Origin of the sequence: Citrobacter sp. Ct235 (assembly GCF_030332305.1) — a bacterium.
Taxonomy (GTDB): Bacteria; Pseudomonadota; Gammaproteobacteria; order Enterobacterales; family Enterobacteriaceae; genus Citrobacter_A; species Citrobacter_A telavivensis.
In genome coordinates, this window is the sequence record NZ_JAOWIC010000039.1 from 390,816 (window position 1) to 448,486 (window position 57,671).

Here is a 57,671-nt window from a genome sequence, read left to right on the forward strand (position 1 = left end):
TGCGGATCTCATCACCATCGCCGGTTATGACGGCGGCACCGGTGCAAGCCCGCTCTCTTCGGTGAAATATGCGGGCTGTCCGTGGGAACTTGGACTGGTGGAAACCCAGCAGGCGCTGGTCGCTAACGGCTTGCGTCACAAGATCCGTTTGCAGGTCGACGGCGGTCTGAAAACCGGCGTGGATATCATTAAAGCGGCGATTCTCGGCGCAGAGAGCTTCGGCTTCGGGACCGGTCCGATGGTGGCGCTGGGCTGTAAATACCTGCGTATTTGCCATCTGAACAACTGTGCAACCGGCGTAGCAACCCAGGACGATAAACTGCGTAAGAACCACTATCACGGTCTGCCATTTAAAGTCACCAACTACTTTGAGTTCATCGCTCGCGAAACTCGCGAACTGATGGCGCAGCTTGGCGTGACGCGTCTGGTGGATCTGATTGGCCGTACCGACCTGCTGAAAGAACTGGACGGGTTTACCGCCAAACAGCAGAAGCTGGCGCTGTCCCGACTGCTGGAAACCGCAGAACCGCATCCCGGCAAAGCGCTGTACTGCACCGAAAACAACCCGCCGTTTGATAATGGCGTGCTGAACGCGCAGTTACTACAACAGGCGAAGCCGTATGTCGACGAACGCCAGAGCAAAACCTTCTGGTTCGATATTCGCAACACCGATCGGTCCGTTGGCGCATCGCTCTCGGGGTATATCGCTCAGACCCACGGCGATCAGGGACTGGCCTCTGACCCGATTAAAGCGTACTTCAGCGGCACGGCAGGCCAGAGCTTCGGCGTCTGGAACGCGGGCGGCGTGGAGCTGTATCTGACCGGCGATGCCAACGATTATGTCGGTAAAGGCATGGCGGGCGGCCTGCTGGCGGTACGTCCTCCGGTTGGTTCCGCTTTCCGCAGCCATGAGGCGAGCATCATCGGTAACACCTGCCTGTATGGTGCGACCGGTGGTCGTTTGTATGCCGCAGGGCGGGCAGGTGAACGTTTCGGGGTACGTAACTCCGGCGCGATCACCGTGGTGGAAGGGATTGGCGACAACGGTTGTGAATACATGACCGGCGGGATCGTCTGTATCCTCGGCAAAACCGGGGTGAACTTCGGCGCAGGCATGACGGGTGGGTTCGCCTACGTGCTGGACGAAGACGGCGAATTCCGTAAACGCGTGAACCCAGAACTGGTCGAAGTACTGGGCGTTGATGAACTGGCTATCCACGAAGAGCATTTGCGTGGCCTGATCACCGAACACGTGCAGCATACCGGTTCGCAGCGCGGAGAAGAGATTCTGGCCAACTGGTCAGCCTTCGCCAACAAATTCGCGCTGGTTAAACCGAAGTCCAGTGATGTGAAAGCACTGTTGGGTCACCGTAGTCGTAGCGCAGCAGAGCTGCGCGTGCAGGCGCAGTAAGGGGTAGCAACAATGAGTCAGAACGTATACCAGTTTATCGACCTGCAGCGTGTTGATCCGCCGAAGAAGCCGCTGAAGATCCGCAAAATCGAGTTTATTGAAATCTACGAACCGTTTTCAGAAGGTCAGGCAAAAGCGCAGGCAGACCGCTGTCTGTCCTGCGGCAACCCGTACTGTGAGTGGAAATGTCCGGTTCATAACTACATTCCAAACTGGCTGAAGCTCGCCAATGAAGGACGAATCTTTGAAGCAGCGGAACTGTCTCACCAGACCAATACGCTGCCCGAAGTGTGCGGACGCGTGTGCCCACAGGACAGACTCTGCGAAGGTTCCTGTACGCTGAACGATGAGTTTGGCGCCGTCACCATCGGCAACATCGAGCGTTATATCAATGATAAAGCGTTTGAAATGGGCTGGCGTCCGGATATGACCGGCGTTCGCCAGACCGACAAACGGGTGGCGATCATCGGCGCCGGCCCGGCTGGACTGGCCTGTGCCGACGTGTTAACCCGCAACGGTGTGAAAGCCGTGGTGTTTGACAGGCATCCGGAGATCGGCGGCCTGCTGACTTTTGGCATTCCGGCCTTCAAACTGGAAAAAGAGGTGATGACCCGCCGCCGTGAAATTTTCACCGGTATGGGGATCGAGTTCAAACTGAACGTGGAAGTGGGTCGTGATGTACAGCTCGACGACCTGCTGAAAGAGTACGATGCGGTATTCCTCGGCGTCGGCACCTATCAGTCCATGCGCGGCGGGCTGGAAAACGAAGATGCCGATGGCGTGTTCGATGCCCTGCCGTTCCTGATCGCCAACACCAAGCAGATCATGGGCTTTGGTGAAACCACCGACGAGCCGTACGTCAATATGGAAGGGAAACGCGTGGTGGTGCTGGGCGGCGGCGATACCGCCATGGACTGCGTGCGGACCTCCGTTCGTCAGGGCGCAACGCACGTCACCTGCGCCTATCGTCGTGATGAAGAGAACATGCCCGGCTCCCGCCGCGAAGTGAAGAACGCGCGCGAGGAAGGCGTTGAGTTCCAGTTCAACGTGCAGCCGCTGGGCGTGGAAGTAAACGCCAATGGTAAGGTCTGCGGCGTGAAAATGGCACATACCGAAATGGGTGCGCCGGATGCGAAAGGCCGCCGCCGTGCGGAGATCGTAGCGGGTTCCGAGCACATCGTGCCGGCAGATGCCGTGGTCATGGCGTTTGGTTTCCGTCCTCACAGCATGGAGTGGCTGGCGAAACACAGCGTCGAACTGGATTCTCAGGGTCGAATCATCGCCCCGGAAGGCAGCGACAACGCCTTCCAGACCAGCAACCCGAAAATCTTCGCCGGTGGTGACATTGTGCGCGGTTCGGATCTGGTGGTTACCGCCATTGCCGAAGGGCGCAAAGCGGCTGACGGGATCATGAACTGGCTGGAAGTGTAGTAAACCTTTCTGACTCCCCTGCCCCGAGAACTCGCTCAGGGATGGGGAGTCACCCTTGTTCTTCACAATATCCCACCTCCATTCTTCGAAAGCGGCTCGCAAATATCGCCGTAATTGGATGTAATGGGCTGAGAATAATTGACCGCATATCCCCTTAAGTATACTGATAGCGATATATTTTCAATTCGTAACTATCATGTCAGGGATAATATGATGGCAACAACATCAGCACAACACGCAGGCGATTATCAGCAAATCCACGACGGCATTATCCATCTGTTGGATACCGCCAGGACAGAGACCGTCCGCAACATCAACGCGATCATGACGGCGACGTACTGGGAAATTGGCAGGCGCATTGTCGAGTTTGAGCAGGGCGGAGAAGCACGGGCAGCTTATGGTACTCAACTGATTGAGCAACTGTCCGTTGATTTAACCCGGCGCTATAAACGAGGTTTCTCAACCGGAAACCTGCGTCAAATTAGAGCTTTTTATCTTTATTTTCAGCACATTGAAATTCACCAGACGGTGTCTGGTGAATCTATAAATCTCATACAACTCGCCAGGATATTCCCGTTGCCCTGGTCAGCCTATGTCCGGCTCCTGTCGGTTAAAAACGCAGATGCCCGCACCTTTTACGAGAAAGAGACATTACGCAACGGTTGGTCGGTACGACAACTCGATCGGCAAATCGCTTCTCAGTTTTATGAACGGACACTGCTGTCTCATGATAAACCCGCATTGCTGCAACAGGCCGCCCCCACCGTGCCCGACGTCTTACCAGAACACGCAATACGCGATCCCTTTATTCTCGAATTCCTCGAACTGAAGGATGTGTATTCGGAATCCGATCTGGAAGAAGCACTGATAAATCATCTGATGGAGTTTATGCTTGAGCTCGGTGACGATTTCGCTTTTGTCAGCCGCCAGCGCCGATTACGCATTGACGATAGCTGGTTTCGCGTCGACCTGCTTTTCTTCCATCGCCGCTTGCGCTGTCTGTTAGTCGTTGACCTGAAAGTGGGAAAATTCAGCTATGCCGACGCAGGACAAATGAACATGTACCTGAACTACGCTAAAGAGCACTGGACAATGCCTGGGGAAAATCCGCCAGTCGGGTTAATCCTGTGTGCGGGAAAAGGGGCTGGAGAAGCACACTACGCGCTGAACGGTTTACCGAATACTGTGATGGCAAGCGAGTATAAAGTGCAACTACCTGACGAAAAATTACTGGCAGATGAACTCATCCGTTCGCAAATAGCACTGACAGCGCAGAAAATTGAATCCTCAGAAACGCCTTTGACGGAATGATGAACGGGCGGAATATAAAAACGTAAGGCCGGATGGTAAAAACCATCCGGCCTTTTCATGCGGCTAACAGGCTGGCGCGCACCTTCACGACGACTTTCTTAATCTCTTTCGGTTCACCAACACAGCATCCTGGCTTGTGTGGTTCTCCTGGCATAAACACCGCGAACATACCCGGCTGTAGGGAAATGGTCTGGCAATCAGCAATCTCACGGCAAAGCTGATAGTCCTCTTCTACATGCACCTCTTCACACAGGCGCGCGGAATCAACCACGCCGAACTGAATACGCTCCTCCCCGGTCAGTAATAGCTGGATATCGATATACTGCTCGTGCCGCTCTGCCTTTTTCTCTGTGGACGATTGCGTGGCAAACTGCATCACATTCATAAAGATATCGTCCCCGCGTAGCTCAACGCGACCAGGGACTTGCTCTTGTGGTCTGGCGGTCAACGCCAGCGTCAGCGCCTCTTCCAGCACGGGATGCAGACCCGCTGCGGACAACGAACAAACTTCACCCAATATCATCCTTTTTCTCCCTGTGCTAACAATGCCGCGCCCAGCAGTCCCGCGTCGTGGCGGTAGTGTGCTGCGCTTAATTCAACGTGATAAACCGGGGGCATCTGTTCGAGACAGGCGCGGACCTGCGCCAGATACCCTTGCGCCAGTCCAACGCTGCCGCCGACAACCACTCGCTGGCAATCGGTGATCGCTTTCGTATCGGCTATCAGCCGCGCCAGCACCTGTGCGGAGTATGCGACCAGACGACTGGCCTGTTCATCACCCTCTGCCGCACGGGAAAAAATGGTTTTCGCATCACATCCGGCGAGCGCCCCTTGTGCCGCTGCGGCAATCCCGCGCCCCGACGCGATCGCCTCGACGCACCCCACCCGCCCGCAGCCGCACATCGGCCCATTAGGATCCGCGAGGGTATGTCCCAGGTGTCCGGCCAGGCCGCCAGTGCCGGTAACTAAACGACCGCCGCTGATCACCCCCCCGCCCACACCGGTTGAAACGGTGATAAACACCATATCGCGCGTATCATCGGCCATGGCGTGATACTCCGCCCATGCGGCGGCCTGTGCATCGTTGACCGCCAGCGTTGGTAAACGGGTGAGGGCTTCTAACGTCTGCACCAGCGGAAAGTGAAGCAATCCGCCCAGGTTCCCCGGGTTAATCGCCAGCAGATTCCCTTCACGAATAATCCCCGTCGAAGCAATTGCCACCCGATGCGCCTGTGCCTGCAACGGTTGCACCAGCGTTTTCAGCGCGTCGCACAGTGCCTGCGACGTTTTACTGGCAGGCGTAGGCAGCTCGCGACGTTCGCGAATCTGCAAATCATCCTCCACCAGCGCGGCGGCAAGTTTAGTGCCGCCAATATCAATTGCCAGTGTCGTCATAGCACCGCCTTTTTCAGCGCCGTGTTATACCACTCGCAGATGTGCTCCAGCCGGGTAATTGCCGATCCGACCGTCACCGCCCAGGCACCGTGTCGCATCGCTTCACCAGCCTGCGCCGGGGTGTTGTAACGGCCTTCGGCAATCACCCGACAACCGGCTTCGCTCAGCGCTTTCACCAGCGCCAGATCCGGCTCTGCAGGCGTTTCTGCCGTGGTGTAACCCGAAAGCGTGGTGCCAATAATTTCTGCACCGAGCGCCTGACAGGCCAGACCGTCCTTCAGCGAGGAGCAATCGGTCATTGCCAGCAACTGGTGATGATGAATACGGGTCAGCAGCGCTGCGACCGGCACCGGACGCACACGGTCAGTCCCGTCAATCGCAATAATGTCCGCACCGGCCTGCGCCAGCGCATCGACATCCTCCAGAAACGCGGTAATGCGCACCGGAGAATCCGCAAGATCGCGCTTGAGAATGCCAATTATCGGTACGGAAACGACGGCACGCGTCGCCTTCAGATTCTCAACACCTTCAATACGCAACGCGACGGCACCCGCCTGCTCTGCCGCCAGCGCCATCGCCGCCACAATCTCAGGTTTATCCAGCGGGCTGCCGGGAACCGGCTGGCAGGAGACAATCAGACCACCCTGCGCGGCAATGTTTTTATCCAGTTGTGCAAGTAACGACATACCTCTTCCCTTACGAATGCTGCCCGGTACAGGACCGGGCAAGTGGGTTAACTTTTGCTTTTGACTAAAGGGCTTTTATCACCGCCGAACGGGATGGCACCGCTAAACGGTTTACCGTCGATAGCGTCATGGGTACGCAGCGCCTCAGGTCGCAGCCAGCGCTGGACGCGGGACGGCATATCCAGACCAATCAGCAGGATCACCACAAAGGTCAGGCTGAAAGAGAGCGAGCCCAATGCGGTCCCCAGATCCAGGCGCTGGGCAATCAGCGCCCCCAGAATCGGTGCCAATGCCCCGCCGAGCGCCCCGACGTTATAGGTGAAGCCCAGACCGGCCGCACGCTGATCGGTATCGAAATAGCCGCCAATCAATTTCGGCAAGATCCCGGAGATCCCTTGCCCCAGCATCTGCTGGAAAAACAGCAGAAAGCCGAGCACCCAGACGTTAGTACCGCCTATCGCAAACACCGGAATGATCAGCACCTGTGAGGCCAGCAAGCTGCACACATAAGCTTTGCGGGTCCCCAGCCAGTCACCGAGGAAGCCACCCACGCAGCAACCGACCGCGGCGCCAAAGCCGCTAAAGAAGAGCACGCGCGCCACGGTGGAAGGATCGTACGCCAGTTCAGTTTTCAGATAGGTAGGCAGCAGCGCCTGAATCGGCCACGAGTAGAGGAAAGCAAACAAGACGACAACCATGAGCGTGACGCCCGTCGGCCAGCGCCTGCCGCTGCTTTGCACCATGAAGCTGATGAAGATCACCGCGCACAGCAAACCCAGTACCGCGACAATCGCCGCATTTTGCAGGTCGCCGGCAAAGCAGAACCACAGTGCCGCCGCCGCTGCTATTGTCATCAGAATGTTGACGACACGATGCTCACCCCGATAGAGAATATCAACCATCGTACGTACCGGCGCTTTACCTGCATGCTTCTCTTTCCAGTCCTCAGCTTCCGGTATGTTTTTCCGCAGCCAGAGGGCAAAAATAATCGGCAGGATGCCAATGAAGAACAGCGCACGCCATCCCCAGACCGGCACGACCAGGCTGTAGACCTGAGCCGCAATCACGGCGCCAACGGAGAAGCCCGAGATCAGAAAACCACTGGCCTTATTACGCAGATGCTTCGGCCAGCTTTCAATAACATAGGTTGCACTGGAGCCGTATTCGCCCGCCATCCCCATGCCAATCACCAGTCGGGCGATAAACATGGTGGTGTAACCCGGCGCAAAACCACAGGCCAGCGTCCCCATTGAAAACAGAATAATACTGGTGACCATTGCCAGACGGCGTCCATAGCGGTCGCCCATTGCGCCCAGCATTAACCCGCCAAACCAGCGGGAAATAAAAGCTGCCGAAATCAGACTCGCCGCCTGAACCGTCGTCAGCCCAAATTCTCCCTGTACTTCCGTCAGCACAAGGGCAATCAACACAAAATCAAAACCATCCAGCAAATATCCCAGCCATGCGGCGGAGAATGCCCGCCATTGTGCCCGGTTGAGATGGCGATACCACGGGATGCTTTGGGTAGAAGTACTCATTTTACTCTCCCGACGATTTTTTTATTGTATTGCCGGATGGCGGCTTCGCCTTATCCGGCCTACGTATCGTGTTGTGTTTTGTAGGCCGGATAAGCATCAGCGCCATCCGGCACCCCATCAGGAACGTTCCGCCATCAATTGTTCCGCCAGTGCTTTCAGTGCAGGCACGTATTTTTCCTCTACAGGGGCAAACGGCTTACGGCACAGTGGTACAGAAACCACGTCCATATAGTGCAGAACCGTTTTCAGCCCACGGAACACGCCGGCCTTAATGAGGAGATCGATAACCTTATTGCACTCTGTTTGCAGCTTTTGCGCCGTCCGGATGTCGCCTTCTTTGAGCGCTTTCACAATTCCCAGATATCGCCAGCCCATGATGTTGTAAGTGCTGCCGATACCACCGTCCGCTCCGGCCAGCAGGCCAGAAGCGAAAATTTCGTCATAACCGTTATAGAGCACCAGATCCGGATGCGCGCGGCGGATCTGTTCCATCTGAAACAGATCGCCCGACGTTTGTTTCAGTGCGCCAACGCCAGGCAATGTCACCAGCGTGTTGATCTGATCCAGCGTTAACTTCACGCCACTCAACGCCGGAATGTTATAGACCACCATCGGCAGGCCATCTGCTGAATCAATAATGGCCCGGTAATGATCGCAGTGTTCTTCAAAGCTGAACGGATAGTAGAACGGCGTTACCGCAGAGACCGCATCAAAGCCGTAACGGTGCGCTGCGCGAGCGAGTTGCTGGCTCTCGTGAGTGCTGACCGTTCCAACATGAGCGATAAGCGTCACCTTGCCCTTCGCCTCTTCCGCGACCACTTCCAGCACCTGCTCCCTTTCCGCACAGCTCTGCACAAAGGCTTCGCCGGTAGAGCCACCGACGTACAGCCCATCAATACCCTGAGCGATGTTAAAACGCACCAGTCGGCGCAGGCTCTCAATATCCAGTTTTTGTTGGTTATCGAAGGGGGTTAACAACGCTGGCATCACGCCTCGTAAATCTTTTGCCATAACGACCTCTGTCATGATTAGTGTTATCTAACTGCATACCTTTATACCTGTTATACCAGATCAAATAAGCAGCAGCACAATACAGAACGCTTATAGTGCGATCTGCTTCACTAAACGATCGTCAGGATCGCGATCACTTACGTGTTTTTGAATTTTTACCGAGCGCGTGCCAGGTGGCGGAAACGCTGTTGAGATGAGATTGCAAGGCGCGGTCGGCTTCATCCGGATCGTGCTGGCGAATGGCCTCTACGATGGCAATATGCTGCTGATAACTCACGTTATTGTGCTCGTAAAGCTCACGATCCGACACGGTCGGGCGAGCGGCGATCAGCCAGTCAAGCAGCGCAACGTGGATCGCCATAAAGATCGGATTGCCGGGGATCTCCGCCAGCACGCGATGAAAATCGACATCTGAACGGATGAACAGCGCGTTATCATCCAGCGACTGACTGTTGATCTCCAGTGCTTTTGTCAGCAGATCGATTTGTTCCTCTGTCGCATTCTCCGCGGCATAACGCACGAGGCTGGACTCAAAGAACAGACGCAATTGCTCAAAGTGGGCAATACCGCCAGGATGTGCGAGGAAATCTTTCGCCATTCCGGACAGTTCACCAATGATGGTGTCCGCCGAAGGACGTGAAACGCGGGCGCGTTCGCCGTTGTTGATTTGCACCAGACCTTTGCGCTTCAGCGCTGCCAACGCCTCACGTACAGAAGGACGACCGACGTTGAAAAAGGCCATCAGTTCCCGCTCGGACGGCAACTGTTCTCCCTCGCCGAATTCACGACGACGGATCATCTGCTCTAACTCTTCCTCGACCATTTCCGACAGCTTTTTACGCGCCAGCGGACGACGACGAAGGTTACGCCCAATGGTAGCGGGAGAATCTTCTGCTTGCGAATCGAATGCGTTCATAAGACCTATTTGCGAGTCACGGTGACAAACAACAGCAGGCTCATCGTAACACAGGATCGGAAGGAGGGCGAAACCGTGGTCGGCGCGATCAAAAACAGGCCTCACTGGGCCTGTTTTCATCTATTTAACAACACGTAATGCCGGTCGACCACCACGCGGGGGTGGCGGATCGTCATCCGGGCTGTTGTCATCATCATGATCCGGCTTATCACCGTCAATGACAGACATAACGGTTTCGCTCTCTGCGCCAGATGCCGCATCATCATCGTTGAGACTGGCAACATCCTCGTCATAGGCCGCTTCCGGTTCAAACATCGTTCCGGCACCGTTTTCACGCGCATAAATAGCCAGCACTGCGGCTAACGGCACAGAAACCTGACGCGGAACACCGCCAAAACGAGCGTTAAAACGCACCTCGTCATTTGCCAGCTCCAGATTCCCCACCGCACGCGGCGCAATGTTCAGGACAATCTGCCCGTCGCGTGCATATTCCATTGGGACATGCACGCCAGGCAACGTCACATCCACCACCAGGTGCGGCGTGAGCTGGTTGTCCAGCAACCACTCATAGAAAGCGCGCAGCAGATACGGGCGACGTGGTGTTAGCTGTGACAAATCCATCAGTATTAACCCCGGCCAAGACGCATTTCGCGTTCAGCTTCGGTTAAGGACGCCAGGAAAGAATCACGCTCGAAGACGCGGGTCATATAACCTTTCAACTCCTTCGCGCCCGCCCCACTGAACTCAATTCCCAACTGCGGCAGACGCCACAGCAGCGGCGCCAGGTAGCAATCCACCAGGCTGAATTCATCGCTCAGGAAATACGGTTTCTGACCGAATACCGGTGCAATCGCCTGCAGCTCTTCACGCAGTTGTTTGCGGGCAACGTCAGCTTCTGAAGCAGACCCGTTAACGATGACGTTCATCAACGTATACCAGTCTTTTTCGATACGGTGCATGTACAGGCGGCTTTCACCACGTGCCACCGGGTAAACCGGCATCAATGGCGGATGAGGGAAACGCTCATCCAGGTATTCCATAATGATGCGAGATTCCCACAGGGTCAGCTCACGATCCACCAGTGTCGGGACGCTCTGATTCGGGTTGAGGTCAATCAGATCCTGCGGGGGATTGTCCTTTTCCACGTGCTCGATCTCGAAACTTACACCTTTCTCCGCCAACACAATGCGGACCTGATGGCTATAGATGTCAGTAGGACCAGAAAACAGCGTCATTACCGAACGTTTGTTGGCAGCGACAGCCATGAAAACCTCCAGGTATATTCAGAATTTTTACTGCTACCGGCCATCGCATGGCCAGTCAGAAGTGATGACACCCACTTCGGAAAAGTCATCATCGTTCAAAAAGCAAACAAAAAATGAGCAATACCCGATATTTGGGCGGAAAATTGGATGATAGTTTACCAGATTTTGTGACCTTTGTGGTGAGTCGATTCTGGAAATGGGGAAAAAGAGGGTTTTGTCAGAGGATTACGCCAGGTTTATTCATAAAAAAACCCGCCGAAGCGGGTTTTTCGCCAACGGTAATCTGCCAAAGGCAGAAAACAATTAACGTTTGGAGAACTGCGGACGACGACGTGCTTTACGCAGGCCGACTTTCTTACGTTCAACCTGACGAGCATCACGAGTAACGAAGCCAGCTTTACGCAGTTCGCCACGCAGGGATTCATCGTACTCCATCAGAGCGCGGGTGATACCGTGACGGATCGCACCAGCCTGACCAGAGATACCACCACCTTTAACAGTGATGTACAGATCCAGTTTCTCAACCATGTCGACCAGTTCCAGCGGCTGACGAACTACCATGCGGGCAGTTTCACGACCGAAGTACTGTTCCAGAGAACGTTGGTTGATAACGATTTTGCCGTTGCCCGGTTTGATGAAAACGCGAGCTGCGGAACTTTTGCGGCGACCAGTGCCGTAGTATTGATTTTCAGCCATTGCCTATAATCCCGATTAGATGTCAAGAACTTGCGGTTGCTGTGCCGCGTGGTTGTGCTCGTTGCCAGCGTAAACTTTCAGTTTACGGAACATAGCACGACCCAGCGGGCCTTTTGGCAGCATGCCTTTAACCGCGATTTCAATCACACGCTCAGGACGGCGGGCAATCATCTCTTCAAAGGTCGCTTGTTTGATACCACCGATGTGGCCGGTGTGGTGATAGTACACTTTGTCAGTACGCTTGTTGCCGGTTACAGCAACTTTGTCAGCGTTCAGAACGATGATGTAATCACCGGTATCTACGTGCGGAGTGTATTCCGCTTTATGCTTACCGCGCAGGCGACGAGCCAGTTCAGTAGCCAGACGGCCCAGAGTTTTACCGGTCGCGTCAACAACGTACCAGTCGCGTTTTACGGTTTCTGGTTTAGCTGTAAAAGTTTTCATTAAAAGCTTACCCAATAAATAAGTTACACGTTGGTGAACACCCAAACGTTATGTCAGTTGAGGTTCACACGACAAAGTCCGGCAAACCTACCCCTTCGAATAGCCAATGCCAGCACACAAAAAGTTTTGGGAAAAAAACTTTCTTGTAACGTGGGGTCGCAAGATTATAGAGAAGTCGGGGTCAAAGATCGACCCCTAAATGTGATTTGCCCAACAGTTTGTTGGTAGGCGTCAGGGCATATGTTCCCGCTTCAGATACTCTTCGCTCTGCATCTCCTGCAAACGCGACAGACAGCGCTGAAATTCGAACTTCAGTCGCTCGCCCTGATACACCTCATAGAGAGGCACGGCGGCGCTCACCACCAGCTTGACGTGGCGCTCATAAAATTCATCCACCAGCGCGATAAAACGGCGCGCTTCGCTTTCCATCAGCGGCGTCATCACCGGTACGTCAAACAGCATGACGGTGTGGAACAACCGGGAAAGCGCAATGTAGTCATGCTGGCTACGGGCATCGACACACAGGGTGTGGAATGACACCGCCAGCGTCTGGTTTTCCATACCCAGCGTCGGCAACGGGCGGTGATTGATCTCCAGAACCGGCCCCTGTTCACGTTTGACACCCGCCAACGCCAACCAGAGGTTGTCCATCTGCTGTTGCGTTTCATTATTCAGCGGAGAGAGCCACAAATGCGCCTGGGTCAACGTCCGCAGACGATAATCCACACCCGCGTCTACGTTCATGATGTCGCAATGTTGCTTAATCGCATCGATCGCGGGAAGAAAACGCGTGCGCTGTAACCCGTTACGGTAGAGCTCATCAGGCGGAATGTTCGATGTCGCCACCAGCGTAATACCGCGCGCAAACAGCGCCTTCATCAGACCGCCGAGCAGCATGGCGTCAGTAATATCAGAAACAAAAAACTCATCAAAGCACAGCACATCCGTCTCGGCCTTAAAGCGGTCGGCCAGGATTTCAAGCGGATCGGTTTGCCCCTGCAGAGCCGTTAACTCCTCATGCACGCGCAGCATGAAGCGATGGAAGTGCAGGCGCTGCTTCCGAACGCCTGGCAGGCTATGGTAGAACAGATCCATCAGCCAGGTTTTCCCTCGCCCTACGCCCCCCCACATATATAAGCCTCGCACCGAAGCGCTATGCGCCACTTCCTTTTTTCCCAACAGCTTACCGACGCGGGCCATAAACCCTTTTGTTTCAGGGACTGAGGTTTTGTTCGAGGTCAACGCCTGATAAATAATCTCCAGACGATTGACCGCCTCTTTTTGCACGTCATCGGGCTGGTGAGTACCCTCGTTAATGGCTTTCAGGTAACGGGATGTGGGGGTAAAGCTTTGCATGATGTTCTTGTTATTCCTTGAAAATCGGTGTGCCGTCGTTCACGGTTGACGAAAAAAAGGCCGTTCTACACTACGCGATATAAAGACGGGATTCCACTTCTGCGGGATTAGCGGTTATAGTGGCAGTATCAGGCGCAGGCATGGAGCCTAAAGCCAACACCCTACGGAAACAAAAGACAACGGGAGATGTTCATGACCTGGGAATATGCGCTAATTGGGTTAGTCGTCGGCATCATCGTCGGTGCTGTAGCCATGCGTTTTGGTAACCGGAAATTACGTCAGCAACAGGCGTTGCAGTACGAACTGGAAAAGAATAAAGCCGAGCTGGAAGAGTATCGCGAAGAGTTGGTCAGCCATTTTGCCCGCAGCGCTGAGTTGCTGGACACCATGGCCCACGATTACCGCCAGCTGTATCAGCACATGGCGAAAAGCTCCAGCAGCCTGCTGCCGGAACTGTCAGCGGAATCTAACCCGTTCCGTAACCGTCTGGCCGAGTCTGAAGCCGGTAACGACCAGGCACCGGTACAAATGCCGCGTGACTATTCCGAAGGCGCATCCGGCCTGCTGCGTAGTGGTGCAAAGCGCGACTAATCGCACATCGTTAATATTTTTCCTGGGCGCAGCGATTGCGCCCACCTCTTATCTCCCGTCCCGACTATCATTTAATCATTATCCGCATTGTTAGCAGATTGAAAATTCAATAACATCAAACTGTTTTGAATCGTCTTTCCCTTTACTCAAGGTACGAGAGCAGGATCAATGAAAATACAAACCCAGCTGTTGAGTGCATTCGCGTTAAGTGTCGGGTTAACTCTCTCGGCGCCATTTCAGGCCATTGCGTCGATTCCAGGCCAGGTTCCCGGCCAGCCCGCGCTTCCCAGTCTCGCCCCGATGCTCGAAAAGGTGCTGCCTGCCGTCGTTAGCGTGAAGGTTGAAGGCACCGCGACCCAAACGCAGAAAGTCCCGGAAGAGTTTAAAAAATTCTTTGGTGATGACCTGCCGGATCAGCAGGCGCAGCCGTTTGAAGGGCTGGGTTCTGGGGTCATTATCGACGCCGCGAAAGGCTATGTTCTGACCAATAACCACGTGATTAATCAGGCGCAGAAGATCAGCGTCCAGTTGAATGATGGACGTGAGTTCGAGGCTAAACTGATTGGCAGCGACGATCAAAGCGACATCGCCCTGCTACAAATTCAAAACGCCAGCAAGCTGACGCAAATCGCCATCGCCGACTCGGATAAACTGCGCGTCGGTGATTTCGCCGTGGCAGTCGGTAACCCGTTTGGTCTGGGGCAAACCGCAACTTCCGGTATCGTCTCGGCGCTGGGGCGCAGCGGGTTGAATCTGGAAGGTCTGGAAAACTTTATTCAAACCGACGCCTCTATTAACCGCGGGAACTCCGGCGGCGCGCTGCTTAACCTGAACGGTGAACTGATCGGTATTAACACCGCCATCCTTGCACCTGGCGGCGGCAGCGTTGGGATCGGTTTTGCCATCCCCAGTAATATGGCCCGCATCCTGGCGCAGCAACTGATTCAGTTTGGTGAAATCAAGCGCGGTCTTCTGGGCATTAAAGGCACCGAAATGACTGCCGACATCGCCAAAGCGTTCAAAATGGACGTACAGCGCGGTGCCTTTGTCAGTGAAGTGCTGCCGAACTCCGGTTCCGCCAAAGCGGGCATTAAGTCCGGCGATGTGATCACCAGCCTCAACGGTAAACCGCTCAACAGTTTTGCCGAACTGCGCTCCCGAATTGCCACCACAGAACCCGGCACCAAAGTGAAGCTGGGCCTGTTGCGTAACGGCAAGCCGCTGGAGGTGGAAGTGACGCTCGATACCAGCACCTCGTCGTCTGCCAGCGCGGAGATGATTGCCCCGGCATTGCAGGGGGCGACGCTGAGCGACGGTCAACTCAAAGACGGCAGTAAAGGCATCAAAATTGACAGCGTTGAAAAGAGCAGCCCCGCCGCACAGGCCGGTCTGCAAAAGGATGATGTGATCATTGGGGTCAACCGTGACCGGGTGAACTCTATCGCCGAGATGCGCAAAGTGCTGGAAGCCAAACCGTCCATTATCGCGCTACAGATAGTCCGCGGTAACGAGAGCATTTATCTGCTCCTGCGCTAAATCCAGGCTGCCGGACATCAGCCTCGCGTGTGATGTCCGGTTAACTCGTGATATGCTGCTGCCGTTCCCTTTATTAATGACGCCTCCATCATGTTAGTGAAGCTCTTACGTTCGGTCGCAATTGGTTTGATTGTTGGCGCCATTCTTCTGGCCGCCATGCCTTCGCTTCGCAAAATCAACACGTTTTCTGCGCCGCAATATGACAGTGCCGACGAGACGCCCGCCAGCTATAACTCTGCGGTACGTCGCGCGGCCCCTGCTGTGGTCAACGTCTATAACCGCAGTATGAACAGCACCGCGCATAATCAACTGGAAATCCGCACTCTGGGTTCCGGTGTGATTATGGATCAGCGCGGCTACATCATTACCAACAAGCATGTGATCAACGATGCCGATCAGATTATCGTCGCTTTACAGGACGGACGAGTGTTTGAGGCGCTGCTTGTCGGCTCCGATACGTTGACCGATCTGGCGGTACTGAAAATCAATGCCACTGGCGGTCTGCCGACGATTCCGATCAATGCCGGACGTTCACCGCATATCGGCGACGTGGTGCTGGCGATCGGTAACCCCTATAACCTCGGACAGACCATCACTCAGGGCATTATCAGCGCTACGGGGCGCATCGGCCTGAACCCAACCGGACGACAGAACTTCCTGCAAACGGATGCTTCTATCAACCACGGTAACTCCGGCGGCGCACTGGTGAACTCGCTGGGCGAACTCATGGGCATCAACACACTGTCATTTGATAAAAGCAATGACGGCGAAACGCCAGAAGGGATCGGCTTTGCCATTCCGTTCCAGTTGGCGACCAAGATTATGGATAAGCTGATCCGCGATGGTCGTGTTATTCGTGGCTACATTGGGATTGGCGGTCGTGAAATCGCCCCACTGCACACCCAGGGCGGTGGCATAGATCAGATTCAGGGGATCGTCGTCAATGAAGTGGCACCTGATGGCCCAGCGGCACAGGCCGGTATTCAGGTTAACGATCTGATTATCTCCGTGAACAGCAGGCCCGCAGTCTCCGCACTGGAAACGATGGACCAGGTGGCAGAGATTCGCCCCGGATCGGTGATTCCGGTGATTGTCATGCGTGATGATAAGCAACTGACGCTGCAGGTCACCATTCAGGAATACCCGGCAACGAATTAACCTTAATTGAGATGTAAAAAAACCGGAGCCAGCTCCGGTTTTTTATGCGTCTCGATGAGTTTGTAGGCCGGATAAAGTGTTTACACCACCATCCGGCAATCGCACTTACTTGTTAACGAACTCTTCGCCCAACTGAATATCTTTCTTCAGGGTATCCAGCATGCCTTCCAGCGCGTTCTGCTCGAATGCGCTCAGTTTGCCGATAGACTGACGCTCTTCCACGCCGTTTTTACCCAGCAGCAGCGGCTGAGAGAAGAAACGTGCGTGCTGGCCATCGCCTTCAACGTAGGCACATTCTACAACGCCTTTTTCGCCCTGCAGTGCGCGAACCAGTGAAAGACCGAAACGCGCGGCCGCCTGGCCCATAGACAGGGTTGCCGATCCGCCACCCGCCTTCGCTTCAACCACTTCAGTACCGGCGTTCTGGATACGTTTGGTCAGGTCAGCCACTTCCTGGTCAGTGAAACTTACGCCCGGGATCTGCGACAGCAGTGGCAGAATGGTCACGCCAGAGTGTCCGCCGATAACCGGAACTTCAACTTCAGTCGGCAGCTTACCTTTCAGTTCCGCTACAAAGGTGTTGGAGCGGATAATGTCCAGCGTGGTCACGCCAAACAGTTTATTTTTGTCGTAAACGCCCGCTTTTTTCAGTACTTCTGCGGCAATAGCGACAGTGGTGTTCACCGGGTTGGTAATGATACCGATGCAGGCTTTCGGACAGGTCGTCGCGATCTGCTGTACCAGGTTCTTCACGATGCCCGCATTGACGTTAAACAGGTCGGAACGGTCCATACCCGGTTTACGCGCCACACCTGCGGAGATCAGCACCACATCAGCACCGTGCAGTGCCGGGGTCGCGTCTTCACCGGAGAAGCCTTTGATTTTCACAGCAGTTGGGATATGGCTCAGATCTACAGCCACACCGGGAGTCACTGGAGCGATGTCGTACAGGGAGAGTTCTGAACCTGAAGGCAGTTGGGTTTTTAACAGTAGTGCAAGCGCCTGGCCGATACCGCCAGCTGCGCCGAGGACTGCGACTTTCATCCTAAACTCCTTATTATATTGATAAACTAAGTGTTTGTTGCTCCGCGGCGGCGACGTTAAACCACAATTTCGATGAACACAATCACCCGTATTCAATTCTGTGTAGTCACGCGAATTTAGCTTTTATGCATTTAATTGACGTAACCCGAAGATGTCTGTGCTGTAGAGCAACTTTCCAACAGGTGGTGACAATATACCCTACTGCCAGCCCAAAACAACATCAATTTGATAACAATTAATTTACTTTTAAGCTTATTTGCGAGGCGTGACATAGGCATGTTTCTTGATAACGAAATTTGATAAAATTCCGCTCTTTCATAACATTATTTCAGCCTTCATTTGGGCAGACCGTTTGCATAAAAATTCATCTGTATGCATAATAATGTTGTTTCCACTCTCATACTACGGGTGACTTATGCGAAGCTCAGCTAAGCAAGAAGAATTAGTTAAAGCGTTCAAAGCGCTACTTAAAGAAGAAAAATTCAGCTCTCAGGGCGAAATTGTCCTCGCATTGCAGGATCAGGGCTTTGATAACATCAACCAGTCCAAAGTTTCACGCATGCTGACAAAGTTTGGGGCTGTTCGTACCCGCAACGCAAAAATGGAGATGGTGTACTGCCTCCCGGCTGAACTGGGCGTACCCACTACCTCCAGCCCGCTGAAAAACCTGGTTCTTGATATCGACTTTAACGATGCGGTGGTGGTGATCCACACAAGCCCAGGTGCGGCGCAATTGATCGCCCGCCTGCTGGACTCCCTGGGCAAAGCAGAAGGTATTCTCGGAACCATCGCCGGGGATGACACCATTTTTACCACTCCGGCCAATGGCTTTACGGTGAAAGATCTCTACGAAGCCATTCTTGAACTGTTCGAACAAGAGCTTTGACCCTTCCCACCCCGCCGCCGACGTGGCGGGGTAAAACCCTGCATTAACGTCCGTTCTCCGTTAATTTAACTGCCTCTTATTTAACAAATAGTGCGTTTATCTGCCCAAAATCATTCACGCAGTGAATATGCAAACTCAAAACCGCACAAATCGCAAAATTTAATATCTATATGATTTCATTAGATATAAATAAAATCCCATGACTTTTTAATTCCAGATAAGCATAAAAAACAAAATTTTCATTACTTACCCATCAGTGAAACAATTAGCGTGGTATTAATTTATCGCGTGATTAGTGTATACTTGATTTTGTGATGAGGGTCACGAAACGAAGACCCCCAATAATAAATTCGACGAGGTACTTATCATGAAAATCAAAACAACTGTTGCTGCGTTAAGCGTTCTCTCTGTTCTTTCTTTCGGCGCATTCGCCGCAGATTCTATTAGCGCAGAACAAGCACAAAATCGCGAAGCGATTGGCTCTGTCTCCGTAAGTGCAATCGGCTCTAGTCCAATGGACATGCATGAAATGCTGAACAAAAAAGCCCAGGAAAAAGGCGCATCAGCGTATCAGATCACCGAAGCGCGTAGCGGTGACACCTGGCATGCCACTGCCGAATTGTACAAATAAACCCTCGTCGTCTAGTCCGACGACCTTGCCCCCGACTGTCGGGGGCTTTTTTTATCGAACATTAAAACGCAGTTGACCTTCCAGCTCTTCTTCCGCTTCATCAAACAACAAAATCAATGCGCCATAACGTCGGCGTGATTTGTCGGGTAGATGCACAAACTCGATCTCCAGCGGTAACGGCAGCGCTTCACTCATGATGATGTCCCACAGAGAGTCGAGGTCACTCACTTTCTCGTTGGCAAGGCCGAACATCCGCGCAAACTCACGGTAGAAGTCGTCCTGATCTTCAATTTCATCAAAATCAAATGTATAGATATTCATCTATTGCCACCTTCCCGACCTCAGTCTGACTACAGGCCGCCAATATGCAGGGTTTTCACTTCCAGAAATTCGTCTAACCCCAGCACCGATCCTTCACGACCCAGCCCGGACTCTTTCACCCCGCCAAACGGTCCCAGTTCGGTGGACACTGCACATTCGTTTATCCCGATCATGCCGCTTTCAATGGCCTGGGAGACACGGAACACCCGTTGCAGGTTTTGCGTATAGAAGTAAGCGGCCAGGCCAAACGGCGTGTTGTTCGCACGCTGAATCACCTCTTCTTCGCTGGTAAAGCGGAAGCAGGCGGCAACAGGACCGAACGTTTCTTCACTCGCCAGCGTCATGCCATCACTGCACTCACCCAACACGGTAGGCTGCCAGAAGTTGCCGCCGAGCGCGTGCGCTTTCCCGCCCGCCAGCACTTTCGCCCCTTTCGCAACGGCATCTTCAACGTGCTCACGCACTTTATCGACCGCTGAAGGTTCGATTAGCGGTCCCACTACCACACCCTCATCCAGACCATTCCCCACCTTCAATGCCTGAACCGCATCGGCCAGTTTTCGGGTGAATTCATCGTAGACGCTCTCCTGGATATAAAAGCGGTTCACGCTGACGCAGACCTGCCCGGCATTACGGAACTTATTGGTGATAGCGCCTTTCACCGCCGCATCGATATCGGCATCGTCAAACACGATGTAGGGGGCATTACCACCCAGCTCCATCGACACTTTCTTCATGGTTTCTGCCGCGTTACGCACCAGCGTTTTACCGACTGCCGTTGAACCGGTGAATGAAATTTTGCGCACCTCATGGCTTGCCATGATGACGTCGCTGATTTCCGGCGTATTGCCCGCTACGGCGTTGAGAACGCCATCGGGCACCCCCGCTTTCTTCGCCAGCGTAAGTAGTGCAAAGGCACTCAGCGGCGTGTTATTGGCCGGTTTTATCACCCCGGTACAGCCCGCCGCCAGCGCCGGGCCAAGCTTACGGGTCAGCATCGCCATCGGGAAATTCCACGGCGTGATTGCCGCCACCACGCCTATCGGTTCGCGGGTCGCCAGAATGCGGGAGCCGGGTTTGATCGGCGGGATGATTTCACCGTTGGCGCGCTTCGCCTGCTCGGCAAACCATTGAATAAAACTGGCCGCGTACTCCACCTCACCCTCGGCTTCTTTCAGCGGTTTACCCTGCTCGATGGTCATCAGCCGTCCCAGCCACGTTTTGTTTTCAATGATCAATTCATACCAGCGGTACAGAATCGCCGAGCGCTCTTTTGCCGTTTTTGCCCGCCAGGCAGGAAATGCCTTACTGGCCGCCGCAATGGCCTCTTCGGTCTGTTGTTTCCCCGCTTTCGCCACCTTCGCGATCGTTTCGCCCGTTGCCGGATTAAGCACATCAAAGGTGGTATCAAGCGTTTTCCACCGCCCATCAACCAGATATCCCGTCTGAAAAAGTTCGTTGTCCTGAAGCGTTTGCATGCTGTTTTCTCCTTCTGATGTCCTGAGTTGCGCACATCGAATAAGTATAGCCATAAAAAAACCGACGCTTTTGGCGTCGGTTTCTGTGGGTTAGCTGTCGGTTAGCGCATGCTGGTACTTGTGCAACATGCCGGTCAACCGTTTCACCGGTTCGGTGACCTGCGGCGGCGCTTCCCAGACCCGCAGTTTTTCCTGATACACGTCCAGTTCGTCTAATAGCTGACCAAAGTAGCGTCGGCGCTTGTCATCATTCACGGCAGAAATGACGTGATCCGCCGTACGACGCAACTGCTGGTGGAAGGCGGAGAGATCGCTATTGACCGGAATCGGCGCATCCCGCAGGCGCTGGTGCGCAATGATCATTGTCAGCGCCAGGCGGAACTTCGGCAAATCACCGGGGAATTTGTTCATCAACAGAAACAGCTGCTGATAGAGCGCGGGAAGATGGTTCTCTTTGCGTCGCACCGCGTTGGTGGTCATCGCCGACACCGCCGCAGAGACGAACTGGTTGAGCAGCACGCGGCCCGTACGATCGCGCGAGTTATCGCGCACAATCACGATGACCAGAAAGGCCAGTACACAACCCACAATCTGCCCTAACGCACTGTCCAGGAACAGGCTGAAGTGGAAGGTCATCGGGTTATCCAGCACGATAATGTTAATGGTACTGGCCAGCGCGCCCATAGAGCCCAGCCGCCGCTTCTGTACTTCGATCCCCAGAAAGAACCCCAGTACCGCGAGACTCAGACAGAGCAGCAGCATGCTTTGCTGGGTATTGGGGAGGATCACCAGAAAATAGAGCGCCCCCAGGGGTAGCGCGGCAAGCGTCCCGTAAATAAAATCAATGGCGACCATGCGCGGATTCGGCAGACGCATCGCCAGCGAAGTGACCACCGCAATCATCACCATGGCGCCGTTACCGGAGGTCCAGCCGGTCCACAGCCAGAACAGCGTCCCCAGCACGCAAGAGATCGTGGTGCGCCAGAAGTTCACCATAGCATGGTGGCGCTCGGCAGATTCGACTTTCACCACAGGTTCATCCTGCAGCACCTCCTCTTCCGTGGCGCTGATTTTGGTATTGCTGATCACGCCACGCTTGAGCAGCAGATAGCGCGTGGCCGCTCCGGCCCAGGTATACAGCGTAACGGGCGTTTCGCGCTCACCGGTCCATGCAATCACCCGGCGCAGACGCTTAAGCTGTTTATGCACATCCTGCGCGGTTTCAACCGGCATGGCGAAGAACTCACGAAAGGTATCGGTGATCAGCTCAGGACGCGTGTTCTGGATCAGGTAGGTTTCGCAGGATTGCGTAATCATGGTCAGCGACAGCGTATTAATCGCCTTCAGGCGGCGATTCGCCCGCGCCCAGCGGGAGGATTCCATGTTCAGGTTGCTACGCATTCCTTCCAGCGCGGTTGCCCGACGCACCAGCGAGCCCCAGGCCTTATCCACTTCTTCGCTATCACCATGCTTAATGCACAGCTGCATCAACTGGTACTGCGCCACCAGCAGGCTATCCAGTTCGCGATCCACCTCCTGTTTGATCGATCGCGGAGAAAAAATCAGATCCGCCATAATGGCGCAGACAATACCAATCACAATCTCACTACAGCGCTCTACGGCAAACTGCGGCGTCAGCAGCGGCTCGGTTTGAATGGTAATGACGATAATCAGCGCAGTGTAGCCCGATAACCCCCACGCATAGGAGTTCTCGACGCGGACCAGCGAGGAGATCCAGGTACAAAAACCCGCCCAGATACAGCAGACAAGAATCATCAGCAGCGGTGCGCGGATCATCGCAATGATGATCGTCAGCGCCGCAATCGAACCGATAAACGTCCCGACGATGCGCAACATCCCGCGATAGCGAATCGCGCCGGAGTACGGTTCGCCGCCGGCGGCAAAGGCCGGGCCCGCCGCGACAATCGCTGCCGTCAGTACCGCCCAGCGCGGCGTTTCAAGCTGAAAGTGGAAGCCAACAAACAGCGCGAGAACAATCGCACAGGCCAGTTTGACCGCAAAGCGAATGTGCTGGTTGGCGATGGAAAAAATGCCCATCGCGATTAACCAAATTCGCGCAGACGATGCGCCATTTTGCGGAAGAACGAGTCATTATTTTCATCACGATCCTGCTTGCCGGTGATCACGACAGTCGCGGTGGTACCGGCTGGCCACAGGTTTTCCTGCTGATCGTCAAGCTGGATCCGTACCGGAACGCGCTGCGCGAGGCGTACCCATTCCAGATTCGAATCGATGGTCGCCATGCCTTTATCGTCGCGCGTGCTGCTGGCATTGGTGACCCCTGCCGCGATGCTATCGACTCTCCCTTTTAAAACCTTGTTGCTGCCCAGCGGGGTAATTTCTGCGCGATAGCCAGGGCGGACGCCTTCCAGTTTGGTCTCTTCCATATAGGCCAGTACATAGAAAGAGTTCTGTTTCACCAGCGCCACGGCGGTTGAACCCCGGGTGATAAACTCACCGGTATAGACGTTCAGGTTGGTCACCCAACCATCCGCAGGGGCACGAATGACGGTACGTTCAAGATCTAACTTTGCGAGATCGCGGGTCGCCTGCGCTTTGGCAAGCTGATGTAATACGGTTTGCAGAACGTTGTTAGCCTGATCGATCTCTTCACGAGACATCGCCTGGACGCCAAGACGGTTACGACGTCCGGCTTCCTGGCGTTTCTCTTGCGCCAGCACCTGGTAATAGGCGACATCGGCTTCAGCTTCTTCCAGTGCTTTTTGGTAACGCGGTTGATCGATGGTGAACAGCACCTGATCTTTCTTCACCAGATCGTTATCGTGGACATTAACATGCGTGATAAGTCCGGCAACATCCGGCGCGATGGCAACCACGTCCGCACTGAAGCGGGCGTCACGCGTCCATGGTGATTCAGTGTAATAGACCCAGGTGCGGAAAATAGCGATGAACGCCAGGATGACCAGAACGAGGGTAATGGCCGTACGGGAGATTTTTCTTGTTAGTGTTTTCACTTCAACCTCAAACGAACAGGCGCGATATCAAGTAAAAGAGACAGCAATACAGCGCAGTATTAAACAGCGCCGGATGCCAGACAAAATCATAGATGCCCGTAGGCACCAGCACCCGGCGCACCAGCCAGAAAATCGCCAGTGACAGAAGCAATTCAAAGAATATCGGTGGGAAGGAAAGACCAAACACCACGATAACGGGAAACAGACTCATGTTGACCTTGATATTTTAGAGAGTGCAGGCGATGCAGTTTTCAGCTGATGTCGACGCGGAGAAGGGCAAGGAAAGCCAGGCGAGAGCGACACAGCCTTTATTTGAATAATAATATATTACCGTAACTGTTATGCTGTTATCTATAATATGTGATCTAAATCACTTTTAAGCCAGAGTGAATAATGGAACGATTAAAACGCATGTCGGTGTTCGCGAAAGTGGTGGAATTTGGTTCCTTCACCGCCGCTGCCAGACGGTTACAAATGAGTGTTTCGTCGATCAGCCAGACGGTGGCAAAACTGGAAGATGAGCTGCAGGTTAAGTTGCTGAACCGCAGCACGCGCAGCATTGGGCTTACTGAAGCCGGAAAAATTTATTATCAGGGCTGTCGGCGTATGCTGCATGAAGTGCAGGATGTTCATGAGCAACTTTACGCCTTTAACAACACGCCAATTGGTACGCTGCGCATTGGCTGTTCTTCAACCATGGCACAAAATGTCCTCGCGGGGATCACCGCCAAAATGCTCAAAGAGCATCCAGGCCTGACGGTCAATCTGGTCACCGGCATTCCGGCACCCGATCTGATTGCTGACGGCCTGGATGTCGTCATCCGCGTGGGCGCCCTGCAGGATTCCAGTCTGTTTTCCCGTCGCCTGGGCGCGATGCCGATGGTGCTGTGCGCAGCGAAAAGCTATCTCGCCCAATACGGTATACCGGAAAAACCGGCCGACCTCACCAACCACTCCTGGCTGGAATACAGCGTGCGTCCGGATAATGAATTCGAACTGATCGCCCCGGAAGGGATCTCCACGCGACTGATCCCACAAGGGCGATTCGTCACTAACGATCCGATGACCCTCAACCGCTGGCTGACCGCCGGTGCGGGGGTCGCCTATGTCCCGCTGATGTGGGTGATCAACGAGATCAATCGGGGCGAGCTTGAGACCTTACTGCCGCGCTACCAGTCCGATCCGCGTCCGGTCTATGCGCTGTATACCGAAAAAGACAAACTGCCACTGAAAGTGCAGGTGGTGATTAACTACCTGACCGACTATTTCGTCGACGTGGCAACGATTTTTCAGGGAATGCACGGACGAGGAAAAGAGAAATAGACACCTTATTCAGGCGAGACAATAGCGGATAACGGCCAAAAAATCCCGTTATCCGCCAGAAACATGCCTGCCGTCTGACTACGCCTCATCCACCCAAATCCGCATCTCCCCTTCACCGCGGTTGGCCCAGCTAAACCATGGGATAAACGTCAGCGTGTGATCCTGACGCACACCGGGGGCGGTGTCGTAGTGCCACAGCGGCTGCTCGCCCTGCTGTTTTGGGCTTTGCCGGTATCCCTGCGCCTGAATCAGAACGTTATGCGCGAAAATACCTTTCCCTTCGATGGCGGTAAACGCGCTCTCTTTCGGCAGGCTCAGATTATGCAGTAACGCGCCGTTGTCGGCTTCTTCCAGACAGTACACCAACGGCCCGCGTTGTAGCGCGACTTTACCCGCCACGTGGCGCACCTGCGGATTGCCGTAAACACGGCGTACCGGCATTGGCAGCGTTAACGTGAGGGTATCGCCCGCTCCCCAGTCACGGCGGATATGCAGATAGCCCTTGCGTACCTCACCCTCGGCAGGCGAACCGTTGAGCAACACCAGTGGCTTGTCGCACCAGTCCGGCAGCCGCAGCGCCAGCGTATGCGCCACCGGCTGTGGGGAGTCGATACTTATCTCCACCCGTTCCTGCCAGGGGAAATTACCGCTAATTTTCAGGCCCAGCTCACCGCCATTGACCGGAACCGTTACGCGGTTGCCGATATACAGGTTGATATAGAGCGCTTCCGGGCGCGGCGTATAAATATAGTGACCAATAGAGGTCAGCGTACGCGCGATATTCGGCGGGCAGCAGGCGCAGCCGAACCAGCGCTGACGAACAGGTTTGATGTGATCGTAAATATGGTTGAATTTCAGCACGTTTGGCTGCACTTCCAGCGGATTCACATAGAAGAAATGCTTGCCGTCCAACGCCATGCCGCCCAACACAGTATTGTAGAGCGCGCGCTCCATCACGTCGGCGTACTGGCTGTCGGCTTCCATTTCCAGCATCCGACGCGCAAACATCATCAGGCCGATGGAGGCGCAGCTTTCGGCGTATACCGTATCGTTTGGCAGATCGTAGTCGCAACTGAACGCTTCACCACGTCCCTGCGAACCGATACCGCCGGTGATGTACAGTTGGCGCTGCGCCATGTTTTTCCACAGACGCAGGCAGATCTGGCGTTTTTCTTCGTCCTGACTTAAGCGCGCCAGATGTGCCACGCCGGTCATCAGGTAGACAAAACGCACCGCGTGACCGACGGCCGTCTGTTGCTCCGCTAACGGTAAATGCGCCTGGCTGTAGTCCTTATCGTGCGTCATCCAGCCCGCGCCGTAAATCAGCCAGTGCGAAGTGCCACCGCGTTTTTCAAACTCAATGTCGTAATAGTGCGGCTGCGTACCGCGCGCTTCGACAAAATAGCGCGACAGATTCAGATAGCGCGGCTCCTGTGTCACTTCATACAGCCGCATCAGCGCCAGCTCCACCTCCGGGTGGCCGGGATAACCGTGCAGCTTGTGCTCTTCTTTGCCGAATACGCTGTCGATATAGTCAGCAAAGCGGCACACCACGTTCAGCAGGCTACGCTTGCCGGTGGCCTGAAAGAAGGCGACGCCCGCTTCAATCATATGTCCGGCGCAGTAAAGCTCGTGGCATTCGGCCAGATTGCTCCAGCGCTTATCCGGCGCTTTGGCGGTGAAATACGTATTCAGATAACCGTCTTCACACTGGGCGGCGGCAATCAGCTCGATCACCTCGTCGGCGGTTTTCTCAAGTTCCGCATCTGGCTTCTGGCACAGCGACCACGCCACCGCCTCCAGCCATTTCGCCACATCGCTGTCCTGGAACACCATGCCGTAAAACTCCCCCTGCTGCCGCCCGGCGGCGATACGGAAGTTTTCAATCGCATGGCTGGGTTCCGCTTCCGCAATACGATCGTTAAGCGCATCCCACTGATAAGGGATTACCACATCGCGCACCAGTTGCTGGTACTGGCCGAAAAACGGATCGCTGACCTTAAGCCGGTGGAGATCCACTTCCATGATTTCAGGTTTCATTTTTTTGCTCCTACAGGGCCTGGGCGTGACGCTGGCGTAAATCACCGGAAATACGGGTCATCATCGGGTTATTGAGTTTACAGGCGCGGATAGACAGCGCCAGCAGCAGGTGGAACAGTGCGGGCAGCAGGCTTTCCATTGAGAAAATCCCCTGCAATGACGCGGGCGTCTGGTTTTCCGCCCCTGCCCTGTAAGCAACGGCAATAAACACCAGGCTGATAATCCCGGCGCTGGAGGCCCATGCCAGCTTGATAAAGAACAGGTTGAAGGCAAAGTTCATGCCGGAGGAACGCACGCCGGTTTTCCACTCGCCGTAGTCGTCGGCAAAGGCCATCAGCGAAAAGTGCAGCGGTAGGGTAAAGCCAAGGATAATGCCGTTCCCGAGGATCACGACCAACCATAACGTCTGCCAGTCAGGACTGGCGGGCAGAAACCACATAATGACCGCAAGTAAAGCTAACACCAGGTTGGTGTGATAGTAGAGTTTGACCGTATCAATGCGGCGCGACAGCAGGTTAACCATCACCGAACCGATAATGGAAGCGAACGTCACCATGGTAAAAAACAGCGAGGTGTAGGCGGTGCTGCCCTGCAACACGTAGGTGATGAAGTACATGTAGCCACCACCGCGAATATTAAACACGTTAATCAGCAGGAATGACATCAACAGCATCAGCAGTAACTGGTCGTTTTTGCGCAGGCCCGCCAGATGTTCGCGCAGGGAAAAGTGGCCCATCATGTTGAGCGACACCCGCTCACGTACCCAGAAGAAGCAGCACAGGAACATTACCACCGCGACGGCGCACAGTACGCCGACGCCAAGCTGGTAACCCTGCGCGGTGTTGCCATGGCCGAGCGTCTCCACCAGCCACGGCAACCCGACGGAGACCAAAAAGCCCGCCACACCGCACAGCACAAAGCGCCAGGACTGGCAGGCAATGACTTCAGTGTGGCGCGTGGTCATGGTATTGATTAGCGCACAATAAGGAACGTTAATCGCGGTATAGCTCACCGAAAGCAACAAATACGTACCAAAGGCCCAGGCGATTTTGACCCCCATTGATGCGTCCGGAACGGTAAAGGTCAGTACGCCGATAACGCCGATGGGCACGGCGATCCACAGTTGCCACGGGCGAAAACGCCCCCAGCGGCTGCGGGTACGGTCAGCAACCGCGCCCATAATCGGATCGGAAATAGCGTCGAAAACGCGCAGCACCAAAAACAAGGTGCCAACCAGTGCGGGCGTCAGCCCGAAGACATCGGTGTAGAAAAAGGTCAAAAAGTTCATGATCAGGCAGGTGATCACCGTGCCACCCGCGTCGCCCAGCCCGTAGCCAATCTTTTCGCGGATCGACAATTTTTCGTCGGGATGACTTCCGGCAATATCCGTTTCCGTCAGTGATGTAGAGGTCATAAAAAGGTTCCTCGTCTGAAGCAGATTTATCCCGATAAATTCGCAGGATTCCGGTTTTAATAAGAAAATTCAGATGTCATTTTGCCCGGAATTACCGTGCCAACAAGGCGATAAACAGGTATAAAAAGATGACGATTCCGACCTGCCGGCAAAACTGTGATGCCGATCGGCAAATATCAAATAACTTTTTATTAATCATATAGAAAGGTTATTTTCGCCTAAAAAAACGCGAGAAATTACATATCCATGCTTGATTTATCCATAGCGCTTCCGATTAGGGTACAAAACGGCGGTTTGTTCATCTCGCGCGGCGTAGGCAGCCATCCGGCACGCAGGCTGGAATCCTGGGAGTTGATTTTTGTACAACAGGGGACGCTGACCATTAGAGAGAACGACGTCCAGTTTGAGGTTAAGGCCGGAGAAAGCTTGTTGCTGTGGCCTCAGCGCCGCCACGTCGGGATTGGGGATTTCCCGCCGGATCTCACATTTTACTGGGTGCATTTTGACGTGCTGCCCGCGACAACAAATCCGACGCAGTTACTCTCGTTACCACAGCATATCAGCGTCAGCAGCCCACAGTACGTCATGTCGCTGTTTCGTCAGTTTTTAAGCGAACAGGAAAACAGGCGTCACGGCCCGGCACTGGAATTTATTTTGCTGTTGATTTTGCAGCAAATCGCCTCAGCGGCGGGGAGCGAAACCCACGGTGATAGCGCTGGCGTGGCGTTGGCCTATAAGGCGCGCAAGCAAATTCGCACCCAGTATCACCTGCCACTCTCCACATCGCAGCTTGCCCGGGAGTTGCATTGTAACGCCGATTACCTGGGACGGGTTTACCGACGGATATTTCATATGACGATGACCGAAGCCATTCATCGACAGCGCGTCAGTGCCGCAGAAAAACTGTTAATTAGCGATTCGCTGGCACTCAGCGAAGTGTCGGAAAAGTGTGGATTTAATGACGTTGGATATTTTCGGCAGATTTTTCGCAAGCATACTGGCCTGACGCCAGCCGCATGGAAACGGCGATATTGTAAGGAACATATCAATTCAGACTGAAACAAGCGCTGGCCGGATGGGGCGTTTTGCCGCCATCCGGAAAATAGGGCTACGCAGTACCGCCGACGGTCAGGTTATCCACCTTCAGCGTCGGTTGACCCACACCAACCGGCAGGCTCTGGCCTTCTTTGCCACAGACGCCGACGCCGTTATCCAGCTTCAGGTCGTTTCCGACCATCGAAATCTGCTGCATCGCTTCGATACCCGAACCAATCAGCGTGGCTCCTTTCACCGGCTTCGTTACTTTGCCATTCTCAATCAGATAAGCCTCTGAGGTAGAGAAGACAAACTTACCGGAGGTGATATCCACCTGACCGCCGCCAAAGTTTGGCGCATAGATCCCGTACTCTACGGACTCAATGATCTCCTGCGGCGTGGATTTGCCCGGCAGCATATAGGTGTTGGTCATGCGCGGCATCGGCAAATGCGCGTAAGACTCGCGGCGACCGTTCCCGGTCGGCGCCACGCCCATCAGTCGCGCATTCAGTTTGTCCTGCATGTAACCTTTCAGAATGCCGTTTTCGATCAATACGTTGTACTGACCCGGCGTCCCTTCGTCGTCAATAGCCACGGACCCCCGGCGATCCGCCATCGTGCCATCGTCCACCACGGTACACAGCTCAGAAGCCACCAGTTCACCCATATGACCGCTGAATACCGATGTGCCGCGACGGTTAAAGTCTCCTTCCAGACCATGCCCCACTGCTTCATGCAGCAGCACGCCCGGCCAGCCGGCACCCAATACGACAGGCAGTGTCCCGGCGGGCGCCGCGACCGCAGACAGGTTCACCAGCGCCATACGCACGGCCTCTTTCGCCCATACGTCGGCGCGGACGTCGCCGTCCAGATCCGCGAGGAAATAATCATAACCAAAGCGCCCGCCGCCACCGCTGGCACCGCGCTCACGTTTACCGTCTTCTTCCACCTGCACGCTGACCGACAGACGCACCAGCGGACGCACATCGGCTGCCAGCGTCCCGTCGGTGGCAGCAACCAGGATCAATTCATACACACCGGTCAGGCTCGCCGACACTTCCTGCACGCGTTTATCCGCTTCGCGGGCGACTTTATCGACGCGGCGCAGGATATCGAGTTTCTCTTCACGGCTCATGCTTTGCAGCGGATCGACAGAGGTGTACAGCGCCGGATACTCCACGGCACCGAGGGTCTTCACTTTCCCGTCGCCATTGTCTCGCACGATGGTACGCGCGGCGCGCGCGCTCTGTTCCAGCGCCTGCAGGCTAATCTGGTCAGCATAGGCAAATCCGGTTTTTTCACCGCTCACTGCGCGAACGCCAACGCCCTGATCGATATTGTAAGAACCATCTTTAATGATGCGGTCTTCTAAAACCCAGGATTCGTGATAGCTCGACTGAAAATAGAGATCGCCGTAATCGAGACGACGTTCGGCCAGTTGGCCCAGAATGGCAAACAAATCCTGATGTTTCAGGCCGTTCGCCGCTAGCAATTGTTCACTTACCAGGTTCAGACTCATCGTTATTGCTACTCGTTAGTGACTGCGATAGAGGATCTATGTACTGAGAGTGGGGCAATTCCTTGCCCTCGTCAAATCATTGCGAATTTTCTTTCCGCGGCTGGCGCAGGACTTCGTTGATCTGCGGTTTGTCGAGCGGACCGGTGATCCGATAGCGCAGAATCGAGACTTTACTCCACAGCGGTCCAAGCACTTTACTGGCGGCAAAGACCGCCGCGCCAACGATCGGGTTCACCGCAAACGCGGCTGCCACCCCCACCGTGGCGGAGATTTCCGGAGCCACCACCGCTTCAACATCCAGTTCGCGGCGCACCAGGTTGACCGATCCTTTCATGGCGATATCCGCTTCCAGTCCGTCCACCAGCGTGTCGTCCGTATGCAATATGCCGTCTTTGATCCAGGCGGTACTGCGAATGGAGTCGAAGTAAAATCCTTCGTTGAAGGTATCGCTAAAATCAAAGCGTAGTTTGCGCAGCAGTGCGTCAAAGCTCAGCAGGCGCAGCAACTGCCCCGCGTGCCCGGTGCTTAATTCGGTGATATCCCCTTTGCCCAAGCGGGTGCGGATAATGCCGTTCAGCGAGGCTTCTTCCGGCTTCCACGGCGGGTTGCGCCAGTGCAGATCGTAATCAACGTTAAACGACGCGTTGCGAATGGGGGTGGAGACGCCAAAGAATCCTGCCGCCGCATCAATCTTATTACCCCGCAGCTTCCCTTTTAAAGAGGTGCGTTCACTGCCGGGGGTGTTTACCCACTGTCCATCCGCCGTCAGTCGGGTGAAGCCGGTATCCAGCAGGCCGTTACTCAGGTTCAGGGTGTCGCCCTGAATGGCTACATCCGCATCGATACGTCCGTACTTCTGTCCCCACATCCAGCACTCTTCACAGCGCAACTGCACGTCAGGCCAGCCGCGGAAACTAAAGCGTTCTACGGATGCAAATGGCGAAGCTGGCGCGTCGCTTTTATCCGTTGTGGCTACGGTGGGGTTGTAATAAAGGTATTTGATAAAAGCCTGCCACGGCGCGTTATTGCGCATTGCCAGCGTGGCATTGATCTCACGCCCCTGTGCCTCGACTTTAGTGCCATTCGGCGCCGGTTCAGAAACGATACTCAGGTTGTTCCACTGCTGTCCTCCCAGCGTTAACGCAGGCGTACGCAACGTGACATGTTGTGGGAAATTCGCGTTGGCCCCAACGTTATCGACCGCGCCTTTCTGGAACAGGGCCAGCCATTGCGCACCATCCATCGATGGCAGATTCAGCTCAATACCTTCCCGTTCAGGCAAAGGCGGTGCCGTCTGGCTTTCTGCCGTCCAGATTGCACGATCCAACGTCAGTTTCTGATTCAGCAACCAGCGGCTGTTAAAATGATTTTCCTGCCCGGCGCTACCGGTCAGCGTAAAGCTGCGCAGATCGCCGGTTGCTTTGATTTTAACGGGTAACGCCGCGCCAGCCTCTTTATCCAGCGGAGAAGGTAAGTGACTACTTACATTCCTGAGATCGCCGTTCAGTTCAATGTTATACGTCGTGCCGGAATGATACGGCAGGTCAATCCCCACCTTACCGTTCCACGCCATGCTGCCGCCGAGCGCCTCATTAACCTGCGAAGGCAACACACCGGTGCGAGCGGGCTGCCAGTTGCCGTTGAGATTCACCGCGACCTGATAGGCTTTCGCGCCCTCTGTGGTTGTAAAATCAACGTTCAGCGGCTGATTGAACCAATTCGCCGTCATCGGCTCGCTTTTCAGGTTGCCATTGATAAAACTGAATTTGCCGCTGAGGTTTTTCAGGGTGCTGTCGAGCGGTTTGATGAACAGGCTGTTATCGCGCAGCGACACATCGCCCTTTGCGGTAACCATTTCGCCGTCCAGCGGGATATCCAGATGTAAGCGAGCATTCACATCGCCATCGATCTGCAACTGCTCAAGCGTGGCACCCAGCGACGTCTTCAACGGCGTGTCGTCAAAATACGGTCCTACCGCTTTGCCTGGCCCCTGAATATCGGCGTCAATCAGCAACTTTTCTTTGGCGTAGTCCGGGATAATAGCCGTCAGGTTCGTGGCCTTCACGCCGCCTAAATTGACGCCATCGGTTTTCATCCACAGGCCGTCGTTGAGAAAATCCAGTTCGATATTCAGATCGGTCAGTGCAGGCCAGTCCGGCTGGAAGGCAAATTTCGCATTGCGCAGCGGGACCAGCACTTCAAACTGGCCTTCATTGTGCTTGTACGGGAACAAATGCGGATTCCCGCCGTACACCAGCGTCGCATTATCCGCTTCTCCGCCCTGAATCGCGCCGCTGAGATAGTCCACCAGCGCCTTGCCCATCAGATTCTCCGGGAAGTAACGCCAGGCCTGAGAGCCGTCGTCAGTGCTGATGCCCGCCAGAATCCCCAGCCAGGGGTCATCGCCTGCCGGTTGCAGATAACGGAAACCGCCGCGCGCATGAACCGCTTTCGCCTTCACGTCGATGTTGCGCCCGTCCAGTTGAAAGCCTTTGTCATTCTTCAGCCAGTTCAGCGTGGCAACACCGTCTTCAATTTCTAATGGCGCGCGAAAGACCGTTTCGTAGGGCATTTTTGCCTGTTTCATCGACGCGGTCAGCACGCCGTTTTCCACGCTCCCGGAGAGCGTTCCGGAGAAATGCTCCCCCCCAGGCAACAGCTTCCACTGCTTCCATGCCAGATCGCGCCATGACGCCTGAAAACGGGTCTTTTCCGTGGCCTGGAGTGGGATATCCAGCGCCAGGGTATCGATATTTCCACTCGGTTGAGTGGCAAGCCAGATATCACCCAGCGCGGGCGAAAGCTTCGACACCATCGGGCGCAGCCCCTCAAGCCCGGTCAACTCCAGATGGCTGGCGCGAATGCGCAGTTCGTCACTGCGTTTGCTGTCCACGCCGCCGACTTCCTGTTCAGGGATCCAGGCAATCTGTAGCGCACCGCGCGGCCAGGCCTTGCCGTCCATCGTGATGCGGGTATCAGGAATAGAAAACTGCCAGCCGGGCTGTTCACGGCTGATATGTGCCGTCAGGTTGTCCACAGAGAGCGTATGGGAGTGATTGTCGCCTTTCCAGCTCGCTCCGCCTTGTTTCAGCCAGACATCACCACCGGCGATTTCACCTTTGCTGATGGTCATCCAGCCTTCAAGACTGAAGCGCGCGGTCTCCAGCGCCACGTTATCCTGCATCCACTTGCCCAGCCACGGCTTCACGTCGATGTCGTCAGCCTGCAGCCAGACCCGACCATTATTCAGCAGACCGTCGTCATCACGCAGATCCATGCGCACCTGCATGACGCCGTGCTGGCCGGTCAGACTGGAGAGGCTCACCTGTCCTTCCGCGCGGTGGCGGTTTTTGCCGTTAACCCAGGTGAGTTGCGGAATCGCCAGTTCGGCGCGCTGGCCGGAGAGCGTCAGAAAGCTGATTTGGCTGTCGCGGAGATCGAAGTGATCGAACTGGCGCAGGAAAAGATCGTTGATTCGGCTGGCTTCCAGCCCGTCACCGCTTTCGCTGCGCTCAATCGGCGTGTTGGTACGGAAGTTCAGTTGCCAGAAGGTGAGATCGCGAAACTGCCAGCGCATGTGCAGCAAACTCTGCCAGACATCCAGCGCCAGGGTAACGCGTTTAACCGAGAATTCACCGCCGTCTTTCAGCTCCGCGTGGATATCACGCGCTTCGAGGGTGGGACCGAAATTTTGCCAGTTGGCAGAGATCTGGCTGGCTTTGACCGGCAGTCCCGTTGCTGACTCAATTTTGCTGAGGATCGTCGGACGCCAACTGTCGAGATGCGGTAATGCCAGGCGCAAACCACTGACCAGCAGCGCTACGACAACAACGAGCGCGGCTCCAGTGAGCAATAATATCCCCGGCAATCGCCTCACGCGTCTCTCCTTGTCTGCCTAAAAATATGACTCACAAACCCACTTCTCCGGATGGCGGCGTGAACGCCTTATCCAGCCTACGTCTGGTTTGTAGGCCCGATAAGCGCAGCGCCATCGGGCACAGTCGTTTTACATCATGACGACGTCAAACTGCTCCTGGTTATAGAGCGGTTCAATTTGCACTTTGACCTGTTTGCCGACAAAAATCTCCACTTCCGCCAGCGCGTGCGACTCTTCCCCTTTCAGCGTTTCCGCAACGGAAGGAGAAGCATAGACCAGGAAGCGGTCAGAGTCGTAAGCATGGTGCACGCGAACGATTTCACGCATGATCTCATAGCAGACGGTTTCCACTGTTTTCACCGTGCCGCGTCCATGACAGGTCGGACACTCGTTGCACAGCACATGCTCCACGCTCTCACGCGTGCGCTTGCGCGTCATTTCTACCAGACCCAACTGGGAAAAACCGTTAATACTGGTTTTCACCCGATCTTTACTCAGCGCCTGCTCAAGCGAATGCAGCACCCGTCGACGGTGATCCTCATTATTCATGTCGATAAAATCGATAATAATGATGCCGCCGAGATTACGCAGTCGCAGTTGGCGGGCAATCGCCTGGGTCGCTTCAATATTGGTGTTGAAGATGGTGTCATCGAGATTACGATGGCCGACAAACGCGCCAGTGTTGATATCGACGGTGGTCATCGCTTCAGTCTGATCGATAATCAGGTAGCCGCCGGATTTCAGTTCAACTTTGCGCTCCAGCGCACGTTGGATCTCATTTTCAACGTCGAAGAGATCGAAAATCGGCTGACGTCCGCTGTAATGCTCCAGCTTGCTGGTCATTTCCGGGATGTACTCCGCCGTAAATTCCAGCAAGGCTTCATAGGTCAGACGGGAATCCACGCGAATTCGGTCTAACTGCGCATCGGCAAAATCACGCAGCACACGCTGTGCCAGCGCCAGTTCGCCATACATCTGGTAACGCGTCTGCGGGCGCTTTTTGCGTTCCATCACTTTGGTCCAGACGCGCTTAAGGTACGCAGCATCTGACGCCAGATCCTCTTCACAGACCCCTTCCGCCGCAGTGCGGATGATAAATCCGCCCTGCTCGTCGCAGTACTCGGCGACCACTTTTTTCAGTCGCTCACGCTCGGCTTCGCTTTCGATACGCTGAGAAACGCCAACGTGCGAGGCGCCAGGCATAAAGACCAGATAGCGAGACGGTAAGGTGATGTCGGTTGTCAGGCGCGCGCCTTTGGTGCCCAGCGGATCTTTTACCACCTGCACCATCAGGTCTTGCCCCTGACGCACCAGCTCTGAAATATCGCGAACGGTGAACTGCTTCTGCTCTTCCCCCGCCACGCATTCAGTGTGCGGCATAATGTCAGAAGCGTGAAGAAACGCGGCTTTATCCAGCCCAATATCTACAAAAGCCGCCTGCATACCCGGAAGTACGCGACTGACCCGACCTTTGTAGATATTGCCTACGATCCCGCGTCGCGCTTCGCGCTCAATATGAATTTCCTGCAGAATACCGCCATCAATGTACGCCACGCGTGTTTCCGATGGCGTTACGTTTACCAACAATTCAGCCGTCATGTTTATCCCTTTTCTCACGCAGTGAGTTAAAATTGCTCAGCAACTCATACGTTTCAACCAGCGGTAAGCCGACCACGGCGTGATAGCTGCCATTTATCTTCCTGACAAAACAGCCACCCTGCCCCTGAATACCGTATGCACCTGCTTTATCCATCGGTTCACCGCTGGCGATATAGTCAGCGATATCCGCATCCGTCAGCGCTCTGAACGTCACCTCGGTCATCACCAGGCAGTCGAGCACATACTGGCTATCCGCCAACGCAACGGCCGTCATCACCTGATGCGTTTGCCCGGATAATTTACGCAACATCAGCGCCGCATGGTGTGCGTCACGCGGCTTCTCTAATACTTCACCGTTGAGGATAACGATGGTATCCGCTCCCAGCACGGGAAGATCGCGCGGCGTCAGCGCCACACCTGCCAGGGCTTTTTCCCGTGCCAGACGTGAAACATATTGCTGTGCGCTTTCTCCCTCGCCACGCGTTTCTTCTATTCCCGTGACAATACGTTCAAAAGAAACGCCTAACTGCGTAAGCAGTTCCTGGCGGCGCGGCGAACCGGAAGCTAAGTATAGAGACGTCATAGAAACCTTTATTGCACTGCAAATTGCTGGCGGACTTTACGCATCAGCAAGAAAAGCCACGGCCAAAGCACACCATTAACTACACTACTCCAGAATACTTCAGGCCTGAAAGAAACGTTGATCACTAAAAACTCTGACCAGAAAACAATAATATCCACCACCAGCGAAAGCAACATCACCACCAGCGCCTGCTGCCAGAGCGCCAGGTTGCGAAAGAGCTGGAATTTCAGCGCCACCAGATAGGCGATGATACTCATCGACAACGCCCTCACGCCAAGTGTGGAACCGCTAATGAGATCCAGTATGGCACCCATCACGAAACCTGTGCCCACATTGACACGGTGCGGCAGAGCGAGGATCCAGTAGAGTAAAATGAGCAGCACCCAGTTTGGCCGAAAGACAATGATCTCTTCCGGCCAGGGCATCACTTGCAGTAACAGTGCGATAAAGAACGAGAGCCAGATAACCCAGCGTCCCTGGCTACGATAGCTTGCCACTACTGGCCTCCCGGCGCGCGCGGTGCAGGCGGCGTCGTACCAGCTGGCGGAGCGGCAGGAGACGAAGTGATACCGGTCGCCGGTGCAGGCACGGGCGGCGGCGGCCCCATCATATCCGGAGACGGCAGCACTTGCGGCATCATCTGCATCAGACGTTCATTCGCGACACGATGCACTTCTTCCGGCGTCATCGGGTTGGCACCGTTACGGTCGGCCCCCCACAGCAGCAGCAGATAGCGCAGACGTTGCAAGCCCGCGGTAGGGCGCGCCTGAATCACAGTGTAAGCACGTTGGGTATCCAACTTAACGGAAGAGACAACCGCCACCGGATAGCCTTCCGGGAAACGGCCGCCCAGCCCCGACGTGACCAGCACGTCGCCAACGCGAATATCGGTATTGGCCGGCAGGTGTTCGAGTTGCAAATCGTCAGTGCAGCCGTTGCCAGCCGCGATCACCCGGATGTCGTTGCGCAACACCTGAATAGGCAAGGCATGAGTGGCATCGCAAATCAGCAGAACGCGGCTGGTCAGTTTCGCCACTGCGACGACCTGGCCGACAACGCCTTTATCGCTGATCACTGGCTGGCCTTCGTAAACGCCGTTCACGCTGCCTTTGTCGATAACCACCTGGTCGCTGTAAGGATCGTTAACCGTGGAGATGACCTGCGTCACCATCTTTTGTTCATCCTGACGCAGCGGCGAACCCAGCAGCTCGCGCAGACGCGCGTTCTCCTGTTTGTACTGCCCCAGCATCAACAGCTCGCTGTTTTTCAGCAGCAGTTCCTGACGCAGCGCCCGGTTTTCAAGCTCAAGCTGGTCGCGCGACGCGAGCGTTTGCGAGACGCCATCAAGCAGTTCACGGGGACCATTGGAAATAAAGTAGAAAGGACTGACGGCGGTATCCATGTACGTACGGATCTGACTGAACGTACCCAGGCGGCTGTCGGCAATAATAACGCCGAGCGCCACCAACACCGCCAGAATAAGGCGAATCTGTAGCGACGGGCCACGGCTAAAAATTGGCTTCATAAGTTTGCGTATTCTCGTATCAGAGTCGGCAGGACAGCGTGACGCTCTCCTGCCGGCATCCGATTACTCTTCGCTGAACAGGTCGCCGCCGTGCATATCGATCATTTCCAGCGCTTTGCCGCCGCCACGCGCCACACAGGTCAGCGGGTCTTCAGCAACAACAACTGGAATACCGGTTTCTTCCATTAACAGACGATCAAGGTTACGCAACAGCGCGCCACCGCCAGTGAGCACCATACCGCGCTCGGAGATATCAGACGCCAGTTCCGGCGGGCACTGTTCCAGTGCAACCATCACCGCGCTAACGATACCGGTCAGCGGCTCCTGCAAGGCTTCCAGAATCTCGTTAGAGTTCAGGGTAAAGCCGCGAGGAACCCCTTCTGCCAGGTTACGACCGCGCACTTCAATTTCACGCACTTCGTCGCCCGGATAGGCGGAACCGATTTCATGCTTGATACGTTCTGCGGTGGCTTCACCGATAAGCGATCCGTAGTTACGGCGCACATAATTAATGATTGCTTCGTCGAAGCGATCGCCGCCGATACGTACAGAAGAGGAATAGACCACGCCGTTCAGGGAGATAACGGCGACTTCCGTCGTACCGCCACCGATGTCCACAACCATTGAACCGGTCGCCTCAGAAACCGGCAGGCCAGCACCAATTGCCGCAGCCATCGGCTCTTCGATCAGGAAGACTTCGCGGGCGCCAGCGCCCTGTGCGGATTCACGAATAGCACGACGCTCAACCTGAGTGGCACCAACCGGCACACACACCAGCACACGCGGGCTTGGACGCATAAAGCTGTTGCTGTGCACTTGCTTGATGAAGTGCTGGAGCATTTTTTCAGTCACGAAGAAGTCAGCAATAACGCCGTCTTTCATTGGGCGAATAGCAGCAATATTGCCCGGTGTACGACCCAGCATCTGCTTCGCATCATGACCTACTGCAGCCACGCTTTTCGGTGAACCGGCACGATCCTGACGAATGGCCACAACGGAAGGCTCATTCAATACGATGCCTTGTCCTTTTACATAAATGAGGGTATTCGCGGTACCCAGGTCAATGGACAAGTCATTGGAAAACATGCCACGAAATTTTTTCAACATACTAAGGGATAATCCTGAAAGCTGGGGCGGAAAACAAAATCCGCTTACTTTACCAACCACACGCAGCAGCGACAAGGCGCAAAAATCATCTGCTACGGTGAAAATTAGTGCAGTTCGTTTCCTTTGTTACAAATCTCTACCTGAGTCCCTCAGGGCTGAGCACTTTAGCAGCAATCCTCGCCCTCATTTGCAACCGGTTTAAGGTCATTCACCTGCATATGTGCTGTTACAAAATGGCGAGCAGACAAGCACACCCCCATGAAGGCACAGCGCGCGTTATTCTACGTGAAAACTGAACAAACGGCAGGTTAAACCGAGTATCTTTGAGAATATTTTTTCACATTGGTATCCAGCGGCTGGGAGGCAGCAAAAAAATCCCCCTGTCCACCGGAAACACCACGCGCTGTCAGCGTCTGCCACTCACCGCGCGAACGTACGCCCGTTGCGTAAACCTGGGTGTTGGTGCCCGAGCAGGCTTCCACCAGACTTTGAACCAGCAACTGGTTTTCCGTTCGCTTCTCAATATTCCTGACCAGACTCGGATGGAGCTTGATCAATTCCACATTGAGTTCTTTAATCCAGCTGGTACTCACCAGCGTTAAACCCGCCTGCGTGACGGCAACCCGAACCCCCAATGCATTCACTAAACGGATGACAGGCTGCAATCGGCTGATGTGTTGACCTACATCCGCCTCTGCAAGTTCAATAATTATGCGTTTTCGTTGCGATTTTTCACACTGCATCAAGGTATCGCGTAACCAACGCTGAAAACGCGGACGAATCAGTGACTCAACCGTCACCTGTATCGCCAGATTCTCTTCTGGCCAGTAGTTCAACAGCGGGATGACACGACTTATTTGTAAGCGGTCATACTCTTCTGATAAACCAAACTGTAAAACCATCGGCATGTATTCCGCCGAACTGACCTCTTCATTACCATCAAAGATACGGCACATCAGTTCCCGATGATGAACGTGCCCGTCCCGGGTGACGGCCGGTTTCTGATAGATTCGCGGGCCGCCGCGGCTGAGCATCTGTTCAATCAGCGTCCGCCAGCGCACATTGCCGCGTCCTTTTTCCGGCAACGAATCGTCATACACCGTCCAGCTATTCCCACCCTGCAACACGGCGTTGCGGGTCGCCGCTTCCGCATGTTCCATCACCTGTTCGGTCGACTGTCCGCTGCGCCAGGCGCAAATGCCGATATGTACCATATCGTCACGATCGAGCATTTTATTAGTCGGAAGTGCATCAACCGCTTTTAATAATTGTCCAGCCACGCTTTCCGCCTCTTTCAGAGTTCGGTGTGGCAGAAGAACGGCAAAGTCGCTGCGGTGGTAGCGCGCCAGCAGTGAACCCGGATAACGCATCATAAAAGTGGACAATAAATTGATCAGGCTGAACAGCTCTTCTTCAGCCAGGTTACGCCCCCAACTGTCGCGCAGCAGGTTAAAGTCCGGCAGACGAATCATCATCACCACGCCATGCGCGCCGACTTTTTCCTGATCGTCCAGCAGCGTCGCCAGTTGGTTGTCAAAAAAGAGTCGATTGCTGAGGCCTGTTTTGGTGTCCTGCGCGGCGTAAGAGCGAATCAGCGTATCGAGTCGGCTCCGCTGCTCCTGGGCACTCTGTATTTCGGCCAACAACATATCCAGCGCGCTGCTGGTGCGCGCTGGCCATTCATAGACCGTACCGCGCACGCTGGCACCGCGTTCTCCGTTCAAAATTCGCGTCGAACGTATCTCCAGCAGTTCCTGGCCGGAAAGTTGCCGCTGAAGCCAACGTACCGACAGAAACAGCATCAGCACAATAAAGCCAATGGCCAGCGTGAGCGGCGCAGTGGTCATCAGTGAATGAAAATAGTTGCCCATCGGATCCTGATAGACCAGATCCATCGTCATTCCCGGGTGCTTCATCAGCGGAACCGAGAGCTCGCGAAAGAGATTACTGGTGCCAACCGGGCGATAGCTGCTGTTGCGTGTTTGGCTATAAATGACCTTATCGCCCTGCCGAAGATCCACGCGCACGACGTCCGCTGACACCATCAGTTCATCGATCTGCGACGTTAACTGTTTGAAATCGCGAGAAACAAGATGCGTATCAATCGCTGTCGCCACCGCCTGGACACGATGGTTCATCTTGTACTGGATAGCATTATAAAAGCTCAGCGAGCAGCCGATCAGGGTGACAAAGATCGTTAACCCGGTGAGCAGCGTGACAAAAGCTGAGAATTTCGTCGTTAATCGCATCCTTGAGTTAACTCCGACGGTTGAATTGCGACACGGAACAGCTTAACCAAACGCAAAATTCGTCCGGTTGCGCAAAGAGTGAGTGCATACTACCAAATCAGGTGTATCTGGCAATTTATTGCGTTGCATCGGCTTCACGTTTCAATTAGCGAGTATAGTCTTCAGACGTCATTTTCCAATCCACCATGCAGAATTGAGGACAGGTTATGCAGGCTTTGATCTTAGAACAGCAGGACGGTAAAACCCTTGCATCCGTGCAGACTCTCGAAGAAAGTCGGCTGCCAGAAGGCGATGTCACAGTGGATGTCCACTGGTCCAGTCTGAACTATAAAGATGCGCTCGCCATCACCGGAAAAGGAAAAATCATCCGCAACTTTCCGATGATTCCTGGTATTGATTTCGCCGGCACCGTTCGGGCCAGCGAAGATCCTCGTTTTCATGCGGGCCAGGAAGTGTTGCTGACCGGTTGGGGCGTGGGCGAAAACCATTGGGGCGGTCTGGCAGAACAGGCACGCGTGAAAGCGGACTGGCTGGTAGCGCTGCCAAAAGGGCTGGACAGCCGTAAAGCGATGGTGATCGGTACCGCCGGATTTACCGCCATGCTGTGCGTGATGGCTCTTGAAGAGGCAGGCATTCGCCCGCAAGACGGTGAAATCGTGGTCACCGGTGCCAGTGGCGGCGTCGGCAGTACCGCCGTCGCACTGTTGCATAAGCTGGGTTATCAGGTTGTTGCGGTGTCCGGACGCGAAAGCACCCATGATTATCTCCGCCAGTTAGGCGCAAGCCGTATTCTGGGCCGTGATGAGTTCGCCGAATCTCGTCCGCTGGAAAAACAACTGTGGGCCGGAGCGATTGATACCGTGGGCGATAAAGTGCTGGCGAAAGTGCTGGCGCAGATGAACTACGGCGGCTGTGTTGCGGCCTGTGGCCTGGCGGGTGGTTTTGCCCTGCCGACGACGGTGATGCCATTTATTTTGCGCAACGTCCGCCTGCAAGGGGTCGATTCCGTAATGACACCGCCGGCGCGCCGCGCAGAGGCCTGGCAGCGTCTGGTGAAGGATTTACCAGAATCGTTCTACGCACAGGCAGCGACGGAAATTTCGCTGGCCGATGCGCCGAAGTTCGCTGAAGCTATCATTAATAACCAGGCGCAAGGCCGTACGCTGGTTAAAGTGAAGTAAACTCAAACGCCGCAGAAATTTACACTTAATTAACTAAATTTCGCTGCGCATTGACAGACTCCCTGCCATAGTAACTACGCGTTATGCGTACGCCGGGAGCCTGTTATGAAAAAATCACGTCCACTTACTGAAGCCGATGTCACTGCAGAATCGGCTTTCTTTATGCATCGCCGCCAGGTGCTGAAAGCGCTGGGGATCGGGGCTGCCACGCTGTCGCTACCGATAGCGGCGCAGGCGGATCTACTGAGCTGGTTCAAAGGCAACGATCGCCCACCCGCGCCCTCCGGCAAACCGCTGGATTTCAGCAAACCTGCGGCATGGCAAAACGCACTGCCTTTAACGCCAGAAGAGAAAGTCACTGGCTACAACAATTTCTACGAGTTTGGTCTGGATAAGGCCGATCCTGCCGCCAATGCCGGCAGCATGAAAACCGATCCCTGGACGCTGAAAATCAGCGGCGAAGTAGCCAAACCGTTAACCCTGGATCACGATGCGCTGACAACGCGCTTTCCCTTAGAAGAACGAATTTACCGGATGCGCTGCGTTGAAGCCTGGTCGATGGTGGTGCCGTGGATTGGCTTTCCTTTACATAAACTGCTGGCACTCGTCGAACCCACCAGTAATGCTAAATATGTCGCATTCGAGACACTTTACGCGCCGGACGATATGCCAGGACAAAAAGATCGCTTCATTGGCGGTGGATTGAAATACCCCTATGTCGAAGGTCTGCGGCTGGACGAAGCGATGCATCCGCTGACGTTGCTGACCGTTGGCGTTTACGGTAAAGCGCTGCCGCCGCAAAACGGTGCCCCCATTCGCCTGACGGTGCCGTGGAAATATGGCTTTAAAGGCATTAAATCGATCGTCAGCATTAAACTGACTCGCGAACGGCCGCCAACCACCTGGAATCTTGCCGCTGCCGATGAATACGGTTTTTACGCCAATGTGAATCCGCATGTCGATCATCCACGCTGGTCGCAGGCAACAGAACGGTTTATTGGCGCGGGCGGGATTCTGGATGTCCAACGGCAACCCACTTTACTGTTTAATGGCTATTCCGATGAAGTGGCTACGCTGTATCGCGGCCTGGATTTGCGGGAGAATTTCTAAGTGCGGCTAAGTGCAAAACAGATAACCTGGTTGAAAGTTGCCCTTCATCTGGTGGGACTGCTGCCGTTTCTCTGGCTGTTCTGGGCGATTAATAACGGCGGGCTCAGCGCCGATCCCGTGAAGGATATCCAGCATTTTACCGGTAGGATGGCTCTGAAATTTCTGCTCGCCGCCTTGCTGGTCACGCCGCTCGCGCGCTACGCTAAACAGCCATTATTGATACGCACCCGTCGTCTGCTGGGGTTATGGTGTTTCGCCTGGGCCACGCTGCATCTGACCAGTTACGCGCTGCTGGAGTTGGGTATCCATAATCTCGGATTGTTGGGACGAGAACTGATTACGCGCCCGTATTTGACGCTTGGGATCACCAGTTGGCTCATCCTGTTCGCGCTGACGCTAACGTCAACACAGGCGGCACAACGAAAACTGGGCAAACGCTGGCAACTTTTACACAATTTCGTCTATCTTGTGGCGATCCTCGCCCCGATACATTACCTGTGGTCGGTGAAGATCTTGTCGCCTCAACCCATCATTTATGCCCTGCTGGCACTACTGCTTTTGGCCTGCCGTTACAAGAAGTTCCGCCAGTGGTGGCGCTAGTTCGGCGAACTGTGCAGTCGGTTACAAAATGCAGAGACTCGGATGTTATTTGTGTGTTAGCGGTTGATTATCTTCCCTGATAAGACCAGTATTTAGCTGCCAATTGCTACGAAATCATTATAATGTGCGACCTTGGCTCCCTGGACGGCGTTTTTAGACCGCTGAAAAGGTGACAATCGAGCATTGAAGGTATATTTTGTTTTTTGCCGGAGGATTGCAGCAAATCGCAGCATGTTAACCGACAAGTCTCACATAAATCGTTGAGGCGGAATATACCGGCGTCCAGGCAGGCAGAAGCCGTTTTGCCGTCGGGACTCACGCTTTACAGACAGCGCTTAACGCCTGTCACAATCACACTAAACAAAGAGTACGGAACCCACTCATGGATATTCGTAAGATTAAAAAACTGATCGAGCTGGTTGAAGAATCAGGCATCTCCGAACTGGAAATCTCTGAAGGCGAAGAGTCTGTACGCATCAGTCGCGCAGCGCCAGCAGGTAGCTTCCCGATGATGCAACAAGCCTACGCTGCACCAATGATGCAGCAGCAACCTGCTCTGTCTAACGCAGTTGCTCCGGCAGCAGAAGCGCCGGCTGCGGCAGCCGCAGAAATCAGTGGTCACATCGTACGTTCCCCAATGGTTGGTACTTTCTACCGCACCCCGAGCCCGGACGCAAAAGCGTTCATCGAAGTGGGTCAGAAAGTTAACGCAGGCGATACCCTGTGCATCGTTGAAGCCATGAAAATGATGAACCAGATCGAAGCGGACAAATCAGGTGTCGTGAAAGCCATCCTGGTCGAAAGTGGTCAACCGGTAGAATTTGACGAGCCGCTGGTCGTCATCGAGTAACGAGGCGAACATGCTGGATAAAATTGTTATCGCCAACCGCGGCGAGATTGCATTGCGAATTCTTCGTGCCTGTAAAGAACTGGGTATCAAGACTGTCGCTGTGCACTCCAGCGCGGATCGCGATTTAAAACACGTATTACTGGCGGATGAGACGGTTTGTATTGGCCCGGCTCCGTCCGTAAAAAGTTATCTGAACATCCCGGCTATCATCAGCGCCGCTGAAATCACCGGCGCGGTGGCAATTCACCCGGGTTATGGCTTCCTCTCTGAGAACGCCAATTTTGCTGAACAGGTTGAACGTTCTGGCTTTATCTTCATCGGCCCGAAAGCGGACACCATCCGTCTGATGGGTGACAAAGTGTCGGCGATCACCGCGATGAAGAAAGCTGGCGTCCCAACCGTACCGGGTTCTGACGGCCCTCTGACCGACGATATGGATGCTAACCGCGCCCATGCAAAACGCATCGGCTACCCGGTTATCATCAAGGCGTCCGGCGGCGGCGGCGGTCGCGGTATGCGTGTAGTACGCGGCGATGCCGAACTGGCGCAATCCATCTCCATGACCAAGGCGGAAGCAAAAGCAGCTTTCAGCAACGACATGGTTTACATGGAGAAATACCTCGAGAACCCACGCCACATCGAAATTCAGGTGCTGGCTGACGGTCAGGGTAACGCTATCTATCTGGCTGAACGTGACTGCTCTATGCAGCGTCGTCACCAGAAAGTCGTCGAAGAGGCACCGGCACCGGGCATTACTCCGGAACTGCGTCGCTACATCGGTGAGCGTTGCGCGAAAGCGTGTGTGGATATCGGCTATCGTGGCGCAGGCACCTTTGAGTTCCTGTTCGAAAACGGCGAGTTCTATTTCATTGAAATGAACACCCGTATTCAGGTTGAACATCCGGTGACCGAAATGATCACCGGCGTTGACCTGATCAAAGAACAACTGCGCATCGCGGCGGGTCAACCGCTGTCGATCAAGCAAGAAGAAGTGGTGGTCAAAGGCCATGCGGTGGAATGCCGTATCAACGCCGAAGATCCGAACACCTTCCTGCCGAGCCCGGGTAAAATCACCCGTTTTCACGCGCCGGGTGGCTTTGGCGTACGCTGGGAATCGCATATCTATGCCGGTTACACCGTACCGCCATACTATGACTCAATGATCGGCAAGCTGATCTGCTACGGTGAAACCCGTGACGTGGCAATTGCCCGCATGAAGAACGCCCTGCAGGAACTGATCATCGACGGCATCAAAACCAACATTGATTTGCAGACCCGTATCATGAACGACGAGCACTTCCAGCATGGTGGAACCAACATCCACTATCTGGAGAAAAAACTCGGTCTTCAGGAAAAATAAGACTGCATCAGCGTCAAAAGGCCGGATTTTCCGGCCTTTTTTATTTCTGGGGGTCGTCAATTCCATAAGGTACAATCCCCGCTTTCTTTTTCCACAAGGGACAAAAAATGGACAACCGTTTTGTTCAGGCCCACAAAGAGGCGCGCTGGGCGCTGTGGCTGACCCTTCTCTATCTGGCTGCGTGGTTAGTGGCTGCTTACTTACCTGATTCGGCGATCGGCTTTACCGGTCTGCCACACTGGTTTGAACTGGCCTGTCTGCTGACGCCGCTGATCTTCATTTTACTGTGCTGGGCCATGGTGAAATTTATCTACCGTGACATTCCCCTGGAGGATGACGATGCAGCTTGAAGTCATTCTGCCGCTGATTGCCTATCTGGTCGTGGTGTTTGGCCTTTCTGTCTACGCCATGCGTAAACGGCAAACCGGCACCTTTCTGAATGAATATTTCCTCGGCAGTCGCTCAATGGGCGGGATCGTGCTGGCGATGACGCTGACCGCGACCTACATCAGCGCTAGCTCGTTTATTGGTGGGCCTGGTGCTGCCTATAAATATGGGTTGGGCTGGGTACTGCTGGCCATGATTCAGCTCCCCGCCGTCTGGCTATCGCTGGGGATCCTTGGCAAGAAATTCGCTATCCTTGCCCGTCGCTATAATGCCGTCACCCTCAACGATATGCTGTTTGCCCGCTACCAGAGTCGCCTTCTGGTGTGGCTGGCGAGCCTCAGTCTGTTAGTGGCGTTTGTCGGCGCCATGACCGTACAATTCATCGGCGGCGCGCGCCTGCTGGAAACCGCCGCAGGTATTCCCTATGAAACAGGCCTGCTGATTTTCGGTATCAGCATTGCGCTGTATACCGCGTTCGGCGGCTTTCGTGCCAGCGTGCTTAACGACACGATGCAGGGACTGGTGATGCTGATTGGCACCATCGTGCTGCTGGTGGGTATCGTGCACGCCGCTGGCGGCCTGAGCCATGCCGTAGAGACCTTAAACGCCATTGACCCGAAACTGGTTTCGCCACAGGGTGCCGATGACATTCTGTCTCCGGCCTTTATGACCTCATTCTGGGTGTTGGTGTGCTTTGGCGTGGTTGGCCTGCCGCATACGGCTGTGCGCAGCATCTCCTACAAAGACAGCAAAGCCGTACACCGGGGGATTATCATCGGCACTATTGTGGTGGCAATCCTGATGTTCGGTATGCACCTTGCCGGCGCACTAGGGCGAGCGGTGATCCCCGACCTGACGGTGCCGGATCTGGTTATCCCAACGCTGATGGTGAAAGTGCTGCCGCCTTTTGCCGCCGGGATCTTCCTTGCCGCGCCGATGGCGGCCATTATGTCGACGATCAACGCCCAATTGCTGCAAAGTTCCGCTACGATCATTAAAGATCTCTATCTCAACATCCGCCCGGAGCAGTTACAGAATGAGACGCGACTGAAGCGAATGTCGGCAATGATCACCCTGATCTTAGGCGCGCTATTACTGCTTGCCGCCTGGAAACCGCCAGAGATGATTATCTGGCTGAACCTGCTGGCGTTTGGCGGGCTGGAAGCCGTGTTCTTATGGCCGCTGGTGCTCGGCCTTTACTGGGAGCGCGCGAACGCGAGCGGTGCACTGAGTGCGATGATTGTCGGCGGCGTTCTGTACGCGATTCTCGCCACCTTTAACGTTCAGTACCTGGGCTTCCACCCGATTGTGCCCTCGCTACTGTTAAGTTTGTTGGCTTTCCTGGTTGGAAACCGTTTCGGTTCTCCTGCCCCGCAAGCCGCTGTATTGTCTACTGATAAATAAAGAGTTTTGCCATGCCATGGATCCAATTAAAACTGAATACGACGGGCGCTAACGCGGAAGAGTTGAGCGATGCCCTGATGGAAGCGGGTTCCGTTTCCATCACCTTCCAGGACACGCACGACACGCCGGTTTTTGAGCCATTGCCGGGCGAAACCCGCCTGTGGGGCGACACTGACGTCATTGGTCTGTTTGATGCAGAAACCGACATGAAAGAGGTCGTCGCCATCCTGGAACAACATCCGCTGTTGGGTAACGGTTTCGCACATAAAATCGAACAGCTGGAAGACAAGGACTGGGAACGCGAGTGGATGGATAACTTCCACCCGATGCGTTTTGGTGAACGCCTGTGGATCTGCCCAAGCTGGCGCGATGTGCCGGATGAGAACGCCGTCAACGTCATGCTCGACCCCGGCCTGGCATTTGGTACCGGTACCCATCCCACCACCTCACTGTGCCTGCAGTGGCTCGACAGCCTCGATTTAACCGGCAAGACCGTCATCGACTTTGGCTGCGGTTCTGGCATCCTGGCGATTGCCGCGCTGAAACTGGGCGCAGCGAAAGCGATCGGTATCGATATCGACCCGCAGGCGATTCAGGCCAGTCGTGATAACGCCCAGCGTAACGGCGTGTCAGAACGTCTGGAACTCTACCTGCCGCAGGATCAGCCAGACGCGATGAAAGCCGACGTAGTGGTCGCCAACATCCTGGCAGGCCCCTTACGCGAACTGGCACCGTTAATCAGCGTGCTGCCCGTTACAGGCGGTCTGCTGGGTCTTTCCGGTATCCTTGCCAGTCAGGCCGACAGCGTGTGCGAAGCCTATGCCGATCTCTTCACCCTCGATCCGGTCGTTGAGAAAGAAGAATGGTGCCGCATTACCGGTCGTAAGCAGTAATCTTCCCAGAAACGTGGTCTCATCGCAGGCCACGTTTTTCCGCATTTTCAATACACACGCCTGTATCTTCCCGCGCTAAAATAGTCGCGTAACTCATTGAAGTTACGAATATAAAAATCTATTTTATTTAATGGAAGAATATTATGAAGCCATTTTTGAGCAAGGCAGCACTCCTGGCGTTAAGCATTATGCCGTTTACCGCGATGGCGTCGCACTGGAGCTATGAAGGTGAAGGCTCTCCGGAACACTGGAGCGCCCTCAATGAAGAATATAAAACCTGCCAGGCAGGCATGAATCAATCCCCGATTAACATTGAGACCACGCTTAAAGCACATCTATCTCCACTCAGTATTCACTACTCCGATGGCCCAATAACGCTTCTCAATAATGGGCATACGATTCAGGCCGGACTGAAAAACACCACTGCGGATACTGTATCGATAGATGGTGTCCCCTTCACGTTGCAACAGTTCCACTTTCACACCCCGAGCGAAAACACCCTACACGGAAAACATTACGCGATGGAGATGCATCTTGTGCACAAAGATGCAAAAGGGGCGGTGGCGGTCGTCGCAGTCATGTTCGATAAAGGGGCGGCCAACGCAGAGCTGGAAAAGCTTTGGGCAACAATGCCTGAGAAAGCGGAGCAAGACGTGAAAATCACCGCGCAGATGGACCTCAACGCCTTGCTGCCTAAGGATAAAACCTACTGGCGTTTCAGTGGTTCGCTCACAACCCCTCCCTGTTCTGAGGGCGTGACCTGGCTTGTCCTTAAACATCCTCTGACGCTCTCCACTGCACAACTGGAGAAATTTACTCACACCATGCATCACGATAACAGTCGCCCAACACAACCGCTCAACGGTCGGGTAGTGGTTGAATAATCCCTTCACTGCACAATCATCTGCTGAAATGAGAGCATAGTCACATTAAGTCACGATAATCTGCTGATTAATTCAGCAGATTATCTTGTCAGCCCCCGTCGTTGCGAAGAAAAAATGAGAAGTTACGCAAAATTATACGCGTACAGATTTTCGTCACATTTTTATAACGCAATGATTTGTATGGCTAATTATTTAATGGCGTTTACTTTAACGGCGATTCTTTGATCCACCTCAGAGGATTGGTTAAAGTTTGGCCTTTCATCTCGTGCAAAAAATGCGTAATATACGCCGCCTTGCAGTCACAGTATGGTCATTTCTTAACTCATGCGCATCGGACAATACCAGCTTAGAAATCGCCTGATTGCAGCGCCCATGGCTGGCATCACTGACAGACCTTTTCGGACGCTGTGTTATGAGATGGGAGCCGGATTGACCGTATCCGAGATGATGTCGTCTAACCCGCAGGTTTGGGAAAGCGATAAGTCCCGTTTACGGATGGTGCACGTTGATGAGCCAGGAATTCGCACGGTGCAAATTGCCGGTAGCGATCCTGTTGAGATGGCCGATGCCGCACGGATTAACGTGGAAAGCGGTGCCCAGATTATTGATATCAATATGGGGTGCCCGGCTAAAAAAGTGAATCGCAAGCTCGCAGGTTCAGCCCTCTTGCAGTACCCGGATTTAGTGAAGTCGATACTAACCGGGGTGGTTAATGCAGTGGACGTTCCTGTGACCCTGAAGATTCGCACCGGCTGGGCTCCGGAACACCGTAACTGCGTAGAGATTGCCCAACTGGCTGAAGACTGTGGCATTCAGGCTCTGACCATTCATGGACGCACCCGCGCCTGTTTGTTCAATGGAGACGCTGAGTACGACAGTATTCGGGCAGTTAAGCAGAAAGTTTCCATTCCGGTTATCGCGAATGGTGACATTACTGACCCGCTTAAAGCCAGAGCTGTGCTTGACTATACGGGGGCTGATGCCCTGATGATAGGCCGCGCAGCTCAGGGAAGACCCTGGATCTTTCGGGAAATCCAGCATTATCTGGACACTGGGGAGTTGCTATCCCCCCTGCCTCTGGCAGAGGTTAAGCGCTTGCTTTGTGCGCATGTTCGGGAACTGCATGACTTTTATGGCCAGGCAAAAGGGTACCGAATCGCGCGTAAACACGTCTCCTGGTATCTCCAGGAGCACGCTCCAAATGACCAGTTTCGGCGCACATTCAACGCCATTGAGGATGCCAGCGAACAGCTGGAGGCGTTGGAGGCATACTTCGAAAATTTTGCGTAAACAGAAATAAAGAGCTGACAGAACTATGTTCGAACAACGCGTAAATTCTGACGTACTGACCGTTTCTACCGTTAACTCTCAGGATCAGGTAACCCAAAAACCCCTGCGTGACTCGGTTAAACAGGCACTGAAGAACTATTTTGCTCAACTGAACGGTCAGGATGTTAATGACCTCTATGAGCTGGTACTGGCTGAAGTAGAACAGCCCCTGTTGGACATGGTGATGCAATACACCCGTGGTAACCAGACCCGTGCTGCTCTGATGATGGGCATCAACCGTGGTACGCTGCGTAAAAAATTGAAAAAATACGGCATGAACTAATCTCGATTAGCTAATTGCTTGTTTAAAAAGGCGCTACTCGGCATGGGGAAGCGCCTTTTTTATACGCATCTTTTGTGGAGCAGGTATGAACTCACGATTTGAACCACAGTACTTTGGTGATGAATCCGCGTCGATCGTCCACGGAGATGCGCTGACAGAACTCAAAAAACTCCCCGCTGAAAGCGTCGATTTAATCTTTGCCGACCCGCCTTACAATATCGGAAAGGATTTTGACGGCATGGTGGAGTCCTGGGACGAAGGCGTCTTCCTGGGCTGGCTGTTTACGTGCATAGAAGAGTGCCATCGGGTACTGAAAAAACAGGGCACGATGTACATCATGAACAGTACCGAGAACATGCCGCATATCGATCTCAAATGCAGAACGCTGTTTACCATCAAAAGCCGGATCGTCTGGTCTTATGACAGTTCAGGCGTACAGGCGAAGAAATTCTTTGGCTCAATGTATGAACCCATCCTGATGATGGTCAAAGATGCCAGACAGTACACATTCAACAGTGACGCCATTCTGGTCGAGACCAAAACCGGCGCGAAAAGAGCGCTAATCGACTACCGTAAAAACCCGCCACAGCCATACAACACACAAAAAGTTCCGGGCAACGTGTGGGAATTCCCCCGCGTACGATATTTGATGGATGAATATGAAAACCATCCGACGCAAAAACCTATCGCCCTGTTAAAGCGGATCATTCTGGCCTCCTCAAATCCTGGCGATACGGTGCTGGATCCCTTCGCTGGCAGCTTTACGACAGGTGCCGTGGCCGTGGAATTGGGGCGTAAATTCATCGGCATTGACGTCAATAACGAGTATGTGAAGATGGGGCTCAGGCGGCTGAACATCAGCTCACACTACTCCCCGGAAGAGCTGACGAAAGTCAAAAAGAGAAAGACTAAAAACCTGTCGAAAAAGAGCCGAACGGCATCGGATGTGGTGAAGATCACAGCAAAGTAAAAGCATTGTAATCCTGCTTTTCTGAACGCGTTTTTCGTGTATATTTCCTGCACGCTTGGGCATGAATACACAGGATTTAGCAATGATTCGTAAGTATTGGTGGCTGGTTGTGTTTGCCGTCTCCGTTTTCCTTTTTGATGCCTTACTGATTCAGTGGATTGAGCTGATCACCACGGAAGTCGATAAATGCCGCAATATGGATTCTGTTAATCCGCTCAAACTGGTCAACTGCACCGATCTGCAATAGCGTTTGATTGATAAGCAGGAGAAATGATTAAATTTATTTTGTCACGTTTTTTCCGGCATTAATTGCATGACATTTTCGTCAGTAATTAACATCCTTAATACATTATCCACCAGCAACGGGGCCTGCTGATAAAGATCGTAGCGGGCGGGATTCATCAACCAGTTTTTCACAATACCGCTAAAACTACCGTGGATAATAATTAAGACGACGTCTAAATCCAGCGTTCTGGAAATCAATCCTTTCGCCATACTCGCCTGCAATGCGTCGCGTAGTCCCTTCTGGCTAAATCCAATTTTCTCTCGTATTTCTTGCTCTGATATCATGCCCTCATGAAATTCGCATTTATGATATAAAATTTGCAACAACGCCTGCTGCCGGGGAATCTCTGCGATATATTGCAATCCTGCGATTAGCTTCTCACGCAACTGCTGTAGCGGATTATCGCAAACATACAACGTTAACCGTTCCTGAATAAGATCGCGTAATGGCGGTTGCTGCTGCCAGAGTTCATTAAAAAGCTGCGTTTTATTGTCAAAATGCCAGTAGATAGCGCCCCGGGTGACCTGAGCCGCGTCCGCAATGTCGTTGAGCGTCGTGTTGCCAACGCCTCGCGTGGCAAACTGGATGATTGCAGTTTCAATCAAATGTTGCCGCGTTTTCAACGCTTCGGCTTTTGTTCTCTTAGCCATAGGTTATCGTATCAGAGGAAGAATAAAAAAAATGAATACGACGATTCAAAATCGTCGATAAAAATAACTGTATCATTTCATCCATTCAGAGATGGCATAAAAGCGAACCACTTCAGCACAAAACATTAAAATAAACACCACAAATGAAATCAATACAAATATTCACACCACGAATATATATTTCAAAACATATTAATATCCTAAAAAACATAACAAAACAAAACAAAACAGAATGAAAAGGTAAGCACCTCTCCTTTTTGCTTTTACGTGCCGTAACCCAGAGCATAAAATAAGTATTACTTACATCGCACGATAATAATTTGTAGGATAGCCAACTGTTATTTCTTCGTGCACGTTATCGCCTTACCGTTATCCGGTAAATAACGAGCTATTGGTTTTTAAGGAACAGTAATGACGAAACATGCCAGGTTTTCACTCCTGCCCTCATTTATCCTCATCTCTGCTGCGTTGCTTGCCGGTTGTGACGATCAGGGAGATAAGCAAGCTCAGGCAACTGAACCGCAGGTGACCGTTCATGTGGTCACCACCGCGCCATTAGCGGTAACGACCGAACTGCCCGGACGCACCTCTGCATTCCGCGTTGCAGAGGTGCGTCCACAGGTCAGTGGTATTGTCCTCAAAAGGAATTTCACCGAGGGCAGCGATGTTGAGGCCGGACAGTCGCTGTATCAAATTGATCCTGCCACCTTGCAGGCGAATTACGACAGCGCGAAAGGGGATCTGGCGAAAAGTGAAGCCGCTGCTGCTATCGCCCGTTTGACGGTAAAGCGCTATGCCCCGCTGGTTGGGACAAAATATATCAGTCAACAGGAATACGACCAGGCGATTGCGAATGCGCGTCAGGCCAATGCGGTAGTTATCGCCGCGCAAGCCGCCGTTGAAAGCGCACGCATTAATCTGGCTTACACCAAGGTCACCTCGCCGATCGGCGGCCGGATTGGCAAATCCAGCGTCACTGAAGGCGCACTGGTGACCGACGGTCAGGCAACGGCACTGGCTACCGTACAGCAACTCGATCCTATCTATGTCGATGTCACACAGTCCAGCAGCGACTTTATGCGCCTTAAGCAGTCCGTTGAACAGGGCAGCCTGCATAAGGACAGTGCCAGCAGCAGCGTCCAGTTGCTGATGGAAAATGGTAGTGCGTATCCCCTGAAAGGGACACTGCAGTTCTCTGATGTCACGGTGGATGAAAGCACGGGCTCCATCACCCTCCGCGCCGTATTCCCTAACCCGCAGCATACTCTGCTGCCGGGGATGTTTGTTCGCGCGCGAATCGACGAAGGCGTTCAACCAAACGCCATTCTGATCCCCCAGCAGGGCGTAACGCGAACACCTCGCGGTGATGCGACAGTGCTGGTCGTCAATAACCAAAGCCAGGTTGAACCACGCACCGTCATCGCTTCACAGGCCATCGGTGACAAATGGCTGATTAGCGAAGGCTTACAGCCCGGCGACCAGGTGATCGTCAGCGGAATACAAAAAGCCCATCCCGGCGTGAAAGTGAAAGCCACCACGGATGCCAATACCCCTGCGGCGAAAGCGGCGCAATAAGGTCACCGGATATGGCAAACTTTTTCATTAGACGTCCGATCTTTGCCTGGGTACTCGCCATCATTCTGATGCTGGCGGGAGCCCTGGCGATTATGCAACTGCCTGTTGCGCAATACCCGACTATCGCACCACCTGCGGTTGCGATTTCCGCAACCTATCCAGGGGCAGATGCGCAAACGGTGCAAGATACCGTGACGCAGGTTATCGAACAGAATATGAACGGTATCGATAACCTGATGTATATGTCGTCCACCAGCGACTCTGCAGGTAGCGTGACCATCACGTTAACCTTTCAGTCTGGTACCGACCCGGATATCGCTCAGGTTCAGGTGCAGAACAAACTGCAGTTGGCGACGCCGTTACTGCCTCAGGAAGTACAACAACAAGGGATTAGCGTAGAAAAATCGAGCAGCAGCTTCTTGTTAGTCGCAGGGTTCGTCTCTGACAATCCGCAAACGACTCAGGACGATATTTCCGACTACGTCGCCTCAAACGTGAAAGATACGATCAGCCGCCTGAGCGGTGTGGGTGATGTACAACTGTTTGGCGCACAGTACGCGATGCGTATCTGGCTTGATGCCAATCTGCTGAACAAATACCAGCTCACGCCGGTTGATGTCATCAATCAGTTGAAAGTGCAGAACGACCAGATCGCAGCCGGTCAGTTGGGCGGAACGCCAGCATTGCCGGGTCAACAGTTGAACGCCTCCATCATCGCGCAGACGCGTCTGAAAGATCCTGAGGAATTCGGCAAAGTCACATTACGGGTAAACAGTGACGGTTCCGCCGTGCGCCTTAACGATGTTGCGCGTATCGAACTTGGGGGAGAAAACTATAACGTTGTCGCCCGAATTAACGGTAAGCCAGCCGCTGGCCTGGGGGTCAAACTGGCGACCGGCGCCAACGCCCTGGATACCGCCAGCGCGATCAAAGCCAAACTCGTTGATCTGCAACCTTTCTTTCCACAAGGGATGAAAGTGGTCTATCCGTACGACACAACGCCATTTGTGAAGATCTCCATTCACGAAGTCGTGAAAACGCTATTCGAAGCGATCGTACTGGTTTTCCTTGTGATGTATCTGTTTTTGCAGAACATCCGTGCAACGCTCATTCCGACAATTGCGGTTCCCGTCGTGCTGCTGGGTACGTTTGCGGTCCTCTCGGCGTTTGGCTACTCGATCAACACCTTGACGATGTTCGGGATGGTACTGGCGATAGGCCTTCTGGTCGATGACGCCATTGTGGTGGTGGAAAACGTTGAACGCGTGATGATGGAGGACAAGTTGCCGCCCAAAGAGGCAACGGAGAAATCCATGTCCCAAATCCAGGGGGCGCTGGTTGGGATCGCGATGGTGCTGTCTGCCGTCTTCATCCCGATGGCCTTTTTTGGCGGCTCCACCGGGGCGATTTACCGCCAGTTTTCTATCACTATCGTATCCGCAATGGCGCTCTCCGTTCTGGTGGCATTGATCCTGACTCCGGCACTTTGCGCAACGCTGCTTAAGCCAGTGTCCGCCGAACACCACGAGCAGAAAGG

Annotated in this window: 53 protein-coding genes (2 of these 53 cut by a window edge); 25 read left to right on the forward strand and 28 right to left on the reverse strand. The window is 54.0% G+C overall.

Translation table 11 applies throughout. The features are described from left to right. The 3 genes from gltB to OGY35_RS06305 form a co-directional block, all read left to right on the forward strand. Positions 1-1,411 carry the end of a glutamate synthase large subunit gene (gene gltB / locus OGY35_RS06295; RefSeq protein ID WP_286631709.1) on the forward strand. The gene continues 3,050 nt to the left of window position 1, outside the view, so the window shows 1,411 of its 4,461 coding nt (coding positions 3,051-4,461); its start codon lies beyond the left edge, outside the window; it ends in the stop codon at positions 1,409-1,411. 12 nt (positions 1,412-1,423) lie between these two features. Then, complete coding sequence (gene gltD / locus OGY35_RS06300) at positions 1,424-2,842, forward strand: glutamate synthase subunit GltD (RefSeq protein ID WP_286631710.1); 1,419 nt, start codon at positions 1,424-1,426, stop codon at positions 2,840-2,842. A 213-nt stretch (positions 2,843-3,055) separates the two neighbouring features. Then, a complete protein-coding gene (locus OGY35_RS06305; RefSeq protein ID WP_286631769.1) occupies positions 3,056-4,153 on the forward strand; it encodes a PDDEXK nuclease domain-containing protein in 1,098 nt (365 codons plus the stop codon). A 55-nt stretch (positions 4,154-4,208) separates the two neighbouring features. Here OGY35_RS06305 and nanQ read toward each other — a convergent pair whose 3' ends face one another. The 11 genes from nanQ to zapE form a co-directional block, all read right to left on the reverse strand. Beyond that, on the reverse strand, positions 4,209-4,676 hold the full coding sequence (gene nanQ / locus OGY35_RS06310; protein WP_286631712.1) for an N-acetylneuraminate anomerase: 468 nt from the start codon (positions 4,674-4,676) through the stop codon (positions 4,209-4,211). Then, positions 4,673-5,548: an N-acetylmannosamine kinase gene (nanK, locus tag OGY35_RS06315; RefSeq protein WP_286631714.1), complete on the reverse strand. Its 876-nt coding sequence runs from the start codon at positions 5,546-5,548 to the stop codon at positions 4,673-4,675. Before nanK ends, nanQ begins: the two co-directional genes overlap by 4 nt. Continuing rightward, the gene (locus tag OGY35_RS06320) at positions 5,545-6,234 is read right to left on the reverse strand and encodes an N-acetylmannosamine-6-phosphate 2-epimerase (RefSeq protein ID WP_152406175.1); all 690 of its coding nucleotides are present in this window, start codon (positions 6,232-6,234) and stop codon (positions 5,545-5,547) included. Before OGY35_RS06320 ends, nanK begins: the two co-directional genes overlap by 4 nt. A 47-nt stretch (positions 6,235-6,281) precedes the next feature. Further along, complete coding sequence (locus OGY35_RS06325) at positions 6,282-7,772, reverse strand: MFS transporter (protein ID WP_286631715.1); 1,491 nt, start codon at positions 7,770-7,772, stop codon at positions 6,282-6,284. A 117-nt stretch (positions 7,773-7,889) separates the two neighbouring features. Further along, positions 7,890-8,783, reverse strand: coding sequence for an N-acetylneuraminate lyase (gene nanA, locus OGY35_RS06330; protein ID WP_286631716.1), 894 nt, complete (start codon positions 8,781-8,783; stop codon positions 7,890-7,892). Between the two features lie 133 nt (positions 8,784-8,916). Next, entirely contained in the window at positions 8,917-9,708 is a 792-nt protein-coding gene (nanR, locus tag OGY35_RS06335) for a transcriptional regulator NanR (RefSeq protein ID WP_286631770.1), read from the reverse strand. Between the two features lie 111 nt (positions 9,709-9,819). Next, the gene (gene sspB / locus OGY35_RS06340) at positions 9,820-10,320 is read right to left on the reverse strand and encodes a ClpXP protease specificity-enhancing factor (protein WP_152406178.1); all 501 of its coding nucleotides are present in this window, start codon (positions 10,318-10,320) and stop codon (positions 9,820-9,822) included. Between the two features lie 5 nt (positions 10,321-10,325). Beyond that, positions 10,326-10,964, reverse strand: coding sequence for a stringent starvation protein SspA (sspA, locus tag OGY35_RS06345; RefSeq protein ID WP_042998321.1), 639 nt, complete (start codon positions 10,962-10,964; stop codon positions 10,326-10,328). A 303-nt stretch (positions 10,965-11,267) separates the two neighbouring features. Then, a complete protein-coding gene (gene rpsI, locus OGY35_RS06350; RefSeq protein WP_000829815.1) occupies positions 11,268-11,660 on the reverse strand; it encodes a 30S ribosomal protein S9 in 393 nt (130 codons plus the stop codon). A 15-nt stretch (positions 11,661-11,675) separates the two neighbouring features. Further along, the gene (gene rplM, locus OGY35_RS06355) at positions 11,676-12,104 is read right to left on the reverse strand and encodes a 50S ribosomal protein L13 (RefSeq protein ID WP_000847559.1); all 429 of its coding nucleotides are present in this window, start codon (positions 12,102-12,104) and stop codon (positions 11,676-11,678) included. Positions 12,105-12,335: 231 nt separating this feature from the next. Further along, positions 12,336-13,460, reverse strand: coding sequence for a cell division protein ZapE (gene zapE, locus OGY35_RS06360; protein ID WP_286631721.1), 1,125 nt, complete (start codon positions 13,458-13,460; stop codon positions 12,336-12,338). A 192-nt stretch (positions 13,461-13,652) separates the two neighbouring features. Between zapE and zapG the strand changes: the two genes are divergently transcribed. The 3 genes from zapG (at position 13,653) to degS (ending at position 16,745) form a co-directional block, all read left to right on the forward strand. Further along, positions 13,653-14,051 (forward strand): Z-ring associated protein ZapG, encoded by a 399-nt coding sequence (zapG, locus tag OGY35_RS06365; protein WP_043001761.1) that lies wholly within the window; start codon positions 13,653-13,655, stop codon positions 14,049-14,051. A 168-nt stretch (positions 14,052-14,219) separates the two neighbouring features. Continuing rightward, positions 14,220-15,587 (forward strand): serine endoprotease DegQ, encoded by a 1,368-nt coding sequence (gene degQ / locus OGY35_RS06370; protein ID WP_286631723.1) that lies wholly within the window; start codon positions 14,220-14,222, stop codon positions 15,585-15,587. A 90-nt stretch (positions 15,588-15,677) separates the two neighbouring features. Beyond that, positions 15,678-16,745, forward strand: a complete 1,068-nt coding sequence (gene degS, locus OGY35_RS06375; protein ID WP_152406181.1) for an outer membrane-stress sensor serine endopeptidase DegS — start codon at positions 15,678-15,680, stop codon at positions 16,743-16,745. Between the two features lie 105 nt (positions 16,746-16,850). Here the strand turns inward: degS and mdh are convergent, their stop codons facing one another. After that, the gene (gene mdh, locus OGY35_RS06380) at positions 16,851-17,789 is read right to left on the reverse strand and encodes a malate dehydrogenase (RefSeq protein ID WP_178822969.1); all 939 of its coding nucleotides are present in this window, start codon (positions 17,787-17,789) and stop codon (positions 16,851-16,853) included. A 415-nt stretch (positions 17,790-18,204) separates the two neighbouring features. Here mdh and argR point away from each other — a divergent pair, with 415 nt between their 5' ends. Next, positions 18,205-18,675 carry a transcriptional regulator ArgR gene (gene argR / locus OGY35_RS06385; RefSeq protein WP_042324992.1) on the forward strand — a complete coding sequence of 157 codons (471 nt, stop codon included), beginning with the start codon at positions 18,205-18,207 and terminating at the stop codon, positions 18,673-18,675. 367 nt (positions 18,676-19,042) lie between these two features. Continuing rightward, entirely contained in the window at positions 19,043-19,306 is a 264-nt protein-coding gene (gene yhcN / locus OGY35_RS06390; RefSeq protein WP_042324990.1) for a peroxide/acid stress response protein YhcN, read from the forward strand. A gap of 51 nt (positions 19,307-19,357) precedes the next feature. Here yhcN and OGY35_RS06395 read toward each other — a convergent pair whose 3' ends face one another. The 5 genes from OGY35_RS06395 to aaeX all read right to left on the reverse strand — a co-directional run bounded on the left by OGY35_RS06395 (position 19,358) and on the right by aaeX (position 24,312). Next, on the reverse strand, positions 19,358-19,627 hold the full coding sequence (locus OGY35_RS06395) for a barstar family protein (protein ID WP_286631727.1): 270 nt from the start codon (positions 19,625-19,627) through the stop codon (positions 19,358-19,360). A 29-nt stretch (positions 19,628-19,656) separates the two neighbouring features. Beyond that, positions 19,657-21,105 (reverse strand): NAD-dependent succinate-semialdehyde dehydrogenase, encoded by a 1,449-nt coding sequence (locus tag OGY35_RS06400; protein WP_286631728.1) that lies wholly within the window; start codon positions 21,103-21,105, stop codon positions 19,657-19,659. A 90-nt stretch (positions 21,106-21,195) separates the two neighbouring features. Then, positions 21,196-23,163 carry a p-hydroxybenzoic acid efflux pump subunit AaeB gene (gene aaeB / locus OGY35_RS06405; RefSeq protein ID WP_286631729.1) on the reverse strand — a complete coding sequence of 656 codons (1,968 nt, stop codon included), beginning with the start codon at positions 23,161-23,163 and terminating at the stop codon, positions 21,196-21,198. A gap of 5 nt (positions 23,164-23,168) precedes the next feature. After that, positions 23,169-24,101: a p-hydroxybenzoic acid efflux pump subunit AaeA gene (gene aaeA, locus OGY35_RS06410; protein WP_152406186.1), complete on the reverse strand. Its 933-nt coding sequence runs from the start codon at positions 24,099-24,101 to the stop codon at positions 23,169-23,171. 7 nt (positions 24,102-24,108) lie between these two features. Then, on the reverse strand, positions 24,109-24,312 hold the full coding sequence (gene aaeX, locus OGY35_RS06415) for a p-hydroxybenzoic acid efflux pump operon protein AaeX (RefSeq protein ID WP_000051841.1): 204 nt from the start codon (positions 24,310-24,312) through the stop codon (positions 24,109-24,111). Between the two features lie 182 nt (positions 24,313-24,494). Here aaeX and aaeR point away from each other — a divergent pair, with 182 nt between their 5' ends. Further along, positions 24,495-25,424, forward strand: coding sequence for an HTH-type transcriptional activator AaeR (gene aaeR, locus OGY35_RS06420; protein ID WP_286631733.1), 930 nt, complete (start codon positions 24,495-24,497; stop codon positions 25,422-25,424). A gap of 78 nt (positions 25,425-25,502) precedes the next feature. On the opposite strand, the gene OGY35_RS06425 is transcribed toward aaeR, so the two are convergent. Next, entirely contained in the window at positions 25,503-27,464 is a 1,962-nt protein-coding gene (locus tag OGY35_RS06425; RefSeq protein WP_502872695.1) for a glycoside hydrolase family 127 protein, read from the reverse strand. 10 nt (positions 27,465-27,474) lie between these two features. Next, on the reverse strand, positions 27,475-28,878 hold the full coding sequence (locus OGY35_RS06430; protein WP_286631735.1) for an MFS transporter: 1,404 nt from the start codon (positions 28,876-28,878) through the stop codon (positions 27,475-27,477). 246 nt (positions 28,879-29,124) lie between these two features. On the opposite strand from OGY35_RS06430, the gene OGY35_RS06435 reads away from it, so the two are divergent. Beyond that, positions 29,125-29,937, forward strand: a complete 813-nt coding sequence (locus OGY35_RS06435) for a helix-turn-helix domain-containing protein (protein WP_152406190.1) — start codon at positions 29,125-29,127, stop codon at positions 29,935-29,937. 49 nt (positions 29,938-29,986) lie between these two features. On the opposite strand, the gene tldD is transcribed toward OGY35_RS06435, so the two are convergent. The 8 genes from tldD to csrD all read right to left on the reverse strand — a co-directional run bounded on the left by tldD (position 29,987) and on the right by csrD (position 42,372). Further along, complete coding sequence (gene tldD / locus OGY35_RS06440) at positions 29,987-31,432, reverse strand: metalloprotease TldD (RefSeq protein ID WP_152406191.1); 1,446 nt, start codon at positions 31,430-31,432, stop codon at positions 29,987-29,989. Between the two features lie 76 nt (positions 31,433-31,508). Continuing rightward, positions 31,509-35,309: an AsmA2 domain-containing protein YhdP gene (gene yhdP, locus OGY35_RS06445; protein ID WP_286631737.1), complete on the reverse strand. Its 3,801-nt coding sequence runs from the start codon at positions 35,307-35,309 to the stop codon at positions 31,509-31,511. A 129-nt stretch (positions 35,310-35,438) separates the two neighbouring features. Continuing rightward, the gene (rng, locus tag OGY35_RS06450) at positions 35,439-36,908 is read right to left on the reverse strand and encodes a ribonuclease G (protein WP_046488475.1); all 1,470 of its coding nucleotides are present in this window, start codon (positions 36,906-36,908) and stop codon (positions 35,439-35,441) included. Further along, positions 36,898-37,491, reverse strand: a complete 594-nt coding sequence (locus OGY35_RS06455; protein ID WP_286631739.1) for a Maf family protein — start codon at positions 37,489-37,491, stop codon at positions 36,898-36,900. The genes rng and OGY35_RS06455 overlap by 11 nt, the downstream gene beginning before the upstream one ends. Before the next feature lie 8 nt (positions 37,492-37,499). Further along, positions 37,500-37,988, reverse strand: coding sequence for a rod shape-determining protein MreD (mreD, locus tag OGY35_RS06460; RefSeq protein ID WP_042324970.1), 489 nt, complete (start codon positions 37,986-37,988; stop codon positions 37,500-37,502). Then, positions 37,988-39,016, reverse strand: coding sequence for a rod shape-determining protein MreC (mreC, locus tag OGY35_RS06465; RefSeq protein WP_286631741.1), 1,029 nt, complete (start codon positions 39,014-39,016; stop codon positions 37,988-37,990). The genes mreD and mreC overlap by 1 nt, the downstream gene beginning before the upstream one ends. A gap of 63 nt (positions 39,017-39,079) precedes the next feature. Beyond that, positions 39,080-40,123 carry a rod shape-determining protein MreB gene (gene mreB / locus OGY35_RS06470; RefSeq protein WP_000913396.1) on the reverse strand — a complete coding sequence of 348 codons (1,044 nt, stop codon included), beginning with the start codon at positions 40,121-40,123 and terminating at the stop codon, positions 39,080-39,082. Between the two features lie 308 nt (positions 40,124-40,431). Beyond that, positions 40,432-42,372 carry an RNase E specificity factor CsrD gene (csrD, locus tag OGY35_RS06475; protein ID WP_286631743.1) on the reverse strand — a complete coding sequence of 647 codons (1,941 nt, stop codon included), beginning with the start codon at positions 42,370-42,372 and terminating at the stop codon, positions 40,432-40,434. A 206-nt stretch (positions 42,373-42,578) separates the two neighbouring features. On the opposite strand from csrD, the gene acuI reads away from it, so the two are divergent. The 13 genes from acuI to OGY35_RS06540 all read left to right on the forward strand — a co-directional run bounded on the left by acuI (position 42,579) and on the right by OGY35_RS06540 (position 53,870). After that, the gene (gene acuI / locus OGY35_RS06480) at positions 42,579-43,553 is read left to right on the forward strand and encodes an acrylyl-CoA reductase (NADPH) (protein ID WP_286631745.1); all 975 of its coding nucleotides are present in this window, start codon (positions 42,579-42,581) and stop codon (positions 43,551-43,553) included. A gap of 105 nt (positions 43,554-43,658) precedes the next feature. After that, complete coding sequence (gene msrP / locus OGY35_RS06485) at positions 43,659-44,663, forward strand: protein-methionine-sulfoxide reductase catalytic subunit MsrP (protein ID WP_286631746.1); 1,005 nt, start codon at positions 43,659-43,661, stop codon at positions 44,661-44,663. Then, positions 44,664-45,263 carry a protein-methionine-sulfoxide reductase heme-binding subunit MsrQ gene (gene msrQ, locus OGY35_RS06490; protein WP_286631747.1) on the forward strand — a complete coding sequence of 200 codons (600 nt, stop codon included), beginning with the start codon at positions 44,664-44,666 and terminating at the stop codon, positions 45,261-45,263. A 382-nt stretch (positions 45,264-45,645) separates the two neighbouring features. Continuing rightward, positions 45,646-46,113 carry an acetyl-CoA carboxylase biotin carboxyl carrier protein gene (accB, locus tag OGY35_RS06495; RefSeq protein WP_046489344.1) on the forward strand — a complete coding sequence of 156 codons (468 nt, stop codon included), beginning with the start codon at positions 45,646-45,648 and terminating at the stop codon, positions 46,111-46,113. A 10-nt stretch (positions 46,114-46,123) separates the two neighbouring features. After that, the gene (gene accC / locus OGY35_RS06500; RefSeq protein ID WP_178827967.1) at positions 46,124-47,473 is read left to right on the forward strand and encodes an acetyl-CoA carboxylase biotin carboxylase subunit; all 1,350 of its coding nucleotides are present in this window, start codon (positions 46,124-46,126) and stop codon (positions 47,471-47,473) included. 107 nt (positions 47,474-47,580) lie between these two features. Beyond that, positions 47,581-47,823 carry a YhdT family protein gene (locus OGY35_RS06505; RefSeq protein ID WP_046489353.1) on the forward strand — a complete coding sequence of 81 codons (243 nt, stop codon included), beginning with the start codon at positions 47,581-47,583 and terminating at the stop codon, positions 47,821-47,823. After that, positions 47,813-49,264, forward strand: a complete 1,452-nt coding sequence (gene panF, locus OGY35_RS06510) for a sodium/pantothenate symporter (protein ID WP_178827965.1) — start codon at positions 47,813-47,815, stop codon at positions 49,262-49,264. Before OGY35_RS06505 ends, panF begins: the two co-directional genes overlap by 11 nt. 11 nt (positions 49,265-49,275) lie before the next feature. After that, a complete protein-coding gene (prmA, locus tag OGY35_RS06515; RefSeq protein WP_178827963.1) occupies positions 49,276-50,157 on the forward strand; it encodes a 50S ribosomal protein L11 methyltransferase in 882 nt (293 codons plus the stop codon). Between the two features lie 143 nt (positions 50,158-50,300). Continuing rightward, a complete protein-coding gene (locus OGY35_RS06520) occupies positions 50,301-51,041 on the forward strand; it encodes a carbonic anhydrase (RefSeq protein WP_286631751.1) in 741 nt (246 codons plus the stop codon). 324 nt (positions 51,042-51,365) lie between these two features. Next, positions 51,366-52,331, forward strand: a complete 966-nt coding sequence (dusB, locus tag OGY35_RS06525) for a tRNA dihydrouridine synthase DusB (protein WP_046489370.1) — start codon at positions 51,366-51,368, stop codon at positions 52,329-52,331. Between the two features lie 25 nt (positions 52,332-52,356). Further along, positions 52,357-52,653, forward strand: coding sequence for a DNA-binding transcriptional regulator Fis (fis, locus tag OGY35_RS06530; protein WP_000462905.1), 297 nt, complete (start codon positions 52,357-52,359; stop codon positions 52,651-52,653). 85 nt (positions 52,654-52,738) lie between these two features. Further along, positions 52,739-53,623, forward strand: coding sequence for an adenine-specific DNA-methyltransferase (gene yhdJ / locus OGY35_RS06535; protein ID WP_286631752.1), 885 nt, complete (start codon positions 52,739-52,741; stop codon positions 53,621-53,623). 82 nt (positions 53,624-53,705) lie between these two features. Next, positions 53,706-53,870, forward strand: a complete 165-nt coding sequence (locus OGY35_RS06540) for a DUF2556 family protein (protein WP_042324928.1) — start codon at positions 53,706-53,708, stop codon at positions 53,868-53,870. 41 nt (positions 53,871-53,911) lie between these two features. On the opposite strand, the gene envR is transcribed toward OGY35_RS06540, so the two are convergent. Continuing rightward, positions 53,912-54,559 (reverse strand): acrEF/envCD operon transcriptional regulator, encoded by a 648-nt coding sequence (gene envR, locus OGY35_RS06545; RefSeq protein ID WP_286631753.1) that lies wholly within the window; start codon positions 54,557-54,559, stop codon positions 53,912-53,914. Positions 54,560-54,970: 411 nt separating this feature from the next. Here envR and OGY35_RS06550 point away from each other — a divergent pair, with 411 nt between their 5' ends. Together OGY35_RS06550 and OGY35_RS06555 are read left to right on the forward strand one after the other, a co-directional pair. Beyond that, on the forward strand, positions 54,971-56,134 hold the full coding sequence (locus OGY35_RS06550) for an efflux RND transporter periplasmic adaptor subunit (protein WP_286631754.1): 1,164 nt from the start codon (positions 54,971-54,973) through the stop codon (positions 56,132-56,134). An 11-nt stretch (positions 56,135-56,145) separates the two neighbouring features. After that, positions 56,146-57,671: the 5' end (the start) of an efflux RND transporter permease subunit gene (locus OGY35_RS06555; RefSeq protein WP_286631755.1), read on the forward strand. Its footprint extends 1,588 nt past the window's final position; the window shows 1,526 of its 3,114 coding nt (coding positions 1-1,526); its start codon is at positions 56,146-56,148; its stop codon lies beyond the right edge, outside the window.

Coding starts and splice junctions, on each gene's coding strand:
- gltD (WP_286631710.1), top strand. CDS start 1,424: ATGAGTCAGAACGTATACCAGTTTATCGACCTGCAGCGTGTTGATCCG.
- OGY35_RS06305 (WP_286631769.1), top strand. CDS start 3,056: ATGGCAACAACATCAGCACAACACGCAGGCGATTATCAGCAAATCCAC.
- nanQ (WP_286631712.1), bottom strand. CDS start 4,676: ATGATATTGGGTGAAGTTTGTTCGTTGTCCGCAGCGGGTCTGCATCCC.
- nanK (WP_286631714.1), bottom strand. CDS start 5,548: ATGACGACACTGGCAATTGATATTGGCGGCACTAAACTTGCCGCCGCG.
- OGY35_RS06320 (WP_152406175.1), bottom strand. CDS start 6,234: ATGTCGTTACTTGCACAACTGGATAAAAACATTGCCGCGCAGGGTGGT.
- OGY35_RS06325 (WP_286631715.1), bottom strand. CDS start 7,772: ATGAGTACTTCTACCCAAAGCATCCCGTGGTATCGCCATCTCAACCGG.
- nanA (WP_286631716.1), bottom strand. CDS start 8,783: ATGGCAAAAGATTTACGAGGCGTGATGCCAGCGTTGTTAACCCCCTTC.
- sspB (WP_152406178.1), bottom strand. CDS start 10,320: ATGGATTTGTCACAGCTAACACCACGTCGCCCGTATCTGCTGCGCGCT.
- sspA (WP_042998321.1), bottom strand. CDS start 10,964: ATGGCTGTCGCTGCCAACAAACGTTCGGTAATGACGCTGTTTTCTGGT.
- rpsI (WP_000829815.1), bottom strand. CDS start 11,660: ATGGCTGAAAATCAATACTACGGCACTGGTCGCCGCAAAAGTTCCGCA.
- rplM (WP_000847559.1), bottom strand. CDS start 12,104: ATGAAAACTTTTACAGCTAAACCAGAAACCGTAAAACGCGACTGGTAC.
- zapE (WP_286631721.1), bottom strand. CDS start 13,460: ATGCAAAGCTTTACCCCCACATCCCGTTACCTGAAAGCCATTAACGAG.
- zapG (WP_043001761.1), top strand. CDS start 13,653: ATGACCTGGGAATATGCGCTAATTGGGTTAGTCGTCGGCATCATCGTC.
- degQ (WP_286631723.1), top strand. CDS start 14,220: ATGAAAATACAAACCCAGCTGTTGAGTGCATTCGCGTTAAGTGTCGGG.
- degS (WP_152406181.1), top strand. CDS start 15,678: ATGTTAGTGAAGCTCTTACGTTCGGTCGCAATTGGTTTGATTGTTGGC.
- mdh (WP_178822969.1), bottom strand. CDS start 17,789: ATGAAAGTCGCAGTCCTCGGCGCAGCTGGCGGTATCGGCCAGGCGCTT.
- argR (WP_042324992.1), top strand. CDS start 18,205: ATGCGAAGCTCAGCTAAGCAAGAAGAATTAGTTAAAGCGTTCAAAGCG.
- yhcN (WP_042324990.1), top strand. CDS start 19,043: ATGAAAATCAAAACAACTGTTGCTGCGTTAAGCGTTCTCTCTGTTCTT.
- OGY35_RS06395 (WP_286631727.1), bottom strand. CDS start 19,627: ATGAATATCTATACATTTGATTTTGATGAAATTGAAGATCAGGACGAC.
- OGY35_RS06400 (WP_286631728.1), bottom strand. CDS start 21,105: ATGCAAACGCTTCAGGACAACGAACTTTTTCAGACGGGATATCTGGTT.
- aaeB (WP_286631729.1), bottom strand. CDS start 23,163: ATGGGCATTTTTTCCATCGCCAACCAGCACATTCGCTTTGCGGTCAAA.
- aaeX (WP_000051841.1), bottom strand. CDS start 24,312: ATGAGTCTGTTTCCCGTTATCGTGGTGTTTGGTCTTTCCTTCCCACCG.
- aaeR (WP_286631733.1), top strand. CDS start 24,495: ATGGAACGATTAAAACGCATGTCGGTGTTCGCGAAAGTGGTGGAATTT.
- OGY35_RS06425 (WP_502872695.1), bottom strand. CDS start 27,464: ATGAAACCTGAAATCATGGAAGTGGATCTCCACCGGCTTAAGGTCAGC.
- OGY35_RS06430 (WP_286631735.1), bottom strand. CDS start 28,878: ATGACCTCTACATCACTGACGGAAACGGATATTGCCGGAAGTCATCCC.
- OGY35_RS06435 (WP_152406190.1), top strand. CDS start 29,125: ATGCTTGATTTATCCATAGCGCTTCCGATTAGGGTACAAAACGGCGGT.
- tldD (WP_152406191.1), bottom strand. CDS start 31,432: ATGAGTCTGAACCTGGTAAGTGAACAATTGCTAGCGGCGAACGGCCTG.
- rng (WP_046488475.1), bottom strand. CDS start 36,908: ATGACGGCTGAATTGTTGGTAAACGTAACGCCATCGGAAACACGCGTG.
- OGY35_RS06455 (WP_286631739.1), bottom strand. CDS start 37,491: ATGACGTCTCTATACTTAGCTTCCGGTTCGCCGCGCCGCCAGGAACTG.
- mreC (WP_286631741.1), bottom strand. CDS start 39,016: ATGAAGCCAATTTTTAGCCGTGGCCCGTCGCTACAGATTCGCCTTATT.
- mreB (WP_000913396.1), bottom strand. CDS start 40,123: ATGTTGAAAAAATTTCGTGGCATGTTTTCCAATGACTTGTCCATTGAC.
- csrD (WP_286631743.1), bottom strand. CDS start 42,372: ATGCGATTAACGACGAAATTCTCAGCTTTTGTCACGCTGCTCACCGGG.
- acuI (WP_286631745.1), top strand. CDS start 42,579: ATGCAGGCTTTGATCTTAGAACAGCAGGACGGTAAAACCCTTGCATCC.
- msrP (WP_286631746.1), top strand. CDS start 43,659: ATGAAAAAATCACGTCCACTTACTGAAGCCGATGTCACTGCAGAATCG.
- accB (WP_046489344.1), top strand. CDS start 45,646: ATGGATATTCGTAAGATTAAAAAACTGATCGAGCTGGTTGAAGAATCA.
- accC (WP_178827967.1), top strand. CDS start 46,124: ATGCTGGATAAAATTGTTATCGCCAACCGCGGCGAGATTGCATTGCGA.
- OGY35_RS06505 (WP_046489353.1), top strand. CDS start 47,581: ATGGACAACCGTTTTGTTCAGGCCCACAAAGAGGCGCGCTGGGCGCTG.
- panF (WP_178827965.1), top strand. CDS start 47,813: ATGCAGCTTGAAGTCATTCTGCCGCTGATTGCCTATCTGGTCGTGGTG.
- prmA (WP_178827963.1), top strand. CDS start 49,276: ATGCCATGGATCCAATTAAAACTGAATACGACGGGCGCTAACGCGGAA.
- OGY35_RS06520 (WP_286631751.1), top strand. CDS start 50,301: ATGAAGCCATTTTTGAGCAAGGCAGCACTCCTGGCGTTAAGCATTATG.
- dusB (WP_046489370.1), top strand. CDS start 51,366: ATGCGCATCGGACAATACCAGCTTAGAAATCGCCTGATTGCAGCGCCC.
- fis (WP_000462905.1), top strand. CDS start 52,357: ATGTTCGAACAACGCGTAAATTCTGACGTACTGACCGTTTCTACCGTT.
- yhdJ (WP_286631752.1), top strand. CDS start 52,739: ATGAACTCACGATTTGAACCACAGTACTTTGGTGATGAATCCGCGTCG.
- OGY35_RS06540 (WP_042324928.1), top strand. CDS start 53,706: ATGATTCGTAAGTATTGGTGGCTGGTTGTGTTTGCCGTCTCCGTTTTC.
- envR (WP_286631753.1), bottom strand. CDS start 54,559: ATGGCTAAGAGAACAAAAGCCGAAGCGTTGAAAACGCGGCAACATTTG.
- OGY35_RS06550 (WP_286631754.1), top strand. CDS start 54,971: ATGACGAAACATGCCAGGTTTTCACTCCTGCCCTCATTTATCCTCATC.